General features: G+C 55.1%; 41 protein-coding genes, 1 tRNA gene and 1 pseudogene (2 of these 43 only partly in view). 20 read left to right on the top strand and 23 right to left on the bottom strand.

What is annotated here, in order from left to right:
• The 6 genes from ACXUPB_RS15360 to ACXUPB_RS15385 all read right to left on the bottom strand — a co-directional run.
• Positions 1 to 513, bottom strand: the 5' portion of a protein-coding gene (locus tag ACXUPB_RS15360) for a hydrogenase subunit MbhD domain-containing protein (protein WP_179916442.1). It extends 168 nt beyond the left edge of the window; only the first 513 of its 681 coding nucleotides appear in the window; its start codon is at positions 511 to 513; its stop codon lies off the left edge, out of view.
• A 40-nt stretch (positions 514 to 553) separates the two neighbouring features.
• A complete protein-coding gene (locus ACXUPB_RS15365) occupies positions 554 to 1,219 on the bottom strand; it encodes an alpha/beta hydrolase (RefSeq protein ID WP_179916441.1) in 666 nt (221 codons plus the stop codon).
• A 109-nt stretch (positions 1,220 to 1,328) separates the two neighbouring features.
• Positions 1,329 to 3,098: an SLC13 family permease gene (locus ACXUPB_RS15370; protein ID WP_179916440.1), complete on the bottom strand. Its 1,770-nt coding sequence runs from the start codon at positions 3,096 to 3,098 to the stop codon at positions 1,329 to 1,331.
• 225 nt (positions 3,099 to 3,323) lie between these two features.
• Positions 3,324 to 3,527: a cold-shock protein gene (locus tag ACXUPB_RS15375; RefSeq protein ID WP_008958127.1), complete on the bottom strand. Its 204-nt coding sequence runs from the start codon at positions 3,525 to 3,527 to the stop codon at positions 3,324 to 3,326.
• A 219-nt stretch (positions 3,528 to 3,746) separates the two neighbouring features.
• Entirely contained in the window at positions 3,747 to 5,429 is a 1,683-nt protein-coding gene (locus ACXUPB_RS15380; protein WP_472953274.1) for a GMC family oxidoreductase, read from the bottom strand.
• Positions 5,430 to 5,449: 20 nt separating this feature from the next.
• Positions 5,450 to 6,961 carry a CoA-acylating methylmalonate-semialdehyde dehydrogenase gene (locus ACXUPB_RS15385; RefSeq protein WP_179916438.1) on the bottom strand — a complete coding sequence of 504 codons (1,512 nt, stop codon included), beginning with the start codon at positions 6,959 to 6,961 and terminating at the stop codon, positions 5,450 to 5,452.
• Between the two features lie 166 nt (positions 6,962 to 7,127).
• On the opposite strand from ACXUPB_RS15385, the gene ACXUPB_RS15390 reads away from it, so the two are divergent.
• The 3 genes from ACXUPB_RS15390 to ACXUPB_RS15400 all read left to right on the top strand — a co-directional run bounded on the left by ACXUPB_RS15390 (position 7,128) and on the right by ACXUPB_RS15400 (position 10,375).
• Positions 7,128 to 8,042 carry a LysR family transcriptional regulator gene (locus ACXUPB_RS15390; protein WP_179916437.1) on the top strand — a complete coding sequence of 305 codons (915 nt, stop codon included), beginning with the start codon at positions 7,128 to 7,130 and terminating at the stop codon, positions 8,040 to 8,042.
• Positions 8,043 to 8,149: 107 nt separating this feature from the next.
• On the top strand, positions 8,150 to 8,818 hold the full coding sequence (gene msrA, locus ACXUPB_RS15395; protein ID WP_179916436.1) for a peptide-methionine (S)-S-oxide reductase MsrA: 669 nt from the start codon (positions 8,150 to 8,152) through the stop codon (positions 8,816 to 8,818).
• A 174-nt stretch (positions 8,819 to 8,992) separates the two neighbouring features.
• Complete coding sequence (locus ACXUPB_RS15400) at positions 8,993 to 10,375, top strand: NAD-dependent succinate-semialdehyde dehydrogenase (RefSeq protein ID WP_472953278.1); 1,383 nt, start codon at positions 8,993 to 8,995, stop codon at positions 10,373 to 10,375.
• Between the two features lie 82 nt (positions 10,376 to 10,457).
• Here the strand turns inward: ACXUPB_RS15400 and ACXUPB_RS15405 are convergent, their stop codons facing one another.
• The 7 genes from ACXUPB_RS15405 to ACXUPB_RS15435 form a co-directional block, all read right to left on the bottom strand.
• Entirely contained in the window at positions 10,458 to 10,943 is a 486-nt protein-coding gene (locus tag ACXUPB_RS15405; RefSeq protein WP_472953281.1) for a phosphatidylglycerophosphatase A family protein, read from the bottom strand.
• Positions 10,943 to 11,665: a tellurite resistance TerB family protein gene (locus ACXUPB_RS15410; protein WP_179916433.1), complete on the bottom strand. Its 723-nt coding sequence runs from the start codon at positions 11,663 to 11,665 to the stop codon at positions 10,943 to 10,945. Before ACXUPB_RS15410 ends, ACXUPB_RS15405 begins: the two co-directional genes overlap by 1 nt.
• Before the next feature lie 185 nt (positions 11,666 to 11,850).
• Positions 11,851 to 14,916 (bottom strand): AAA family ATPase, encoded by a 3,066-nt coding sequence (locus ACXUPB_RS15415; protein ID WP_472953284.1) that lies wholly within the window; start codon positions 14,914 to 14,916, stop codon positions 11,851 to 11,853.
• The gene (locus tag ACXUPB_RS15420) at positions 14,913 to 16,058 is read right to left on the bottom strand and encodes an exonuclease SbcCD subunit D (protein ID WP_472953287.1); all 1,146 of its coding nucleotides are present in this window, start codon (positions 16,056 to 16,058) and stop codon (positions 14,913 to 14,915) included. Before ACXUPB_RS15420 ends, ACXUPB_RS15415 begins: the two co-directional genes overlap by 4 nt.
• An 89-nt stretch (positions 16,059 to 16,147) precedes the next feature.
• Positions 16,148 to 16,969, bottom strand: coding sequence for an ammonia-dependent NAD(+) synthetase (nadE, locus tag ACXUPB_RS15425; protein ID WP_472953289.1), 822 nt, complete (start codon positions 16,967 to 16,969; stop codon positions 16,148 to 16,150).
• Between the two features lie 40 nt (positions 16,970 to 17,009).
• The gene (locus ACXUPB_RS15430; protein ID WP_339935583.1) at positions 17,010 to 17,525 is read right to left on the bottom strand and encodes a CinA family protein; all 516 of its coding nucleotides are present in this window, start codon (positions 17,523 to 17,525) and stop codon (positions 17,010 to 17,012) included.
• Between the two features lie 186 nt (positions 17,526 to 17,711).
• Positions 17,712 to 19,361, bottom strand: coding sequence for a DASS family sodium-coupled anion symporter (locus ACXUPB_RS15435; RefSeq protein ID WP_472953292.1), 1,650 nt, complete (start codon positions 19,359 to 19,361; stop codon positions 17,712 to 17,714).
• A 273-nt stretch (positions 19,362 to 19,634) separates the two neighbouring features.
• Here ACXUPB_RS15435 and ACXUPB_RS15440 point away from each other — a divergent pair, with 273 nt between their 5' ends.
• The 4 genes from ACXUPB_RS15440 to sstT all read left to right on the top strand — a co-directional run bounded on the left by ACXUPB_RS15440 (position 19,635) and on the right by sstT (position 31,163).
• Positions 19,635 to 20,279, top strand: coding sequence for a CDP-alcohol phosphatidyltransferase family protein (locus ACXUPB_RS15440; RefSeq protein WP_472953294.1), 645 nt, complete (start codon positions 19,635 to 19,637; stop codon positions 20,277 to 20,279).
• Positions 20,280 to 20,573: 294 nt separating this feature from the next.
• The gene (locus tag ACXUPB_RS15445; protein WP_472953297.1) at positions 20,574 to 29,204 is read left to right on the top strand and encodes a glycoside hydrolase family 94 protein; all 8,631 of its coding nucleotides are present in this window, start codon (positions 20,574 to 20,576) and stop codon (positions 29,202 to 29,204) included.
• Between the two features lie 160 nt (positions 29,205 to 29,364).
• Positions 29,365 to 29,718 carry a hypothetical protein gene (locus ACXUPB_RS15450; protein WP_179916426.1) on the top strand — a complete coding sequence of 118 codons (354 nt, stop codon included), beginning with the start codon at positions 29,365 to 29,367 and terminating at the stop codon, positions 29,716 to 29,718.
• Between the two features lie 221 nt (positions 29,719 to 29,939).
• Positions 29,940 to 31,163, top strand: coding sequence for a serine/threonine transporter SstT (sstT, locus tag ACXUPB_RS15455; RefSeq protein ID WP_179916425.1), 1,224 nt, complete (start codon positions 29,940 to 29,942; stop codon positions 31,161 to 31,163).
• 55 nt (positions 31,164 to 31,218) lie between these two features.
• Here sstT and ACXUPB_RS15460 read toward each other — a convergent pair whose 3' ends face one another.
• Positions 31,219 to 32,523 carry an MFS transporter gene (locus tag ACXUPB_RS15460; RefSeq protein ID WP_179916424.1) on the bottom strand — a complete coding sequence of 435 codons (1,305 nt, stop codon included), beginning with the start codon at positions 32,521 to 32,523 and terminating at the stop codon, positions 31,219 to 31,221.
• A 158-nt stretch (positions 32,524 to 32,681) separates the two neighbouring features.
• Here ACXUPB_RS15460 and ACXUPB_RS15465 point away from each other — a divergent pair, with 158 nt between their 5' ends.
• The 6 genes from ACXUPB_RS15465 (at position 32,682) to ACXUPB_RS15490 (ending at position 37,348) form a co-directional block, all read left to right on the top strand.
• On the top strand, positions 32,682 to 33,212 hold the full coding sequence (locus ACXUPB_RS15465) for a helix-turn-helix domain-containing protein (protein WP_035559814.1): 531 nt from the start codon (positions 32,682 to 32,684) through the stop codon (positions 33,210 to 33,212).
• On the top strand, positions 33,209 to 33,931 hold the full coding sequence (locus ACXUPB_RS15470) for an AzlC family ABC transporter permease (RefSeq protein ID WP_035559812.1): 723 nt from the start codon (positions 33,209 to 33,211) through the stop codon (positions 33,929 to 33,931). The genes ACXUPB_RS15465 and ACXUPB_RS15470 overlap by 4 nt, the downstream gene beginning before the upstream one ends.
• The gene (locus tag ACXUPB_RS15475) at positions 33,928 to 34,260 is read left to right on the top strand and encodes an AzlD domain-containing protein (RefSeq protein ID WP_035559810.1); all 333 of its coding nucleotides are present in this window, start codon (positions 33,928 to 33,930) and stop codon (positions 34,258 to 34,260) included. Before ACXUPB_RS15470 ends, ACXUPB_RS15475 begins: the two co-directional genes overlap by 4 nt.
• Positions 34,261 to 34,371: 111 nt before the next feature.
• Entirely contained in the window at positions 34,372 to 35,316 is a 945-nt protein-coding gene (locus ACXUPB_RS15480) for an ABC transporter substrate-binding protein (RefSeq protein ID WP_472953304.1), read from the top strand.
• Positions 35,310 to 36,314: a FecCD family ABC transporter permease gene (locus ACXUPB_RS15485; protein WP_179916423.1), complete on the top strand. Its 1,005-nt coding sequence runs from the start codon at positions 35,310 to 35,312 to the stop codon at positions 36,312 to 36,314. The genes ACXUPB_RS15480 and ACXUPB_RS15485 overlap by 7 nt, the downstream gene beginning before the upstream one ends.
• The gene (locus tag ACXUPB_RS15490; RefSeq protein WP_179916422.1) at positions 36,311 to 37,348 is read left to right on the top strand and encodes a FecCD family ABC transporter permease; all 1,038 of its coding nucleotides are present in this window, start codon (positions 36,311 to 36,313) and stop codon (positions 37,346 to 37,348) included. The genes ACXUPB_RS15485 and ACXUPB_RS15490 overlap by 4 nt, the downstream gene beginning before the upstream one ends.
• Before the next feature lie 70 nt (positions 37,349 to 37,418).
• Here the strand turns inward: ACXUPB_RS15490 and ACXUPB_RS15495 are convergent.
• Positions 37,419 to 39,556: pseudogene (locus ACXUPB_RS15495) on the bottom strand (TonB-dependent receptor).
• Positions 39,557 to 39,771: 215 nt separating this feature from the next.
• Here ACXUPB_RS15495 and ACXUPB_RS15500 point away from each other — a divergent pair.
• A complete protein-coding gene (locus tag ACXUPB_RS15500; protein ID WP_472953308.1) occupies positions 39,772 to 40,623 on the top strand; it encodes an ABC transporter ATP-binding protein in 852 nt (283 codons plus the stop codon).
• A gap of 76 nt (positions 40,624 to 40,699) precedes the next feature.
• Here the strand turns inward: ACXUPB_RS15500 and ACXUPB_RS15505 are convergent, their stop codons facing one another.
• The gene (locus ACXUPB_RS15505; RefSeq protein ID WP_472953310.1) at positions 40,700 to 42,763 is read right to left on the bottom strand and encodes a TonB-dependent siderophore receptor; all 2,064 of its coding nucleotides are present in this window, start codon (positions 42,761 to 42,763) and stop codon (positions 40,700 to 40,702) included.
• 566 nt (positions 42,764 to 43,329) lie between these two features.
• Between ACXUPB_RS15505 and ACXUPB_RS15510 the strand changes: the two genes are divergently transcribed.
• The gene (locus ACXUPB_RS15510; RefSeq protein WP_035559797.1) at positions 43,330 to 44,049 is read left to right on the top strand and encodes a Crp/Fnr family transcriptional regulator; all 720 of its coding nucleotides are present in this window, start codon (positions 43,330 to 43,332) and stop codon (positions 44,047 to 44,049) included.
• A gap of 407 nt (positions 44,050 to 44,456) precedes the next feature.
• Complete coding sequence (locus tag ACXUPB_RS15515; protein ID WP_472953313.1) at positions 44,457 to 44,963, top strand: Crp/Fnr family transcriptional regulator; 507 nt, start codon at positions 44,457 to 44,459, stop codon at positions 44,961 to 44,963.
• Between the two features lie 274 nt (positions 44,964 to 45,237).
• Here the strand turns inward: ACXUPB_RS15515 and ACXUPB_RS15520 are convergent.
• Positions 45,238 to 45,314: transfer RNA gene (locus ACXUPB_RS15520), tRNA-Ile, on the bottom strand.
• A gap of 112 nt (positions 45,315 to 45,426) precedes the next feature.
• On the opposite strand from ACXUPB_RS15520, the gene ACXUPB_RS15525 reads away from it, so the two are divergent.
• Entirely contained in the window at positions 45,427 to 46,017 is a 591-nt protein-coding gene (locus ACXUPB_RS15525) for a hypothetical protein (RefSeq protein ID WP_179916022.1), read from the top strand.
• Between the two features lie 31 nt (positions 46,018 to 46,048).
• On the opposite strand, the gene ACXUPB_RS15530 is transcribed toward ACXUPB_RS15525, so the two are convergent.
• From ACXUPB_RS15530 to ACXUPB_RS15550, 5 genes are all read right to left on the bottom strand, one after another.
• Complete coding sequence (locus ACXUPB_RS15530; protein ID WP_472953317.1) at positions 46,049 to 47,857, bottom strand: ABC transporter ATP-binding protein; 1,809 nt, start codon at positions 47,855 to 47,857, stop codon at positions 46,049 to 46,051.
• A gap of 113 nt (positions 47,858 to 47,970) precedes the next feature.
• Positions 47,971 to 48,789 carry an ABC transporter ATP-binding protein gene (locus ACXUPB_RS15535; protein ID WP_472953320.1) on the bottom strand — a complete coding sequence of 273 codons (819 nt, stop codon included), beginning with the start codon at positions 48,787 to 48,789 and terminating at the stop codon, positions 47,971 to 47,973.
• Positions 48,786 to 49,901 (bottom strand): FecCD family ABC transporter permease, encoded by a 1,116-nt coding sequence (locus tag ACXUPB_RS15540; RefSeq protein WP_339934936.1) that lies wholly within the window; start codon positions 49,899 to 49,901, stop codon positions 48,786 to 48,788. Before ACXUPB_RS15540 ends, ACXUPB_RS15535 begins: the two co-directional genes overlap by 4 nt.
• 8 nt (positions 49,902 to 49,909) lie before the next feature.
• The gene (locus ACXUPB_RS15545) at positions 49,910 to 50,878 is read right to left on the bottom strand and encodes a FecCD family ABC transporter permease (RefSeq protein WP_472953323.1); all 969 of its coding nucleotides are present in this window, start codon (positions 50,876 to 50,878) and stop codon (positions 49,910 to 49,912) included.
• A gap of 53 nt (positions 50,879 to 50,931) precedes the next feature.
• Positions 50,932 to 51,903 (bottom strand): ABC transporter substrate-binding protein, encoded by a 972-nt coding sequence (locus ACXUPB_RS15550; protein ID WP_472953326.1) that lies wholly within the window; start codon positions 51,901 to 51,903, stop codon positions 50,932 to 50,934.
• 244 nt (positions 51,904 to 52,147) lie between these two features.
• Here ACXUPB_RS15550 and ACXUPB_RS15555 point away from each other — a divergent pair, with 244 nt between their 5' ends.
• A complete protein-coding gene (locus tag ACXUPB_RS15555; RefSeq protein WP_472953327.1) occupies positions 52,148 to 54,358 on the top strand; it encodes a TonB-dependent receptor domain-containing protein in 2,211 nt (736 codons plus the stop codon).
• Between the two features lie 154 nt (positions 54,359 to 54,512).
• On the opposite strand, the gene ACXUPB_RS15560 is transcribed toward ACXUPB_RS15555, so the two are convergent.
• Positions 54,513 to 56,471: a ligand-gated channel protein gene (locus ACXUPB_RS15560; RefSeq protein ID WP_472953329.1), complete on the bottom strand. Its 1,959-nt coding sequence runs from the start codon at positions 56,469 to 56,471 to the stop codon at positions 54,513 to 54,515.
• A 190-nt stretch (positions 56,472 to 56,661) separates the two neighbouring features.
• Between ACXUPB_RS15560 and ACXUPB_RS15565 the strand changes: the two genes are divergently transcribed.
• Entirely contained in the window at positions 56,662 to 57,576 is a 915-nt protein-coding gene (locus tag ACXUPB_RS15565) for a LysR family transcriptional regulator (protein WP_472953331.1), read from the top strand.
• An 85-nt stretch (positions 57,577 to 57,661) separates the two neighbouring features.
• On the top strand, positions 57,662 to 57,671 hold the beginning of the coding sequence (locus tag ACXUPB_RS15570) for an AEC family transporter (RefSeq protein WP_035558832.1). Its footprint extends 866 nt past the window's final position; 10 of the gene's 876 nt are visible here — the first part of the coding sequence; the start codon lies at positions 57,662 to 57,664; its stop codon lies off the right edge, out of view.

A 57,671-nucleotide genomic window follows, 5' to 3' on the forward strand; every position in this document is an offset into this window, starting at 1 on the left:
CAACAGTATAAATACACCCGAACCAAGCAGATTAAATGCCAACAGGCGCCTGAATAGATGGCGGTGTAGGGCAAACGCAGCCAAGGCAGTAGCGGCGATGAGCACCCCGGCCAGCAGTAGCGGATGTTCGGCAGGTGAATACACCATGTCGGCGATAACGAAGCGAATGGCCGCACCCACCATGACAAACCAGACCAGCGCCAACACCACGCGCATGGCCACTCGAGACCAAGGCTCGCTAAATTGATCACGCTTAAGAGGTGCTGAAGCGCCTGGAGAAAGATGGCCCAGCGCATAGAAAAAGCATGGACTTGTCAGCATCACCCCCAGCAACAACTCTGCCGCTGCCAGCCAGGGTGCGCCAAGTTGCCACCAAGCCAACACCATCGAGACTGCAAACACGACGAAGAAACAACAGGCGCGAATCAGATGGCGATCAAACAGGCACACAAACGCCGACCCCGTTAAGCACAGCGCCAGCAGCACTTCTATTGCATCAAAGGAAGCTATCATTCGTTTTCGCTACATCCTTGCATCGGTCACGAATAAGCGCTCAGCTTAGGCGAGTATTTAGCCACTTTCCAATATCGTTAACCTGCTGCGGGCAGAGTGCATGCGCCATGGGGTATTGGCGATAATTAACCGCATAGCCCATCGCTTTTAAGCGATCAGCACCGCTGCGGCCCAGGCTCTCGGGCACAATCGGATCAAAATTCCCGTGCTGAACTTCGATCGGGATCTGGCGGTTGGCTTCCGCTAGCTCAATATTGTCGGCCGTCGCAAAGTAGGTCGACATCGCCAACAGCCCGCCCAGCGGCGCGGGAAAAGTAAGCGCTGCGTGATAGGCAACAGCGCCCCCTTGTGAAAAGCCCGCCACAATAATGCGCTGGCTATCGATACCCTGGTCGATCTGCTCTTGGATCAGCGCCTGGATGCGTTCAGCGGATTTCTTAAGCTGGCTCTCATCTACCCGGCGCCCCAAATCCATGGCAAGAATATCGTACCAAGCGGGCATGACCATACCGCCATTGACAGTCACCGGCAGGCGTGGCGCATGGGGCATAATAAAGCGCACATGTGAATCTTTAGGTAGCGCTAATGCGGGTACCAGCGGCTCAAAATCGTGCCCGTCCGCACCTAAGCCGTGAATAATAAACACACACGCATCGGCGGGTTGACCATCTTTTGGTTCAATAATCAGTTCGCCAGGAGCAGTCATAACATCGTATTCCTTATCCAAAAGGCGTCACCCTAGCGCAAACCTGCGTTAACAGCGAGCAGGCCAGCGCTTTAAATGACCATCGTCTGTTAAAAAGGGCGTACTTCGCTTAAAAGGGCCACACCAAAGGGATCAAGAGTAGCGCTATCGCCCCGGTCAGTATATTCAAACCACACCCCAAACGCAGAAAATCGCTCACCCGATAGCCCCCGGGGCCATATACCATCAGGTTGGTTTGATACCCAATGGGGGTTAAAAAGCTGGCTGAGGCAGCAAACATCACCGCCACCACATAAGGCATCGGGCTAACGCCCAGGCTTTCTGCCGCGCTCATCACCACCGGAAAAATAATCACTGCGGCGGCGTTATTGGTCACCAGTTCAGTGAGTAGCGCAACCACACAGTAAGTGCCGATCAGCAGTAGCAAAGGATTCCCCGCCACTAAGGTAAGCAAACTCCCGGCAATGACCTCAGCGGCGCCGGAGCTTTGCAGCGCGGCACCCACGCCAAAGGAAGCAGCAATGGTTAACAGCACTTGGGTATCAAGGCCACGTTTGGCCGCCCCCACCGAGCAACACCCTGTCAACAGCGCTAATGCCGCCCCTAACATCGCGGCGTTCAACATGCTCAACACGCCCAGGGCGGCGAGCAGCACAGCGCCTAACAGTAGCCCCCAGGCGAGTGGCGCCTTTTCGTGTATCGGCCGCGCCGCGCCATTCAGCTCGCTAATCAGCAGGAAGTCACGGGATTGGCGATGCCGCTCGATAAACGGCGGCCGTGCTTCCAGCAGGAGCACATCAGCGGGCTGAAGCCGAACCTGACCTAGATTGCCTTTGACGCGTTCGCCACCGCGGCAGATCGCCAGCACCGCCGCCCCATACAAGGTTCTAAAGTGGCCGTCGCGAATACGCTGGCCAATAAACTGGCACTGGTTAGAAACCACCGCCTCGACCAAGCGGCGCTCCTTAAACTCTTTCTCCAGACTGGACGTATCATCCCGAGAAGGAATCAAACCCCGAATTTGCTGCAGCTCCACTGCGGCATCAGAGGTGCCCGCAAACACCAGGCGATCACCGCCCTTTAACTGCTCGCCGGGACCCACCACGCTCACCACGTTGCCCGCGCGCTCAATTTCAACCAGAAATAGCTCCTGCAAATGGCGCAGCCCGGCTTCTTCAACGCTGCGGTCGACCAGCACGCCCGCCGGGTCGACCTCCATTTCAATGGTGAACTCACGGGGATTGGCAAATGCCTTGGCCACCCCTTCCCGGGAAGGCAGTAAACGCGGCCCCAGTACGATCAGATAAACGAGCCCCACCACTGCCACAGGAATACCTACCCAGGCTAAATCCAACAGTCCCATCCCCAGTTCGGGGTAATGTTCCAGCAGCAGCCCATGCACCACTAAGTTAGTGCTGGTACCAAATAAAGTAATCGTACCGCCTAGAATAGACGCAAAACTGAGCGGCATCAGCAACCGCTGAGGAGATAAACGCAGCCTCCGGCTCCAGCTCATTACGGCCGGAATGTAGGTGGCAACCACAGGCGTGTTATTAACGAAGGCGCTGAGTGCTGCCACAGGCAGCAAGAGGCGTACCAGCGCGCCTCTTTCTTTATGGGGACGGCCAAGCACATAGCGAATGATCAGATCGATACCGCCGGTTTCACGAATGCTTGCCACCAGTACATACATAAAGGCAACGGTGAATAAGCCGCTATTGGAAAAGCCCCCCAGCGCCTGCTGTGGGTCAATCACGCCCAGCGTCATCAACACAATCACCGCGCCCAGCAGAATAATATCCGGGCCTAGGCGGGCAAACGCCATTAGCGGGAAAATAGTCAGCACCACTCCTACGGCAATCCAAGCATCTAGCGACATCACCACCACACCCTAATAAATAAACAGGGTAGTATTGTGAGGCCAGCCTTATATTCTAAAAAGTTATTTTTAGAAACATTTAAAGAACAAAATAGAATATACCGGTGTGAGGTAAGTGTCGTTGCACTCAATCTTATAAATACAAAAAACCCCGCACTTGGCGGGGTCCCTTGGTCAATCAACGCTAGGCGGTGATTGCTAACATCTCAATATTTAAGAATTAACTTAAACAACTTTGATGTTAGAAGCCTGAAGGCCTTTTTTACCCTGGGTAACGTCGAAGGAAACCTTCTGGCCGTCTTGCAGAGATTTGAAACCTTCAGACTGAATTTCAGAGAAATGCGCGAACAGGTCGTCGCCATTGTCGTCAGGAGAAATAAAGCCAAAGCCTTTAGTGTCGTTAAACCATTTAACGGTGCCAGTTGCCATGATCGAAATCCTCGATGTAGCTAATTAAATCCGGGAAATACCCGAAGTGCAGTGGGTAGAACAAGAAACCTTCACCAGATTTAACGCTTGAGGCGCTTCTATGCTGCTGACAACGTTCGACTTGCTAACCAACTGGCGTCATTTTGCGCCTAACCCGTGCGCGCGTCAACACACTTATAATCGCTGCCATGCTGGCTTTTGTGGCGGGGTGATGGCCGGTCATTGACCGCGCTCAGCAAGGAGCCAACCGGCCGCTTTCTCTGCAATCATCAGCGTGGGTGAATTGGTATTGCCACTGGTAATCGTTGGCATAATACTCGCATCAGCCACGCGTAGCCCGCTAATGCCATGTACTCGCAGCCGACTATCGACTACCGCCATGGCGTCATCTTCACGGCCCATTTTGGCAGTGCCAACAGGATGAAAAATCGTCGTGCCTATATCCCCCGCCAACCGGGTTAGCTCGTCATCGGTTTGGTACTCAACGCCGGGCTTCACTTCTTCTGGAGCGTACTTGGCAAACGCGGTCTGCTCGGCGATCCGCCGGGTGACACGCAGAGAATCCGCGGCCACCTTTCGATCCTCGGGTGTGCTCAGGTAATTGGGCGAAATAGCCGGCGCCTGTCGGGGGTCGCTGCTTTTTAGCCGCACCGTGCCACGACTGGTCGGATTCAAGTTACACACGCTAGCGGTAATCGCCGGGTACGGGTGCAGTGGTTGGCCAAAAGCCTCCAGGCTCAGCGGTTGCACATGGTATTGAATATTGGGGTACGTTTGTTCCTTAGAGCTGCGGGTAAACGCCCCTAACTGTGAAGGCGCCATGCTCATGGGCCCAGTGCGCTTAAGCAGGTACTCCAAGCCAATCCCCGCTTTACCTAACAGGGTGCTTGCGATGGCATTCAGGGTTTTGCCATTGGTTATTTTATATATCGAGCGAATCTGCAGATGATCCTGCAGGTTCTCCCCTACCCCGGGCAATTCATGCACTACCTCAACGCCATGTTCGTCTAGCAATTCCCTCGACCCTACGCCGGAAAGCTGAAGTAGATGCGGCGTACCAATAGCCCCCGCGCAAAGCACCACTTCGCCGCTCACCATGGCGCGCTGCACCTGACCACCCCGCTCCACCTCCACACCTGCGCAGCGCAGCGCCTCTCCACGCTTTTCAAATAGCAGTCGATTGACCTGAGTGGAGTGCCAGAGCGTTAAGTTGTCGCGCTTCAACGCGGGTCGCAAAAACGCTTTAGCAGTATTCCAGCGCCAGCCCGAGCGCTGATTAACCTCAAAGTAGGCCACGCCTTCGTTAGTGCCGCGGTTAAAGTCCTCGGTACGCGGAATACCTGCCTGGACGGCAGCCTCGGCAAAATCATCCAGCACCTGCCATTTAAGGCGCTGCTTTTCGATCCGCCATTCACCGCCGTGGCCGTGGAAATCTCGATGTTTCGCATCGGCATCACCGCCGTCGTCCAAGCGGTAGTGATCTTCGTGCTTGATGAAATCGGATAAGCAGTTCTCCCACTTCCAGGCATCGTCGCCCGCCACATCGGCCCAGTGATCGTAGTCCCGGGCCTGCCCGCGCATATAAATCATGCCGTTGATACTGGAACAGCCGCCTAGCGTCTTGCCCCGCGGATAAATCAACGAGCGGCCGTTAAGGCCTTTGTCGGGCTCAGTGCGAAACAGCCAGTCGGTACGTGGGTTATTGATGCAGTAGAGATACCCCACCGGAATATGAATCCAGTGGTAATTATCGCGCCCACCCGCCTCTATCAGCAGGACACGATGATTCGGATTGGCGCTCAGCCGATTCGCCAGCAGGCACCCGGCGGTGCCTGCTCCCACCACGATATAGTCAAACTCTAAACCCGCATTTGGCGCTGCTTGTGATTGTTGTTGAGCCATTATTGTTATCTCCGCTGAGCTTACTTCGCGGTCGGCATGACGAACTCAGCACCGGCATCAATGGAGTCCGACCAGCGCTGCATAATTGATTTCTGCTTGGTATAAAAACGCACGCCCTCTTCACCGTAGGCATGGGTATCGCCAAACAAGGAGCGTTTCCAGCCGCCAAAGCCGTGCCACGCCATCGGCACCGGGATAGGCACATTGATCCCCACCATGCCGACCTGAATACGGCGGCCAAACTCCCGCGCCACCGTTCCGCTTTCAGTGAAGCAGCTGACGCCGTTGCCAAACTCGTGATCGTTAATCAACTGGATCGCGGTGGCAATATCCGGCACTCGCACACAGACCAGCACCGGGCCAAAAATCTCCTCCTTATAGATCGTCATCTCGGGGGTGACGTTGTCGAACAGCGTGCCGCCCATCCAGAAGCCTTCGGCGCAGCTCTCACCCGCCGCTGAGGCCTCAAAGGCACGGCCATCGACGACCAGTTCAGCGCCTTCAGCCACGCCTTTTTCGATATAGCCGGTAATCCGCTGGTGGGCTTGGCGGGTCACAATGGGGCCCATTTCCGCATCAAGCTGCATACCGTCTTTTACTTTTAGCGCTTTAGCCCGCTCAGCCAGTGCCGGCACGACTTTATCCGCCACGTCGCCGACCAACACCGCCACGCTAATCGCCATGCAACGCTCACCGGCAGAGCCGTAGGCGGCGCCGATCAGCGCATCGACTGCTTTATCAAGGTGGGCATCCGGCATCACCACCATGTGATTTTTGGCCCCGCCGAGTGCTTGAATACGCTTGCCGTTCCGCGCGCCACGCTCGTAGATCAAATTGGCAATCGGCGTAGAACCCACAAACGACAGCGCCTTAACGTGCGGATGGTCGAGCAGCGCTTCCACTGAATCCTTATCGCCCTGCACCACGTTAAATACGCCATCGGGCAGACCCGCCTGTTTTAGCAGATCGGCCATCAACAGTGAGGCGCTTGGGTCAAGCGGGCTTGGCTTCAAAATAAACGTATTACCAGCAGCAATGGCGAGCGGAAACATCCACATCGGCACCATGGCCGGGAAATTAAATGGCGTTATACCAGCGACCACCCCTAATGGCTGGCGCATCGTCCAGTTATCGATGCCGGTACTTACCTGCTCGGTATAGTCACCCTTGAGCAACTGGGGGATTCCGCAGGCGAATTCAACAATATCAATACCACGTGCGACTTCCCCCTGGGCATCGGTAAACACTTTGCCGTGCTCTTTGGTAATCGCTTCGGCTAGCTCATCTTTGTGGACATTTAACAGCTCTAGAAACTTGAACATCACTCGGGCACGGCGAATGGGCGGTGTATCGGCCCAAGCTGGAAAGGCAGCTTGAGCCGCTTCGACAGCGGTGTTCACATCTTGTGATGAAGCGAGCGATACACGGCCAGTCACGCGACCGGTGGCGGGGTTAAAAACGTCCTGAGAGTTTGAAGACTCGCCAGCGGTGACCTGGCCATTAATAAAGTGCTGAATCGCTGTTGTTGTCATGGGAGTACCTGTTTTTAAGAGCGTAGGTTTTAAGAGCGTAGGTTAAGTGCTTACGAAAGAGCCTGCGTTTAGCCTAGCCTACTGGGCGCTGGGAACAGATCAATTGAGTTATTTAAAAGCCAGTTATAAGCTTTGCTAATATCACCAGCATGCGTTGAGGCCCATCATGCAAGACTACGCTACACTGCGCGCCTTCGTGGCCGTTGCAAGAACGGGCAGCGTGTCACGCGCCGCTGAACAGTTACACTTGACGCAACCTGCCATCAGCCTAAAGTTGAAGCAATTACAGGCCAATTTAGGTCTCACGCTGTTTAGTCGCCGCCCCCAGGGGCTAGCGCTGACATCCGACGGCCATGCCCTGCTCCCAGCGGCTGAAAAAGCTCTGGCCAGCGCCCAGGCATTTGAGCAAACCGCTGGAACGCTGCACAGCACGCTACGCGGCAAGCTCTCCATCGGCACCATCGTTGACCCGGAATTTCTTCGCTTAGGCGCCTTTTTAAGCCGCCTGATGGCACGGGCGCCCCAATTAGAAACCGAACTGCAGCATGGAATGAGCGGCAGCGTGCTAAACCGCATCGCACAGGGTGATCTGGATGTCGGCTTTTACCTGGCACCGCCTGGCGAAGGCCCTGGATTGAACCAGGGGCATGAGGCACTGGCTTGGCGCGAGCTGACGCACTTTGACTATCATGTGATTGCCCCTGCAGGCTGGGAAAACCGACTCATTGATACCCGTTGGGAGCACTTAGCCACGCTGCCGTGGATCGTTACGCCACAGGATTCCGCCCACCACCGGCTGCTGAAGCAAGCGCTCGCCAAGAGCGGCGCAGTGCCTAACCGGGTAGCCCAGGTTGACCAAGAAGCCTGTATGTTGGATCTGGTCCGCGCAGGCGTTGGCTTAAGCCTGGCCCGCGACGCCCTGGCAATGACTGAGCGCCAAGAGAGTGGCCTGGCCGTCGCAGACAACCTCCGCCTGCCCTGCGCATTAAGCTTTGTATGGCGACACGACAGCACCGCTGAACCGACCGTGAACGCGGCACTCAACACGCTGGACGAAGTATGGCCACATCGCTTGGGCTAGGTTGTCAGAAAAGGCGTTTAAGGAAAGGGTTGTAAGGAAAGGGAACGCTAAGCCACTAATCGACTCAACATAAACGATAACGCGCCACCGCCACTGGAGTGCTTGCAATGATCCGATTGCCCCTTTCTCGTCCACTTACGCTTTGCGTGTTGGCTGCCGCTAGCCTCGCCAGCACTTCGCTTCACGCCCAGTCCACTCAAGCGCAATCTTCTCAAGAGCCGTCCTCTCAAGCCCAGGGCAATGCAGAAGCCACGTTTGCAGGCGGCTGCTTCTGGTGTATGGAACCCCCTTACGACAGTCAGCCCGGTGTTAGCGCTACCATCTCCGGCTACATCGGCGGCGAACTTGAGAATCCCACTTACGACGATATCTCCCGGGGTGGTACGGGGCATGCGGAGGTTGTGCAAATCGAATATGACTCAGAGCAGATCAGCTACGAGCAATTGTTGGAAATTTTCTGGCGCAATATCGACCCCTTCGCGGTAGATCGTCAGTTTTGCGATGTGGGCGATCAATACCGCTCGGCAATCTTCTATCACGACGAAAGCCAGCGTGAACTCGCCGAAGCCTCCAAAGCGGAAATGGAAGAACGCTTTGACCGAGAAATCGCCACCCAAATAGTACCTGCCACCACCTTCTGGGCGGCCGAGGAGTACCACCAGGATTATTATCAAAAGAACCCCGTTCGCTACAAATTCTATCGCTTCAGCTGTGGGCGCGATGATCGCCTGGAAGAGGTGTGGGGCGAAGAAGCCGGCGGGCCTACATTTGAATAAAACGCATTAATAGTGAACTGATTGATTAAATCAATGCCCGAAACTGAGCACCTCTATTATGCAGAGGCACTCAGTTTGTACTAGAGTGACTCTGTACTAGAAATAGACCGGTCGATTAAACGCTCAGGAGCTGGGCGTCATGACCCACACGTTGATCTATAGATAGGAGATCTTATGAGCAACAGCATCACAACGATTAATCCGACCAACGGTGAAACACTCGATACTTATGCGCTGATGAGTAGCGCTGAAGCCAAGCAGGTAGTCGATGCCTGCTACGATGCTTTTCTCGATTGGCGCCTTGAATCGTTGGAGAGCCGCGCTAAAACGGTGAAAGCAATTGGCCAAGCACTTCAGGAACATAAAGAAGAGCTTACCGACTTGATGGTCAAGGAAATGGGCAAACTCCCTGCCGAAGCCCGTCAAGAAGTGGATCTGTGCACCGGTATCTGTGACTACACCGCTGAACACGGCCCCAAAAAGCTAGCCGACGAAGGGCGTCAGCCTGGCAACGGTGAGCGCGGCTTTATTAGCTATTCTCCCATGGGCGTGATATACGGCATTCAGCCCTGGAACTTCCCCGCTTACCAAGTAGTTCGCTACTCCATCGCCAATATCATGGCGGGTAACGGTGTGCTGCTTAAACACGCTGAAAACGTCACCGGTAGCGGTTTATTATTGGAAAAAATTTACCGTAAGGCCGGTCTACCGGAAAACGTCTTCCGTACGCTGGTGATTTCTCACGATGTTTCAGATGAGGTAATCGGGCATCCTGCCGTGCGTGGCGTAACGCTAACAGGCAGCGACGGTGCAGGTCGCAAAGTGGCCACCAAAGCCGCCGAATACCTGAAGAAGACCGTGCTTGAGCTAGGTTCCAATGATGCCTACCTAGTGCTTGACGATGCCGACCTTGATGTTGCCGTGGATACCTGTGTGCAGGGGCGTGTCTATAACGGTGGTCAAACCTGTGTGGCGGCCAAACGCTTTGTGGTGACTGAGAAAAACTATGAAGCCTTTAAAGAACGCTATGTAGCTCGCATGCAGTCGCTCAAAGCCGGTGACCCAACTCAGGAAGGCAGCGATCTCGGCCCTATGGCGCGTGTTGATCTGCGCGATGATCTCCATGAGCAAGTGGAAGAGAGCGTGCGTAAAGGCGCGAAGATCCTCTGCGGTGGTGAGAAACCATCCGGTAAAGGGGCGTTTTATCCGGTGACCGTGCTGGATAATGTGACCCCCGGTCAGCCAGCATACGACGACGAGCTATTTGGTCCGGTTGCCGCGCTGATTCGTGCCAAAGATGATGAAGACGCCATGCGTATCGCCAATAACAGCCGTTACGGCTTAGGCGGCGGCATCATCTCTAAAGACGTTAAGCGCGCCACCGAGCTTGCCAGCAAGTACTTCGATACCGGCATGGTGTTTATTAACGGCTTTGGCGTTGCCACACCGGAAATGCCCTTCGGCGGGGTAAAAAACTCCGGCTATGGGCGTGAACACGGCGGCTTCGGCATGCACGAGTTCGTCAACGCTAAGTCGGTGATTGTCGTTCAAGAGTAATACGCTAATTTGTTAGCCTATAAGCAGTAAAAAATAGCGCCGCAAGCCTTGTTTCCCGCCAGGCTTGCGGCGCTTTTATTGGTTACTCGACGCTTCGTTGAGGTAAGCGGCGCTGCCAAAGCTTTAACCCTATCGCCATGATCCCCCACGTTATCAGTGCTGCGACAACATCGTCTAAAACGATACCGAAACCGCCATGCATATGCTCAGTGAGGTGAATTGGCGGCGGCTTTAGCGCATCAAAAAAGCGATAAACACCAAACCCGAGCGCGATTACCAAGGGATGGCGCGCTGCCGCTAAACCAATAACCGCAAGCGGAAAGGCTACATACTCGTCGGCGACAATACTGCCATGATCCAACCCGTCATAATGCCAGGCGGCAACGTGGCAAACAGGCATCGCTAACACCACCAGAACCGCCATTACGATCCCTTGCTGACCCACCGGGCGGCTCAATAACCACCACGCCAAGGGAATCCCTAACAGTGAGCCAAACGTACCGGGTGCAACCGGTGCTAGGCCTAGTCCAAAGCCCGTCGCTAACCAAAAATTAAACGTATCCAGCATTAACCCGCCTGCTCGGCTTGACGCTCAAGTTCGGCCGTCATCTCTTTGGGTAAGTTAAGGGCACTGGCCAACTGGTCCAGCCAAGCGCGTTCCATAGGGTTTTGATCGTCGGTCACTGCCACACTAATCAGGTACATCTCGCGTGCCGCCTGAGGGGAATCTGCCTCACGAGCCAGCGCCTGTGCATCCAGCGGTGCTTTTAACTGCTGCTCTACCCAGTTATGCATCTCTTGATCGGCACCTAAGGCATCGATCTGCTCGGTGATCAACGCCTGTTCCTGCTCATCAATGTGACCGTCGGCACGTGCCGCCATCATCATTGCCTGCAGTAATTCCAGGCTACGACGCTCTTGGATCTCACCGCTAAGAACTTCAACCCGTTCGCCCTCTGACGCAGGTTGGGCAGTATTTTGACCACTGTCAGTTTTTGCCGCCTGAGAGCTTTGCCAAGCCTTCCACGCCAGCATGCCGACCCCGGCAATCGCGCCATATTTCAGTGCTTTGCCACCCATGCTGCGGCCACGCTTAGAACCAACCAGCATGCCCATGGCACCGCCACCAAGCAGGCTTTTAACATCAAAACCACCGGATGAGCTGCTTCCTTGGCCACTGCTACCGCCGCCTAATTGCTTAGAAAGCCCACTCAGGATGCCTTTAACATCGACACCGCTGCTGCTACCGGCTTGCTGCATCAGCTGCTGTAAAATCTTGCTTGCGTTCATCCTTGCACTCCTAAGTCGATATTATCTTTAGAGCTCGTTTAACGATTAACACACTTTATAAATCATTCTATATGAACGCAGCATGAACTAACGCTGGCTTGGGCTTTAAATGTCTTAGGCTTTAAATGTCTTAGGCTTTAAATGTCATAGCCTTTAAATGCCCGAGCCTTTAAATACCTTAGACATTAATGAAGTGCGCCCTTCACTTCCACCGAGCTCCCGTGCCAGCTAGCGTGCACTTCTATACGGATGGGCATTTGCTCTTTGAGCTCGCTGACATGGGAAATCACCCCAATCATGCGCCCGCCCATTTGCAGTTCGCTAAGCATGGCAATGGCTTGATCCAGAGCATCCTGATCGAGACTACCAAACCCTTCATCGATAAATAGCGTATCCAGTTGAATACCACCAGCGTAAGCCTGCACCACATCCGAAAGACCCAACGCTAACGACAGCGCTGCCATGAAAGATTCGCCGCCGGAAAGCGTCGCTACCGAACGGTTCTTGCCGGTGTAAGTGTCAGCCACATCCAGCTCGAGACCTGACGCTTTATTGCCCTTAGTGGGGTCCTCGCGGCGCACCAACTGATAACGCCCGCGGCTCATGCGTACCAGCCGTTCTGAAGCCTGAATCAAAACGTCATCCAGCAGCACGCCGAGCACGAAACGTTGCAGGCTGATTCTATGCCCGGTGCGGCCATTAGCGACTTCGCTTAGCGTGCCCCAAAGCTGATATTGGGACTCAAGCTTGGCCTGGGCCGTATGCGCAGTCGCCAGCTTTTGGCGAATACCTTTTAGCGTCGTTAAACGTCCATCAAGCTTTCGCCAAGCTTCCAGCTGGGTATGCTCTTCCGCTTGAGCGATCTCTGTCACCGTAGTGAGCGCGGTAATATCCGACGCTGTTTTGTCGGCAAGCTGGGTATGGTAATTCTGCAACGCCCCTTCGAGTTCGGCTAAGCGGCGCTGGTACGCCTCGATTTGATGCGTCAACGCTTGCCGCTGGGCATCATCCAGCTGCGCCGTCTGAAACGCCGTCTCATCGCTAAAGGGGCTAGCCTGCAGCGCGGCTTGCCACTCTGTTCGAGCCTGCTGTAACGACTGCTCGCTGCGTTCGATTCGTTCGTTCGCGCCGCGTAGCTGCTCATCTGCTCGCGCCAGTTGGGTTTGGCTGTTCGTCAGCGCCTGCTGAGCGCTTTCCCAGGCTTGTTCAATTTGGGTAACTTCGCGCTCGAGTTCCGTCAGTGTTTGGCGCATAGCGTCAGGATCACGAGCATCGTCAGGCAGCGACTGACTCAACTGATCACGCTGGCTTTCTAGCCTTAACGCGTCCTCTTTGGCTTTTTCAACCGCGGGCCGCTGGGCTTTAAGCTGTTTATCCAGCGCGCCCCACTCACGCCTTAACGCATCACGGGCGGTGATTTGTTGGCTAATCTCGCGCTCAACGCTTGTCTGCCGAGCGACCTGGCGATGCAACTCATCGCAGGTTTTTTGTAGCTCATTCAGCGGTTGGCTAGCCCACTCGCCTAATTGCTGATTGAGTCGCTGTACTTGCTCGCTGTGGTAGCTTATCTGCTGCGCTAGCTGTTGGTGATGGCGTTCAGCGCCCTGGAAAGATTGACGGGCCTGCGCCTGGGCGGCGCGAGCGTTTTCCACCTGCTCTTTGGTGACGATATCTGCGTTATTAACGGCCGGGGTCGGATGCGCCAGGCTGCCGCAGACAGGGCAAGGGGCATCGTCCTCAAGAGTGAGCGCTAGCAGCGCAGCCTGCCCTTGATGCCACCGCATCTCCTGCTCGGTAGCGAAGCGTTCCGCCTGCTCTGACTCACTGCGCCGCTGGTCTAGTGCTGCCGTTGCCTGCTGTTGTTGCGTGGTAAGCTCACGCCCCTGGCCGGTTAGCACATCCAGCTCTTTACGTTGGGTTAGCAGCGTTTCAAAGCGGTTTAGCTCGACAGGGGCGCTGGCCAGCTGCTGGCGTTCCGTCTGTAACCGTTCTAGATTAACGCCTGCCGCTTCTCCCTGTTGGCGTATGGTGTCCAGTTGCGCCTCATCGCGTTTGAGGGCACCGTCAGCTTGTTGCCAAGCGGCCTGCGCCGTTTGGAATCGCGCCTGTAGTTCGCTTAATTGCTGGCCTTTGTGAATAAACTCGCTCAACTGGCGATGACGCTCGCGCAGTTCAGGAAGCCCTGCCTGACGCTCGCGGGCCGCCTCAAATGCACGCTGCGCCTGCTCCGCGCTAGTGCGCTGGCTGCTCAGTGCGGCGTCTGCCTGCTGCTGTTCCGCGTGCGCGGTGCTTAGCGCCTGCTGCGCCTGGGTTAACGCCGTACGCTGGGGGCGCAACGCCTGAGCGTGCTCACTTTGAGTCAAATGGCCCTGGATGCCGACGATCTGGCTTTGCTGTTCAAGATGGCGCGTTTTTTCAGCCGCCAAGCTATCCCGCGCTTCAAACTGGCGCTGAAGTGCCTGGGCATCATCGCGCTGTTTTTCGGCTTTACGTCGCTGCAGTTGGGCGGTTTCGAAGTCCTTTCGCGCTTGCTCAACCTGGGGCGTCACCGCTGCAAGCTCTTGCTCTAAAGCAGCTTCACTCTCCAGCTCACCACCGTCGAGAATGCCGCTGATATGTTGGCGATGCTCTTTCACTTCCCGTTCAATTTGATTGGCCTGAAGGCGCAAACGCTCTTCAATACGCTGAAAGATTTGCGTTTGAAACAGCTGAGAAAAAATCTCCTCGCGCTTTTTGGAGTCAGCGATCAATAGTTCACGAAACTTACCTTGGGGCAGCACCATCACTTGGCGAAACTGGTTGGCATCCAGGCCTATCAAGGTTTGCAGTTCAGCGGTGGCATCGTTGACTTTGCGCGCCACCAAGCAGGTCTCTACCTCGCCATCCGCGTTTAAGCGCCATAGCTGCGCTTCCGCGTTATGGGTGGTGGTACCTTCACCGCGCGCCTTGGGGCGCTCCTGTTGGGGTACGCGGCGCACTCGGTAATCCGCTCCGCGCAAGCGAAAATCAAGCGTAACTTCCGTTAGCAGCGCGGCGTTCGCTTGGTCGCAGCGCATCTGAGAAGGTTCACGCTCGTTACCCGTCGTTTGGCCATAGAGCGCAAAACAGAGCGCATCCAGAATAGAGCTTTTGCCCGCGCCTGTTGGGCCATTAATCAGAAATAGCGGGCTTCTTCCTAACGCAGTGAAATCGATGTTTTCTGTGCCTGCAAAGGGGCCGAACGCCTGCATGGAAAGGGTTAACGGCGTCATTCTTGGGCCTCATCGCGCTGCAGCTGGTTAATCAACTCAGCCATGGTGCTAGCCTGCTTATCGCTCATTGCCTCACCGCTGGTCTGAGTGAAGAAGTCACTAAACATATCTAGGGCATCAAAGCGTAACCGCTCGCGGTCAAGTTGCTGAGTGCCTCGTGCTTCCAGCATGCCGGGCTTTTCCAGATGCAGCACATTGGGATATACCTCACGCAGCTTGCCCATGGGATCGAGAATGGCATGGCGGTCGGTCAACCGCACCAACAGGTAATCGTCGGCGTTGTTATCGGTTCTGCCTTGGGCGATCAACGCATCTAGCTCACCCTCTAATACGCGCACTTCACGGCTGGGTATAAGTGGGATCTGCTCAATTTTCGTGACACCGTTCCCATTTAACTCGACCAGCGTTACCCCTTTACGCTGGCTGGCTTCTGAAAAGCTGTATTTGAGCAGCGAGCCGCTGTAGCGAATATGCTCGCCACCGCGATACTGCGGGCCGTGCAGGTGACCAAGCGCCACGTAATCGAAGCCCTGCATAGGCGCCCAAGCCACGCTTTCGGCACCGCCTAACGTTAGCGGACGCTCGGAGTCGGAGGCGCTACCGCCATCGACAAAACAATGGCTCATTAGTAGGCAGGGGCGTGTTGCATGGCGGCGCTCGCTAATCTGCTCGACCAAATAGCGATGGGCAGCGTCAAAGTCGCGCGCCTCCACGTTAAACTGGCTGCGCACCTGTTCCGGGTCGGCGTAAGGAATGCCGAATATATCCACTTCGATGCCGTCAATGGTCAGCGTGACGGGCGTGGCGAACTCAGCTAAATCGGAGAGAATATGCAGCCCGGCTTGGCGCAGGTGGCGCGCGCCAAAGCGCAACCGCTCGGCGCCATCATGGTTGCCTGAAATCATGATGACCGGCAGCTTACGCACCTCGCATAGCGCATGTAGCACCTCGTCGAGCAGCGTTACCGCCGCCGAAGGCGGAACCGAGCGGTCATAGATATCGCCCGCAATCAGCACCGCATCGACGTTTTCCCGGTCGATTATCTCGATGAGCTGGTTAAGCACATGGCGCTGGTCTTCCAGCAACGAAAGGTTGTGAAATAGCCGACCCAGGTGCCAATCAGCGGTGTGGAGTAAACGCATAACAAGCTCAACAGCCAATAGTGTCGCGGCATCATAGCAACCTATTGGCGCTGCGTTTAGCGCTGGCGTTGAGCTTGTAAAAAATGCCGCTACGGCGTTCTGGGGAGCTGGCGTTTATGATCGGTGCGTTGATAGGTGTTGGTAATGGTGGTGTAGGCCTGTTCGCTAACCTGCTGACCGGTAAGAAAGGCATCGATTTCGGTGTAAGTGACGCCTAATGCCTCTTCATCAGCCAATTGAGGTTTAAGCGACTCTAAATCAGCAGTGGGCTGTTTCTCTACCAGTATAACGGGCGCGCCTAACGCAGCACCCACCTCTCTCACCTGCCCTTTGGTAAGTCCTGTCAGCGGCACTAGATCGCAGGCGCCATCACCATATTTGGTGAAAAAGCCCATTAATGCTTCTGCTGCTTGGTCGGTCCCCACCACTAAACCCGACTTGGCGCCAGCAACAGCGTACTGCGCCACCATTCGTTGACGCGCCTTAATATTGCCTAATACAAAGTCGCGTTGGACGGCATCTTGAAACGTTAATCCGCCCTCTTCCAAGGACGCTAGCAAGGCGTCACTGGCTGGCTTCACATTGATATCAAGCACTTCATCGGGGTTAATAAACGTTAGTGCCTGTTGAGCGTGATCTTCATCTTTCTGCTCTCCATAAGGCAGCCGGAGGGCATAAAAGCGTGCATCAACCCCTTTATCGCGGGCCTTTTCGACGGCCAGTTGGGCTAAACGACCAGCAACGGTGGAGTCCACCCCGCCGCTAATCCCCAACACAAGCGCGTGCTGTCCTGTCTCTATCATCTGGCTGCACAGAAAATCGACGCGCGCCTCAATTTCATACTGTGGCTCAATCGATGCCTTTACCTGTAAATCTGCCTGGATACGCTGCTGAGTTACGTGGTTAGTCATGTGGCTTCCTGCCTCCCGGTTACGGATTGAGATTTCAGCTTTAAGATTCATCAACGCGGGGCGCTTTACCTGCCAATACATCACCATGATGCTTTGGCACCCTTTCTAGCGCATAGTGCGCGGCGGCGAGCCGTACCTCATTACGATCACCTGAAAAGCGTTTCGTCTCCACTATTATGTATACCTCTTGGGCATGTCGAAACGCCCAGGCAAAGCAAACGGTTCCCACCGGTATATCATCATGGGGCTTCGGGCCTGCAATACCGGTGTTCGCTATGGCAACATTGGCATCGTTATTGTTTAAAGCGCCTAACGCCATTTCGCGTGAGGTGGCTTCGCTAGTCAGGCCATACGTATCAATGGTGTCAAAACTGACGGCTAAATAGCGATTTTTGGCCTTGGGCGAGTAAACAGCCAATCCACAATCGATCGATTGCCCGCTACCCGGTATGCCCGCTAGCTCTGAAACAATTAACCCCGCCGTGCACGATTCCGCCGTGGCCATTTTGAGTTCGTGCTTTTTCAGATACTCACTAATCTTTTCAAGCAGTTCCATTGCTTATCTCCTTATAACGCCATACCTCTGACTCCATTTACACCTTTGAGGCACTATAGTTAAGCACCGTTATTTGTCTAAAGCCTGACGCCATTATTAACATTCTTTATGTGTGTGAATTAACGGCAAAACAGTTATAAAAAAGCCCCGCCCGAAGGCGAGGCTATACTTTGCTAATGGGTTATATTAGCGCCGAAATGCATCGGGATAGTTGGTTAGATCCACGTTCCATAGTACCGGCAGCAAGAAATAAACCGCCGCGACGATGAGTAGCATGGCAATAATGTTGATCCAAAAACCGGTGCGCACCATCTCAATGATTTTGAGTTTGCCGGTGGCGAAGATTATCGCGTTTGGCGGCGTGCCCACCGGGAGCATAAAGGCACAATTGGCGGCCATGGCGGCGGGCACCATCAGTACAAAGGGATGGATATCCAGCGCAAGGGCCAACGACGCTAGCACCGGCAGAATCATGGTGGCCGTGGCAGTATTCGAGGTGATTTCGGTCAAGAACAGTACCATGCCGGTCGCCAGCAGGATCACCAGCAAGAAGTTAGCGCCTTCCAGCACGCTCATTTGCCCGCCAATCCACTCGGCCAGACCGGAAGAGCCAAACCCTGCGGCAATCGCCAACCCACCGCCGAACAGCAGCAAAATGCCCCAGGGTACGTCTTTGGCAACGTCCCAACTCAACAGGCAGCCGCCCTTATTTTTGGAAGGGATCAAAAACAGCAGCAGGGCCGCGACCACCGCGATCATGGTGTCATTGATGCCAGGGATATTGATGATCTGCCCCTGCCACAAGAACGAGCGGGTGATCCACATAAAGGCAGCGAACAAAAACACCGCCAGCACCGCCTTCTCTTCGAAACTGGTGTTACCCAGCGCCGCTTTTTCTTTGTTAATCAGCTCTCGTCCGCCCGGCAGGTGACTAAACTCGATGCGGAAAAACACCCGCGTTAGTAGTAGCCAGGCGCTGAACAGCAGCACCATTACGACGGGAAAAGCAAACATGAGCCAACCGGCAAAGGAGATCTCGATGCCAAACAGCTCATTCACAATGGCGGCGAGGATGATATTCGGTGGGGTACCGATTAGCGTGCCCAGCCCCCCAATGGTACCGCCATAACCGATACCAAAAATCAGCGCTTTGCTGAACTTATCGATTTCGGCACTGTGGTCGCCGTCACTTTTCGCCAGTTCTTGGCTCACCTGGTAGACGATAGCGGTACCAATCGGCAGCATCATCATGACCGACGCTGTGTTGGAGACCCACATGGACAAAAAGCCCGTCGCGGCCATAAAACCAAAGACGATGCTATTAATACTGGTGCCCAGCACGGCAATAATTGACAGCGCGATACGCTTGTGGAGATCCCATCTTTCCATTGCCAGCGCGATCAAAAAGCCGCCCAGGAACAGGAAAATAATTGGATTGCCGTAAGCGGCGGTCACCGTATTGCCATCTAGCGCGCCGGTAACCGGCAATAGCACAATGGGCAGCAACGAGGTCGCGGGAATAGGAATGGCTTCAGTGATCCACCATACGGCCACCCATAGAGTGGTGGCGAGCACCATGCGCCCTTCAAAGCTTAAATCTTCAGGGTGAAAAAACATCACCACAAAAGCGAACAGCAGCGGGCCAAGCAACAGACCAATCTTCTGCGGAGTGGTGTAAGCGGGTGGCTTAGGTTGAGGGGAAGGATCACGCTTGGAACTCGAAGTCGCGGCGTTGGCGGCTCCGCCCGTTGGGAGCGCGCACATCAATAAGTTTTTAGCTTGGTAGTGGGAATGCCATAGCTGATCCCACACCGTCATTAGGGCAGTTTTATGCATACAATTGGCGCCACTTACGGTCAGAGTGAAAAGAACAAATCGAGGATCAACATTCCGATATATATGCCGCACGAAGGGCGATACGGAACCTCCTTTGGCGCCCTTTATTAACTGCAATAGGCAATTAGTCCAGTTATTTACCCATAATTACAACCAAAGTCTAACAACTTTAGTTTAACTATTAGCAGAGGCTAATAGTGACATAAGCATATGCACTACGTACGTTGTCGCTATTATTAACCTAATTTCCCCCTATCTATTGAGGAGAACCACGTGCTTGATCGCTGGACAATGCCGCTTATCCAACGCCCTTTAAGACGCATCGCACAGACGTTACTGAATAAGCACATCACCCCCGACCAAGTGACACTTAGCGCTTTTGCGTTGGGTATAACGGCCCTGCCTCTGCTGGCATGGGAGCAGTACGGGCTCGCGCTGTTGGTGATTGTGCTTAACCGCCTGGGCGACGGTATTGATGGCGCCCTGGCACGCTTAGCGGGTCGCGCAAGCGACGCAGGCGGGTTTCTGGATATTGGGCTCGATTTTGTTTTCTATGCCGCAGTGGTGCTGGGTTTTGCATTGGCAAATCCCGGCCAGAACGCCCTCGCTGCGGCATTGCTACTGTTTGCGTTTATCGGCACCGGCACCTCGTTTCTCGCCTTTGCGATTGCTGCCAAACATCAGTCAATAGAGCGCCCCCACTTCCCCAATAAAGCGTTCTACTATTTAGAAGGGCTGACCGAAGGCACCGAAACCGTCATGGCCCTGGTAATTTTTTGCCTGTTCCCGGAGCACTTTTCAATACTGGCGATACTCTTCTCGATTGCCTGCCTCACCACCACGGCAACAAGATTATGGGGAGGGTACTGGACACTGCGTCGGCATGAGTCCGCTAACATTGCGGATGCTGACGGATAGAGTGACACGCTCTCTCAAGAACGATGGCATATTAGTGTTCTAAATAGAGCACTGCTAGAACAGCGTAGCGGTGAGTGTTACGCCTTAGTCAAACGGGGAAGTCTCCGTTTAATGCCTTACCAAGCCCAGCAGTTAAATCATGGTGTTTAACGCTAACTAAAAGCGCTTAAATTCGCCCCGTAGGCAAATAAAACACGCAATGTGCGCTAGCGCACAGACGCCAACCCCCGGCACGACCATTGTTCTGGTAAGGAAGCATCGTTTGTGCGGCCATAAAAGCGCACTTTCACCAGGATGGAATCTGTGAACCAATTTCTCCGTTTTGTGCGTTCGCACCATGCGTTTGTTGCGCCGTGGGATTCTACTACTCCCGTTAGAGAAGAACTCTTTAGCGCAGAGCGACTTGAACAACATGCTGGCAGTTTGGCGCTTGCTCAAGAGGTGACCACCTCGCCGCCCAAGGTGGTGTCATTAACTCGTCGTCTAAACGATAATGCTAAAACGCTGCTAAGCGTTTACCGCGCCAGCGCCAGCGCACTGACCGCAGGTCGCGATATCGTCCCAGCTGCCGCTTGGCTGCTCGATAACTACCACTTGATTGAAGCCCAAATTCGTGAGATTCGCAGCGACCTCCCCCCTGGCTATTACCGCCAGTTACCCAAATTAGCCAAGGGTCCTTTTGCTGGCTACCCAAGGGTATTGGGGATTACCTGGGCATTTGTGGCGCATACCGACAGCCATGTCGACCTGGATAACCTGCAAACCTTTATCAGGGCTTATCAACGCGTTCAGCCACTCACTATTGGTGAGCTTTGGGCCGTTGCTATTACCCTGCGCATTGTATTGATTGAGAACCTTCGGCGCCTTGCTGACCAAATTATCAGTGAGCAGACGGCAAGGGACGAAGCGGATGCTTTGGCCGCTAAATGGCTAAAACCCGCCGATCAGCAATCAGCGCTAGAGCGCCATACCTTTAGTGTCGAGACCCACACGCTAAACTTTCACCAAGGGCCACTGGCTGAGCCCTTCACCGCCCAATTGGCAAAGCGTTTACGTGGCTTAGACCCACGTAGCAGCCCACTGGTCGGCTGGCTTGATGAACAGCTCAGCCATCAGGGTGAAACCATTGAAGAGATGGTTCAACACGCCCAGCAGCGCCAAGGCGCCGCCAATGTGACGGTTCGCAATATCATTACCAGCATGCGTTTTGTCTCCAGCATCGACTGGGCTGAGCTGTTTGAAGGCGTCAGTTTGGTGGACGAGCGCTTGAATCAGCATAGCCATTTTGAGCAGTTGGATTTCCCCACCCGCAATCAATACCGCAGTGCGGTAGAACAGCTCGCCCGGGGGGCCAAGCGCGCCGAGCTTGAGGTGGTGGACACTGCGCTTTCGCTATCGCGTCAAGCAGCCGCCACCACTAGCGATACTCTTGAAGCGGCCCGTATGGGCGACCCCGGCTACTTTCTAATCGGCTCAGGCCGCACCACCCTTGAACAAACGCTGGGATTTACGCCTACTCTTCGTCAGCGACTGCGCCGAACCCTTATTCACCACGGCATTCGCAGCTATATCGTAATGATGGCGGTAGTGACGCTTAGCTTGATGACGTTGGCGGCCGTGCTACTGCTTTCATTGCCGCTTGAAATAGGTGAAACGCCGTTACCTTGGCTAATGTTGCTGGGCATATTGGGCTTTCTACCGATTATTGATGTGGCCACGCTGATCGTTAACCGTCTGATCATCTATTGCATCGATGCCCAGCCGCTGCCCAGTATTGATCTCGCTAAAGGGATTCCAAACCATCTACGCACCCTGATTGCCGTTCCTACGCTGCTGACCAGTGAAGATGACTTACAGGAGCAGATCGAACGACTTGAAGTGCACCACTTATCGAGTGGCGAAGGGGCCCTTTCCTATGTCCTTCTCCTTGACGGCGTTGATGCTCCCCAAGCGGAATTACCCCATGAGGCAGCGCTTCTCTCGGCCGCTCACGCCGCCATTGAGCAGTTAAACGAGCGTTACTCAATATCCGCCCCAGGCGGTCAAAACGCTCAGGACAACGATCAACGCTTTTTTCTGCTGCATCGTCGACGGCTATTTAACCCCAATGAAAACACCTGGATGGGCTGGGAGCGTAAGCGTGGCAAGCTGCATGAGCTAAATCGACTGCTACGCGGGGCGCTGGATACCACCTTTATCGACCCACCACCGCTGCCTGCGGATGTTTGCTATGTCATTACCCTGGATGCTGACACACGCCTTCCCAGAGGCGCAGCTAGCCAGCTGGTCGGCAAGATGGCGCACCCGCTGAACCAGCCGCTGATGGATGAACAGCAATGTCGCGTGGTCCAGGGTTACGCCATTTTGCAGCCTCGCGTCACGCCGTCGTTGCCCGCCGGTGGGGAAGGCTCAATATATCAGCGGGTATTCTCTGCACCTGGGGGGCTGGACCCATACGCCGCCGCTATTTCAGACCTCTATCAGGATTTGATTGGCGAAGGCTCCTTCGCGGGTAAAGGTATCTACGCCGTGGATGCATTTGAAGCATCGTTGGCAAACCGAGTCCCTGAAAACAGCTTGCTCAGTCACGACTTATTTGAAGGGGTGTTTGCCCGTGCGGGGCTCGCCTCCGATATCGAAGTGATTGAGGATTTTCCCGCCCGCTATGACGTGGCCGCTAAGCGTCAGCACCGCTGGACCCGCGGCGACTGGCAGTTGCTGCCCTGGCTACTGGCGCCCGCGCTGCCACTAACGGGGCGCATGAAAATGCTCGGCAACTTACGCCGTTCAGTATTGCCGCCCTTAGTACTCGCAAGCCTTGCGGTCAGTTGGCAGTTCCCGCTCAGTATGGCCATCGCCAGTACGCTGTTGCTCTTAGCCGTGGTGGGAGCGCCGGTTCTGCTATCGCTGGCCACCTCGCTTATCCCCTTCCGGGCCACAACAAAACTGCGCCACCACTATCACCTCTGGTTTGATGAGCTGAAGCTAGGTAGCGTGCAAATTCTGCTGATGGTCATCTTTTTACCCGACCAAGCGTGGCGCATGCTGGACGCCATTGCGCGAACCTTGGTTCGAGTGTTGATTACCCACCGTCGACTGCTTGAGTGGACGTCTGCCGCTCAGTCGATGAAAAGCCCTGCCCTGACCGTATTAGGGTTCTACCAGCGGATGGCTCCCGGCACTGCGTTGGGTCTAGCGGTGACGCTCGGTACGCTTTGGACAACCAGTAGCGCTTGGCCCATTGCGCTACCGATGGCGCTACTTTGGTTGGCCGCACCAGCCGTGGCGTCATGGTTAAGCAGCAGCAAAAGCGCTGTTGTCCAGCCGACTATTTCGGTGGACGAGGCACGCGAGCTACGGCTGATTGCCCGGAGAACCTGGCGCTATTTCGAAACATTCGTGACCGCCACCGACAACCGCTTGCCGCCCGATAATTTTCAGGAAGACCCTCAACCTGTGCTTGCCCAGCGCACCTCGCCGACCAACATGGGGCTTTACCTGCTTTCGACCTTGGCTGCGCGTGATTTTGGCTGGATAGGCACTCAAGCCGCCCTGGAACGCCTTGAAGCTACCCTTGAGGTCATGCAAGGGCTGCCACGCTACCGAGGGCACTTCTATAATTGGTACGCCACCCAAGATTTACGTCCGCTCGACCCCCGCTATGTCTCCACGGTGGATAGCGGCAATCTGGCAGGGCACCTTATCGTTATCGCCAATGCCTGCGACAGCTGGCAGGCGGAACGCTGTTTAACGGATCTCCGTGTCGGTATTGCCGACACGCTGAACCTTGCGCGTCAGGCACTCCAACACGCTTCAACACTGTCAGAGAAGTTAACGGTTCAGCTGGCCTTGCAGTTTAAAGCCATCGACGCGCAGTTAAATGGGGCATCGATGTCCTCGGAATGCCTGACTGATATCGCTGAGCTCACCCATAAAGCCCTGAGCCTGGTCCGCGCAGCGCTGAATGAAAAGGCCGACACGTGCAGCGAAGATGTCCTGTTTTGGGTCGAAGCATTGCACTCTTCAGTGGCCCAGCACCGCGATGACCGTGATAGCCAGGCAAACGTAAGCGAGATTGAGTTATCACTGCGTTTACAACAAATCGCAGCGGCAGCGCGACGCATGGCGATGAACATGGATTTCGCTTTTCTCCTCAACAGCGAACGCCAACTGCTGTCGATTGGTTACTCGCTGGATGACAACTGTCTGGATACCAGTTGCTACGACCTGCTGGCATCGGAGGCACGGCTTGCCAGCCTGTTCGCCATTGCCAAAGGAGACATTCCCACCCGTCACTGGTTTAGGTTGGGCCGGGCGGCCACACCGCTTTCGTTTGGATCGGCCCTGATTTCCTGGTCGGGATCAATGTTTGAGTACCTCATGCCGTCCCTAGTGATGCGCGCTCCGGGCGGAAGCCTGCTTGAACAAACCAACCGGCTCGTCGTGAAGCGTCAAGAAAGCTATGCCACCCAGCTCTCTGCGCCGTGGGGCATCTCCGAATCTGCCTATAACGCCCGTGATATGGAGTTCACCTATCAGTACTCCAATTTTGGCGTGCCTGGCTTAGGACTCAAGCGGGGACTCTCTGCGGATCTGGTGATTGCTCCTTACGCCACCGGTCTAGCCACGATGGTCGACCCCAACGGCGCCTGCCGAAACTTTAAACGCTTAGCGGAAATGGGCGCGCTAGGCCGCTACGGCTTTTATGAAGCGCTCGACTTTACCCGCGCGCGCCTGCCTGCGGGGGAAAGCGTGGTCATAGTACGCAGCTTTATGGCCCACCATCAGGGCATGACGATCGTCGCTATCGCGAATACCCTGCACCATGGTCAAATGCGCGCGCGCTTTCACCGTGAGCCGATGATTCAAGCCAGTGAGCTACTGCTGCAAGAGCGCGTGCCTCGCAATGTGGCGATTGTTCATCCCCGCGCGGAAGAGGTGAAGTCAAACGCCAGCCAGATTATTAACGAGGCACAAACCATTCGCCGTGCATCGACGGTAGCCAGTGGCCCGCCCGTGACTCACTTGCTCTCTAACGGCTGTTATTCCGTGATGTTAACGGCCACCGGCGGTGGCTACAGTCGGTGGCGTAATATTGCGATTAGCCGCTGGCAGCCCGACGCCACCCGTGACCATCTGGGTAGCTTTATTTTTCTACGCGACACCCAGCTTCCCGGCGTATGGACGGCAACCGGCCAGACCGTCGGACATTCGCCCGACGCTCCCGATGACCACAATCATGTGATATTTGCTGAAGATTACGCTCGCTATACGCATCGCCACGACGATATCACCAGTCACATGGAGGTATTGGTGTCAGGCGAAGATGACTGTGAAGTGCGCCACCTCTCGCTCACCAATAGCAGCCGCCATCCCCGTGATATCGATATTACCTCCTACTCTGAATTAGTGTTGACCACACCCAGTGCCGACAATGCGCACCCTGCCTTCGCCAAAATGTTCGTGGTAACCGAGTATTTAGAAGCGTTCAATGCGCTGATTGCGACAAGGCGACGGCGCTCGCCTGACGAAGACCAGGCTTGGGTGGCCCACTTTGCCGTAGTAGAAGGCGAAACCGTGGGTGAGCTGCAATACGAGACTGACCGAGCTCGGTTCTTGGGCCGCGGAAAACTTACGCTAAACGCTGTAGCGCTGAACAAAGATCAACGCTTGTCGGGCAGCGTTGGTAGCGTGCTTGATCCCGTGTTTGCATTGCGCTACCGACTGCGGGTCGCCCCCGGCAAGACCACCCGCATCGCTTTCTGGACGGTAGTGGCCTCAACCCGCGAAGCATTGATGGATCTAATTGATAAGCACCATGACCGTAGCGCCTTTGAACGTGCCAAAACACTTGCCTGGACACAGGCGCAGGTTCAGCTTCGCCACTTGGGTATTCAGCCTGAAGAGGCGGCCGATTTTCAGCGCCTAGCCGCGCCCATCCTCTATCCAGACCCACGCTTCAGAGCGCCAGCCGATGCCATCGAGCGCGGCGCAGGGCCGCAGTCAAGGCTATGGCAACACGGCATCTCCGGTGATCTACCGATTATTTTGATGCGTATCGACACCCTCGATGACATTGCCCAGGTACGCCAACTATTGCGCGCCCATGAGTACTGGCGGATGAAACGGCTAGCCGTCGATGTGGTGATTATTAATGAGCGAGGCGCCTCTTATGTTCAAGATCTGCAGCAAGCGATTGAAACGGCCATTCTCAGCAGCCAAACCCAACCGCGGTTCAAAAAGGATTACGCTCAGGGTGCGGTGATTTCGCTGCGCGCCGATTTATTGAGCATGGAGATGCGAACACAGCTGCAGTCGATTGCCTGCGTTGCGTTTATGGCGCATCGCGGCAACCTCGCCAATCAATTAGCCTTAACACTACCCGAACAGCGCGCTTTGCCATCACACTCTTCCACCAAACGCCATCTGCCCAAGCACACTCCCACTAAACCCAGTGAGACTGCCCTGCCCCCCCTTTCAGCGCTTGAGTTTTTCAATGGGCTGGGGGGCTTTACTGAGCAAGGCCGCGAGTATGTGACCGTACTTGAAGCAGGCAACGCTACGCCTGCACCGTGGATCAACGTGATTGCCAACCCGGGCTTCGGCTTTCAAGTGTCGGCGGAGGGCGCGGGCTATGTATGGGCAGATAACAGCCGTGAAAACCAGCTAACACCATGGTCTAACGACCCCGTGGCAGACCCCAGCGGCGATGTGATTTATGTTCGTGATGAGGAGTCGCTGGCGCTCTTCACCGCTACCGCACACCCCCTGCGTGATCATGGTCGCTATATCGCCCGGCACGGCTTCGGCTACAGCCAGTTTGAGCATCAGTCAGATGGTATCGGCCTTGAGCTACTGCACTTTGTGCCGTTAGATGCCCCGCTTAGAGTATCGCGGCTACGCCTTAGCAATCACTCAGGGCGTCCCCGCAAGCTTTCCGTGACGGCCTATGCCGAATGGGTATTGGGCACTTCGCGCAGTGGATCAGCGCCATTCCTTATCTCACGCCCCGACGCTGAAAGTGGCGCGCTAATGGTAGAAAACCCTTGGAATATCGCCTTCCCTGGCCGGGTGGCGTTTCTGGATATCGGTGCTCAACCCACCCATTGGACAGCCGATCGGTGCGAATTCATCGGCCACGGGGGTAGCTTGGCTGCGCCCTTGGGGCTACGCAGCAATACGCCCCTTTCCGCTGCTCACGGTGCGGGATTGGATCCCTGTGCCGCACTACAGCGCAGCGTAACACTCGCAGCAGGTGAAAGCGTTGAGATAATCGTCCTACTGGGTCAGGCAAGCTCAATGGCCGAAGCCCAGACGCTTATTGACCGCTATAGAGAAGCCGATATTGACGCTGAACTGGCCACAATAAACGCGCACTGGCAAACGCAGCTCAATGCCGTGCAGGTGACTACGCCCGACCGCGCCATGGATATCATGCTTAACGGCTGGCTGCTTTACCAAACCATTGCCTGCCGGATCACGGCGCGCTCAGGGTTCTACCAGGCCAGCGGCGCCTATGGTTTCCGCGACCAGTTGCAAGACGGCATGGCATTGACGTTCACCAGCCCAGAAACCACCCGCCAACATTTGCTACGTGCAGCTTCTCGCCAGTTTGTCGAAGGGGACGTCCAGCACTGGTGGCTGCCCCACTCCGGTCAAGGGGTGCGTACACGCATATCCGATGATCGGGTGTGGCTTGCCTATGCCTGCGCTCGTTATATAGCCACCTCCCAAGATGTGGCGGTGCTGGACGAGCCCGTCAGCTTCCTTGAAGGTGCGTTATTGGCGCCTGATGAGCACGACTGCTTTTTTCAGCCCATGATAGCCGGGGAAACGGCATCACTCTTTGAGCACTGCGCCCGAGGCTTGGATCAAAGCTTGACGCTGACCGGCGAGCACGGCTTGCCATTGATCGGTGGCGGCGATTGGAACGACGGTATGAACCGCGTTGGCGAGGCGGGCAAAGGTGAGAGTGTCTGGCTCGGTTGGCTGCTGGTGCATACGCTGGAGCAATTTTTACCCTTTGCCGAGCAGCGTGAACAACCGTTATCGAGCGCCTCCCCTTTGCCTTCAACTGAGCAGGCAACAACACGCACCGAGCGGTGGCGTGCCCATGCGATCGCGCTTCGTAGTGCGCTGGAAAGCAGTGGATGGGATGGCCAGTGGTATCGGCGAGCCACCTACGATGACGGTCATTGGCTGGGCAGTAAAGAGAGCGAGGCGTGCCGAATAGACTCGATTGCTCAGTCATGGGCGGTGCTTTCAGGCGCAGCAGAACCCCACCGGGCAGCGCTTGCCATGCGTTCGCTAGAGCGCGAACTCATCCTGCACGATGAGCAACTTGCGCTACTGTTCTGGCCTCCCTTTGACCAACCCCAGCGCGACCCCGGTTATATCGGCGGCTATCCACCGGGTATGCGCGAAAACGGCGGGCAATATAGCCATGCTGCCATGTGGGCGATACTGGCATTTGCCAAGTTAGGCGAAGGCGGTAAGGCGCACGCGCTTTTCTCGCTGCTGAACCCCATCAATCATGCCCGCACGGCGGAAGAAGTGGCTCGCTATCATGTCGAGCCTTATGTGGTCGCCGCTGATGTTTACTCCGTTGCACCGCATACCGGGCGTGGCGGTTGGACTTGGTATACGGGCTCGGCAGGTTGGATGTACCGCGCGGGGATTGAAGGCATCTTGGGAATCCGCCGGGAAGGGAACTGGCTGGTGATCACACCCTGCCTGCCTAGCGAGTGGCCAGACTTCAGTGCGACGCTTACCGTTGCCGCTACGCATTACGCGGTTAACGTTGTTGCAACAGAGAAAGCCCCCAGCGCGCAGCTTGATGGCAGCCTACTCGCACTCCAGCAAGGGGAAGTCCGCATCGCATTGGACGGTAAAAACCATCAGTTGAAGATTAATATTCAACGTTAATTTGATAAGGGTAAACAATTATTAGTCACTAATTTTTGGGGGTTTACTTCTCACTGAAAGCTATATTATGCTCACCTTCGTACAAGGCACGTACAATACATAGTGAAGTGGTTAATAGATTAATCACTATTTTAGAATTGCTTTCACACGGAGCCGTGATATGCACAGCGAATCGCTAACTGACCTTTCCAAGGCAGGCCTTCAAATCGCCATTCAAGACATCAAGGATGAACTCTTCGACACTCCCGAGTGCGACTACGCCATTGCCCAACTGCTTAGCCAGTGGGGCCAGGCTGAAAAAGCCGAACAACTGCTGGATGAGATGCTGCTCAAGTGGGGCACTTCCCCTGAAGTGCTGGCGTTAACGCAGCCTGGTCATACAGAAATGAAAGCTGAAATGAAGGCAGATATGACGTCAGAGATAACCGGGAGTGAACTGCTCGCGGAGAATGACGAACCAATGCGCAAAGCACCAAAAGCAGCACCGGCACAACGTCAGGTTGTTGCTGCCTGACCCGCTAATTTAGCTTGTATCAATGCCTCTGGCCGCGTTCTCGGCAGGGGCATTTTTGATGGACGCCCCCTGGCGTTGATCAACAGTCCCTACCTATAACCTTCGCGCCTTCTACACAGCCGCCCGCAGCATGGAAGCAACTGATAGAATACCGCCCCTTTCAGGTGCGTTAGTGGCCAATCGCCGTAATGCCCTTCTTTTCACTACCTGAGAGTTGCGCAATGTTTGCCACCGCCCACACAGTTTTCCAGCCGTTCTTAAGGCTGGGCCTTATCCCACAGATTTTAATCGGTATCGTTGTCGGGGTATTGCTCGCCCTGTTTGCACCAGGCGTTGCCAGCGATGTGTCCTTACTGGGCCAGCTATTTATTGCCGCCTTACAGGCAGTGGCCCCTATTTTGGTGTTTGTGTTGGTGGCGGCAGCCATCTCTGCTCATCAAAAAGGTCAACCTACCCACATGCGCCCTGTGCTGGTGCTGTATGTGGTGGGCACGCTGATCGCCGCATTCATTGCGGTGGCAGCCAGTTTTCTTTTTCCTACCGAGCTTGCCTTGAATGCAGGTCAAGTGGATGGCACCCCACCTGGGGATATTTTTAGCGTCCTGCGCGATCTGCTGTTGAACGCCGTGGCCAACCCCGTTAGTGCACTGATGGAGGCTAACTTTATCGCTATTTTGGCCTGGGCCATCGGCCTAGGTTTAACGCTGCGCCAAGCCAGTGACACCACCCGCCAGGCACTAAGCGATTTATCCGCAGCAATTACCCGCATCGTTACCCTGGTCATTCGTTTAGCACCGCTGGGCATCCTGGGTTTGGTGGCAGGCACGCTGGCAGAATCTGGCGTTGAAGCGCTGCTCAACTACGCACAGCTGTTAGCTGTGATCGTCGGCTGCATGCTGTTTGTCGCGCTGGTGAGCAATCCGCTACTGGTGTACGTCACCACCCGTAAAAACCCTTATCCACTGGTCTTTACGTGCCTGCGGGGCAGCGCGATTACCGCCTTTTTCACCCGCAGTTCAGCAGCGAATATTCCGGTCAATCTAGAACTTTGCCGCCGCCTGAAACTCGACCCTGACACCTACTCTATTTCGATTCCGTTAGGCGCGACGATCAACATGTGCGGTGCGGCTATCACGATTACGGTTATCACTCTGGCCACGACGCACACGCTGGGCATTAATGTTGATTTCGCCACGGCGCTGCTGCTGTGCGTGGTGTCAGCGCTGGCGGCCTGCGGCGTTTCAGGCGTAGCAGGCGGATCACTGATGCTGATTCCCATGGCCGCCAGCCTGTTTGGCATTCCCACCGAAGTGGCCATGCAGGCAGTGGCGATTGGCTTTGTGATTAGCGTGGTGCAGGACTCAACCGAAACCGCACTCAACTCCTCTACGGATGTACTCTTCACCGCCGCCGCCTGCCAGTCACAAGAGGCGAAGCGTTCATAAACGCTCACTAGCGGGAGTGGCTTTTTATAATAGCCACTCCCTGGTGCTGCCCACATTAACTATTGGATGGCTTAAAAATCCCGGCCAAACGCTCGCGCTCGTCCTCTTCATAAAAACTCGGATCATCAAATAGATCGCGCTGAGTATCATCGAAGATCATTTCTAACGCCCCTGCACTGCTTTGTACCATCGGCTCAAAATGCGCGGTGTGGGTAATCAATGCCGTCACATGGCGGCGACGATAAATGGCGTACAACCCCAGCAGTGTAAACACACAGGCAATATAGATCGGTAGGCCTTGGCTACCCACTGCCGTCATTAGTGAGCCCGCCGCAATCGGCGCCACTGCACAGCCAGCGCCATGCATTACCAGCATATCCGCCGAGCCGGAAACAATTTCATCCGGGTGCAGTTGGTCGATCAGTTGGGCCACCGCCAGCGGATAGAGCGAAAACGCCAAACCACCCCAGATAAAATAGAGCCCCAGCAGCACTTCATGGCTGGGCGCAAAGGGCATACCCGCGGCGATTAACGCCGCTAAGAGCACCACCCAGGTCATTACTCTGGGGCGGTCATGTTTGTCAGAAAAACGCCCAATCGGGATTTGTAGTAGTGCACCGCCAATAATCGCTACGCTCATCACCAGCCCAACGCCGCCAATATCAAACCCCAGCTGCGTCGCATACACCGGGGTCATCGACCAAAAAGCCCCCATCGCGAGCCCCGATAATGCCGCGGATGCCACGGCCAGCGGTGCAAAGCCCAACAGCGCCTTTAAGCTGCTTTTAGGGCGCTCAGGGATTGTAGGCTGCACGCGACGCGTCAGAGTAATCGGTAGCAGCGCCCAACTGATCAAAATAGCAATGACCACAAAGAGCAAAAAGCCTTGCGTTGAGGAGAGCCGCAGTAACTGCTGAGCAGTGGCTAAAGCGCCCAAGTTAACCACCATATAAACCGCGAAAATTCGCCCCCGCTCATGGCTAGCGGCTTGGCTATTTAGCCAGCTCTCAATCACGGTAATTAAGGTAATAAACGAAAGTCCGTAGACCACCCGCAACGGCAACCATACCCAAGGGTTAACAAAGATAAGGTGCAAAAGCGCTACCGATGCACAAATAGAGGCACAGAAGCCAAAGGTACGGATATGACCTATACGACGGATCAAGCGCCCGCTCACCCAGGTGCCGCAGATAAAGCCAACAAAGTAGCCGGACATGATTATCCCAAGCACCGCACTGGAAAAGCCCTCATCAGTCCCCCGCAGCGTTAGCAGCGTATTCAGCAAGCCGTTGCCCAGCAGCAACAACGCCACGCTCTGCAGTATCGATTTAACCGGTTTGAGCATTGCCAATGAACGCATTGCGTTTCCTCGCAGCAGACAACTTAAAGTTCATCAAAAAAGTTCATGCAGAAAGTAGATGCATAAAGAGTGCCACTGAAAGCGTTCACAATAACCGTTGACAAGCTAACGTTCTTTATATAGAACGTTCTATATAAAGAACAGCCGGACACCAGACGATGGATCAGCTCTCCCTAAGCACCTTAGGTCAACATTTACAGTCATTGCGATTAGCGCGGGGTTGGTCACTTTCTCAGTTAGCCCATGACGCGGGCATTGCCAAATCTAATTTGTGCCGTCTGGAGCAAGGGAACGGCAATCCAACGCTGGATACTATCTGGCGCTTGGCGGTGCAGCTCAACGTGCCTTTCGGCACAGTGGTGGCGCCCATTACCGTACCGCTAGGCGAAGATGGCGTACAAGTGCGCTTAATTGATCAAGGCAAAGATACCCCCCATGTGGATGCCTATTGGATGCGCTGCGCGCCCCACACCCTTCGCCGAGCCGAAGCCCATACCGCCGGCACTCGCGAATCGCTGACGTTGATTAGCGGTTGGCTTGAAGCCGGGCCAGAAGGGGCCACTACCCCGCTTCAGCCAGGAGATACGATTACCTTCGCCGCCGACCAGCCGCATCTTTATCGTACCCAAGAAGCAGAAGCCACCTTGATGATGACCATTACTTACGGCATAAAAGGCGAAACGCCATGAACCACTTTGCCAACCACTCCCCCATCCGCCACGCGTTCAAAGGCGTGCGGGAAGCCATTCCCCTGCTGGGTGGCTATATTCCTGTTTCGCTCTCGTTTGGGTTAGTCGCCACTCAGGCGGGGTTTAGCATGTGGGAAGCCGCCGCTATTTCAGCGCTGATTTACGCCGGCGCCTCGCAGTTTCTATTTGTTGGCATGGTGGCGGCGGGCTCTCCGCTTTGGCTGGTGATTGCGATGACGTTACTGATTAACGTACGCCATGTAGTTTACGGACCGAACCTGGCGGCTTTATTACCGCGCAGTCGCCACTGGCCCTGGCTGATGCATGGCTTAACCGACCAGGTATTTGCCCTGGCGCTTACGCGGCTTCCACAGTTGCCTGCCCCTGAACGATTTGGCTGGTTTGTCGGCGCATCGCTGCTGGCCTGGGGGGTGTGGATTATCGGCACCATGGTCGGCGCCACGGCGGGTGAAACGTTAACCGCCCGCTGGCCACTACTCGGTGAAGTGATGCCCTTCGCCCTACCCGCGCTGTTTCTGACCATGGTCGCGCCGCGCTTTACCGACAAACGCTGGGCATTGGCGCTGAGCTGCACCATTATCGCTGCGCTGTTGTTTACCTTTTTCGGTTGGAGCAACGTGGCCATTCCGCTGGCCGCCGCCTGCGGCGCGATCTGTTTCTATATGGTGAAGTTTCAAACGAGGAGATGTAACCCATGAGCAGTGCACTCTGGCTAGCCGTCGTGGTTTCAGCACTGGGAACTCTGCTCATGCGCGTAGTGCCTTTTCTATGGATGCAGCGCCGTTTAAACAGTGCGACCGGGATTAATAACATGCCCCAGTGGCTCGGCATTCTGGGCCCGTTGATGATTGCTGCGGTACTGGGTGTTTCTATCATGCCGGTTAACCCAAGCGCTGTTTCCTGGATCGCAACCGCAATTGGGTTATCGGTCACGTTGTTGGTTTGGTGGAAATTACGCTCACTAGGCTGGCCGGTGGCTGCTGGGGTAGCGGTATTTGGGTTAGTGCAGGTGATCGCCTACATTTGATAATGCTTTGCATTAGCTTTTACCTCATGCCATCATTCTGGCTCTTGTATTCGAGCCTATCGTAAAGTGACATTAATGTTAAAAGCGCGCACCCATCGCAGGAAGTTTTTAATGAGTGTGTTGCTGTTAACGGTGACAGCGCTCACTTCTTTTATAGCGGCTGCGGACACGCCGAACAGCCCACCTGAGCCGCCAAGCATTGTAACGCTCTACCAGGGCGCAACCGATAGCGCCGTCGCCCTTGGACTGACGCCAATTGGCGTGGTCGATTCCTGGCTGGAAAAGCCCATGTACCGCTATCTGCGTGATGCGCTTGATAGCGTCGAGCATGTGGGACTGGAAACTCAACCGAACCTGGAAAAGATTGCATGGCTTAATCCTGACCTGGTCATTGCCAGCGACTTTCGTCACGCGCAAATAGCACCGCTACTTAACGCTATTGCCCCCACGGTATCAGCGCCTACGGTGTTTAACTTCAAAACTGCGCTCACGATGGTGGCTAATGCTACGGATCGCGAGGCTGAAGCCCGTGAGTTACTACAGCACTGGGACGCACGCGTTGTCGATTTTCGCCAGCAAATTGCCGTCAAGCTCGGCAGCGAGTGGCCGCAAAAAGTGGCCGTGGTGCGTTTTAAAAGCGACCACGTACGTATCTATACCAGCGGCTTTGCAGGCTCGATTCTCAAGGAGCTGGGCTTTGAGCAACCGGAGACACTGCAAAGCCAGCGTTGGGGAATGAAGCTTTCCAGTACTGAAAACATTCCGGTGCTGGATGCCGATGCCCTGTTTATTCTGCTTGAGCCAGATGACCCTGCGATAGCGGATAATTACCAGCACTGGGCCTCCCACCCTCTCTGGCAACAACTCTCAGCGGTACAAAGCGGGCGCGTATTTGAAGTTGATCCGGTCAGTTGGATGATGGGCGGCGGCATATTGGCGGCCAACGCTATGCTGGATGATTTATATAGCCGATATGGGTTGTTGCAGCCCGGCGCGGCGCAGCATCAAGCTTGCCTGACTCGCTCCTCAGATCATGGGAAGCCTGCTTCATGTTAAACAGCGCCGCTGCAAAAACTCTTGGCCTGCTTCTCGGCGCGCTGGTGGCGCTAGGCGCTTTCTTTGCCAGCGTTATGTTAGGCACAACGGAGATCGCTCTCTCTTCTCTGTTCCGTTCGCTCACCCATTATGATCCTACCAACATCGCCCACATCATTCTTTTAACTGAACGCTTACCCCGTGCGGTGGTTGCCGCGCTGGTGGGTGCTAGCTTGGCGATTGCCGGCGCACTGATGCAGACCATGACGCGCAACCCGTTGGCGTCACCGGGCATTTTGGGCATTAACGCTGGCGCAATGTTTTTTGTGGTGGTCGCGGTCTCCTTGCTACCGCTGCACACCCCCGCTCACTACATTTGGGCAGCCCTTCTGGGCGCACTCGTTGCGGCCATACTGGTAGTTTTGCTCAGCCGAGGGTCTCATGGCGAACTTTCCCCACTACGGGTTGTGCTGGCAGGCGTTGCGGTAACGGCGATGTTTGTGTCATTCAGCCAAGGGCTGTTGGTGATTGATCAGCAAAGTTTTGAAAGCGTGCTCTACTGGCTGGCAGGCTCGGTGTCGGGACGTGATCTTTCATTGGTAGCGCCCTTACTGCCGCTCTTCGGCGGAGCACTGCTGCTCAGTGCACTGCTGGTACGTCACGCCAATGCGCTGTTACTGGGCGATGATATGGTCACCGGGCTCGGCATGCAGGCCACCACTATCAAGCTGCTGCTCGGGCTGATTGTGATTGTGCTGGCGGGCAGTTCAGTGGCATTGGCGGGCATGATCGGTTTTGTCGGCCTGATTGTGCCCCACATGGCGCGGGGAATATTCGGCATTGATCATCGCTGGCTACTGCCTGCCTGCGCCTTACTTGGCGCCTGTTTGCTGCTGCTGGCCGATCTGGGTTCGCGCTTTTTAATGCCACCCCAGGAGATACCGGTCGGCGTGATGACTGCGCTGATCGGCACGCCCTTCTTTATCTATCTGGCGCGACGCAAAATGGCTGGCCAATGAGAGCAGACGCTACGTTAACCCTCAACAGCGTAATAAACAGCGACAGTCATCGCTTACTGCGTCGCCTGCTGATACTAAGCTTTTTATTGCTAGCAAGCGCCGGGCTGTCGCTCTGTTTAGGCAGTTTTCCTACGCCACCGCTGCAGGTGCTAAACACGCTGGCGGCCCCACAGAGTAGCGATATTGCCTTTATTATTTGGGAGCTGCGGCTGCCACGCATTGCGCTGGCGATACTGGTCGGTGCCGCCCTGGCGATAGCAGGCGCGATTCTGCAAAGCATCGTGCGTAACCCGCTGGCGTCACCGGATGTGATCGGCATTACCAGCGGAGCGGCGCTGGCGGCAGTGGTGTTCCTGTCGCTGCTCAGCTCGACACTGAGCATCCACTGGCTGCCCGTTGCGGCCATGCTGGGAGCACTGGTTTCTGCATTGCTGGTAGTTAGCCTTGCTTGGAAAAGCGGCATTAGCCCATCGCGCATGGTGCTAGTCGGCATTGGCCTGGCCGCGGCCATGGGCGCTGGCACCACCCTGTTAATCGTCATCAGCGATGACTCTGCCGCCATGACCGCCTATGTATGGCTCACCGGTAGCCTTTATGCGGCACAATGGAACGATGTGTGGGGGCTATTGCCGTGGCTAGTCGTCGCGGTGCCTATCAGCCTACTATTCGCCCGCCATGCGGATGCCATGGCCCTAGGTGATAGCGTTGCCGAAGGGCTTGGGGTGGCGATTCTGCGCAGCAGATTGGTATTGCTGGCCTGCAGCGTGGCACTGGCCGGGGCCGCCGTGGCGTTTGCCGGCGGCTTAAGCTTTGTAGGCTTAATTGCGCCCCACTTGGCGGCCAAGCTGGTGGGGCGCAACCTAGCCCGCTTGGTGCCTGCATCAGCGCTGGTTGGCGCCTTGATTGTGCTGTACGCAGATCTGCTGGGTCGGGTAGCGTTTTTGCCCAAAGATTTACCTGCGGGTATCTTTGTTGCCGGGATAGGCGCGCCCTTCTTCGTTTATTTACTGCATAAATCGCGAGCTCGCTTTTAAAGCGAATTGACGAAAAAAAGCGGCGCCCCAAAGGCATCGCCAAACAGTAACGAGCATAGAAAGCGGTGAATTAGAACTCTAGCTGATACCCCAGCGTGAAGGTGCGGCCTCGCCCAGTGAAGTAGTACTCGTCGCTGATGCGTGCGGCTTGGGAGTAATAAGTAATATAATCTTCATCGGTGAGGTTTTCGATGCCCACGGATACCCTACCGGTGGGCAGGCGATAAGCTAGAGAAGCATCTACTAGGCCGTATCCGTCAAAATCAAGCTCAGGATTATCGACGCTGCGATCAAAGTAGTAACTACCCTGTAAGCGCGTAGAGACGCGGTCATTCCAGGTAGCACTCCAGCCCAGCTTAAGCGTGTCGGGCGCGATATTAATACCGGTCAGCTTGGTGTCTACGCTGCCGTCGCCATCCTGATCCGACTCGCCCTCGGTGTGGGCATAAGAAAGCGATAGATCGTGCTTATCCGCCACCTGCATGTCGCCGGTAACCTCAACACCTTGGATCTCAGTCTTCTCCCGGCTACCTACCCAGGTGCCATTCTGCTCGGTAAGCCGCTGGCCGTAATCCGAGTTGGACTCGTAGTAGCTGATCTCTAGCCCGTAGCCATCCCAGTCAAAACGCGCCCCGATTTCCCGGTTATCGGTCACGATAGGCTGAAGTTGCAGCAGGGTATCCACATCCTGGCCCGCCGTGCTAATACCCCGCAGCACCCGTCCCACGTCGGGCATGCCAAACCCTTCCGAGTAGTTGGCATACAGCTGTGCCCAATCGGTGGCTTGATAGGTTAAGCCGACGTTGTATAGCGTCTCATCGTAGCTTGGATTGCCACCATCAACGGTAACGTTGTCTTGAGTAACGTTGCTGCGGTCAATGGTCTGAAAGGTGTCCACCTCAAGCTCAGCATGCTCGTGACGCACCCCTGCGTGCAGTGTGAGCGGCTCCGCGAGCTTAAACTGGCCCTGCAGGAAAGGCGCCACATTGCGATAGCGGCTTTCCGGCACATAGGTGCGCCCGGTATGCACCAGCATCTGTCTTGTCTCATCTTCCAGCACATCCAAACCCACCGTCACACCTAAACGGTCGTCCAGCATGCCAACTCGGTTCAAGGTGAATTTGGCCCCCTGTTTATCGGACTCATTGCGCGTTTGGTCGTATTGGGTATCCCCGCGCTATCCAGATAGGGGAAATACGGGGTGGTGGCGAAGCGGGCACGAAAGCGCTGGTGATAGACCTGGGCATCCAGCTCGTTACCAAACCAATCCGCGTGGGAGTATGCAAGCCGCGCCGAGGTCACTTCATTAAATCCAGGCTCGCCGTCACGGCTGCCTTTGCGCGCCGTGGTCGGAATACCGGCGGAACGGTCTCCTGCTACCGGCACGTAGTCGTTACCCTCTTCCAAATCGAAGTGGTTAATCGAGGCCTCAATATTCTGGTTGTCGTCGATCCAATAACCCAGTTTGCCGAAAAGATCGTAGCTTTCCGAGTTTTGCAGCTCGCCTGGGTAGGCGATACCGACAACCTCATCGTTGCCATCGTAAAAGAGCCCACGCTCCTGACGTGTCGCTGCGGCAACGAAATCCCAGTCGCCTTGCTGGCCGCTAATGCGGTAGTCCAGCTTGTGGCCCAACCCATCCGACTGGAGATCATCATCCATGGTCAGGCTAATGCCTGCGTGCTGGCTAATGCCTCCGCCCTCGGCACGCCGGGTCACCAGGTTGATCAAGCCACCCGTAGCGCCCAAACCATGCTCGGCGCTGGCGCCATGGATTACTTCAATACGCTCAACCATGGAAAGGTCAATGGTATAGCTATCCCGCGCGCTCTCGCGCAAAGGGTTGGACTGCGGTACTCCGTCAATCAGGAACAGGGCATCGCGGCCGCGGAATGTTTCGCCCCCGTTCGAGAGCTTTTGTCGGCTGGGAGAGTAAGAGGGAATAAGGTTACTGAGCACCTGGCCTGGGTCATCAGTAATCGCCAGCTGCTGCTCGATCTGTTCACGGGTAATGATCGTAACCCGCTGCGGCGTTTGGCCCGCTTCGCTATGGCTACGGCTGGCCGTGACCACCATGGTCGAGTCGGCATCCCTGGCGCCACTTTGCGGTTCTGTGGAAGCAGACTCCTGTCCATAAGCGTGACTGGCAGCTACCAAACCTGCGAGTGTCACCGTAGGCCAAAATACCTGACGTTTCTTAGTGTACATCTAGTTTTTATCCCCTTGCTTTTGAGTGAACCTTTACTTCAAAACGTAATCTACATCTAAATGATAATGATTATTTTATACGTATGAGAACACAGAGGTCTACTCAACTGGAGCGAACCGTTCGTTAAATTGCTGACTTGACAGTCGCAAATATTGAAAATGAGAATATTTTAGCTTACGGTTCTGCCTGTTTTAATAACCCTATGAGCACATCCATGGCCCACTCTTCCCATCCCCATCAGCCACCTCGCTTAAAGGGCGAAGCGCTGCACGCAGGCTACGACAATCGACGTGTACTGGATGGTGTCGACATCGCGATTGAGGAAGGCAAGCTCACCGTGCTGCTGGGGCCCAATGGGAGTGGCAAGTCGACGCTGCTAAAAACCCTTGCGCGCACACTCACACCAACTGGCGGGAATGTGTATTTGGACGGCAAGGATATCCATCGCAGCAAGACGCGGGAGGTCGCCAAGCGCTTGGGGATTCTGCCTCAAGGCCCGGTAGCGCCCGAAGGGCTGAGCGTAAAGCAGTTAGTGGGGATGGGACGATTTCCGCATCAGGGGTTATGGCAGAAAAATGCTCAGCAGGACGCCGATGCCATTCGCGAAGCGATGGCTTTTACCCATGTGACTGAATTTGCTGATCGCTACGTAGACGCCCTTTCCGGCGGCCAGCGCCAGCGCTGCTGGATTGCCATGGTGCTGGCCCAGCAAACCGACCTGATTCTGCTTGATGAGCCCACGACGTTTCTGGATCTGAAGGTACAGGTAGATTTGCTAGAGCTACTCTCGCGCCTAGCCCATGAGCAAGGCCGCACCCTGCTACTGGTACTCCACGACCTCAACTTGGCTGCTGCCTACGCTGATCAGTTAGTGATGATGTGCGATGGCCGTATCGTCACCAGCGGCGGGCCTAGCGAAGTCTTTACCACAACCAATCTCAATCGCGTATTCGACCTAGATGCCCATGTGATCCAAGACCCCGAAAGCGGCAGCCCGATTTGTGTGCCGCGTAAACGGCGCCAAGCCGCCAGCGAGCCAGGGGCGGTTGTTAGCAACGCTGTGTAGGTGAGCCAAGGTGAGAGGAATTCACTCAAGCACAAAAAAGCCCGGCAATAGGCCGGGCCTTTAGAGCATTAACGCCTTACCAGCTGTATTTCACGCTGCCAATCACGCTGCGGGACTCGCCGTAGTAGCACCAGTATTCACAGCTTGCTACGTACTCTTTATCGGTAAGGTTATTAACGTTGACCTGAGCTTCCCAACCATCGGCAAACTCATAGCCCACCATCGCATCAACCAGCGTATAACTATCCACTTCTGTGTTGTCCGCGACGCTGGTATCAACGGTGCTGCCTACATAACGCACACCACCGCCAAGAGTAATGCCATTCAATGCACCGCCGGTAAAGGCATAATCCAGCCAGGTAGAGGCTTGATGACGCGGGATTAACGGCGCGCGATCATCGTCTTCTAAGCGAGAATCTGTATAGGTGTAAGCTGCCGTAACTTTTAACGCATCGGTTAGATAGCCAACGCCTTCCAACTCAAAGCCCTGCGAGGTGCGTTCACCTTCTTGCACCTGGAAGCCTGCTGGAGAGTTAACCAGCGTATTGCTCTCTTCCAAATCAAACAACGCCGCCGTTACGTAACCATCCCAACCAAAGGGAGCTACCTTAACGCCGGCTTCCCACTGACGACCTTCACGGGGGTCGTAAAGATCACCAGCGCTGTCAACGCGACCGACTGGGTCAAACGACTCGGTATAGCTGATATAAGGGTTTACACCGTTTTCACCCAGATACATTGCGCCGCCTGACCAAGAAACTTGGTCATCATCTGAACGCTGAGTCGATCCCGCCGTTACGTTACGGTTATCAGTTTCGGCTTGGTCATAGCGTACGCCGCCCAACAGCACCCAACGGTCATCGATACGAAGCTGATTTTGAGCATATAAACCAGTCTGCTCTTTATCGATTTCTCGTGTTAACAGATCTTCCTGGGCGATTGGCGTAAAGTTGCCGTAGGTTGGGTTAAAAATGTCAATCGGCTCACCGAACGCGTAGTCGTCCCCTTCCTGACCACGCAGGCTTAGGTTCTGATAATCAACGCCCAGCAGTAATGTGTTCTCAGTGCGATCACCGTACCAGGTACCTACCATGCGATTATCGACGGTCCAGCTATCGATAGAACCGTCACGATATACCAACCCTCTTGAAGCACGGCGATCATCGACCATAAAAAGCGCATAGGTGCTGCGCAGCTCAAGATCTAACTCGCTATAGCGTAAATCTTGTTCAAATGCCCAGGTGTCATTAAGGTCATGACGAAGCTCATAGCCTAACCCCCACTGAGTCCGCGTATCCTTATCGTAGCCTGGCTCGCTCAAATTGGTCTGAGGGTCGACCCGGCCGAAAGGTGTATCTTGTACGGTGCCGTAGGGTAGTTTAAATCCGTTAACCGGAACGCCGTCATCTTTTTGCACGCTGGCTAAAAAGGTAACAGTCGTATCTTCGCTAAAATCAACCGCTAGGCTTGGCGCAAAGTAGTAGCGTTCGTTATCCGTGGAGTCTAAATCGCCATCACGCTCTTTATAGAGCCCTACTAGGCGATAGCGTACATCATCTGACTCACCCAACGGCCCGCTGGTATCAATCCCTACTTGGCGATGGTTGCGGTTACCAAGCTGCAAATTAACTTCCCCTTGGGGCGTCTCGGTAGGGCGTTTGCTAACCGCATTGATCAAGCCACCAGGAGGCGCCTCGCCGTAGAGAATCGATGAGGGCCCTTTAAAGACATCCACCCGTTCAAGGCCATAAGGCTCGGGTAGCCACTGATAGAACCCTTCACGGTAGATGCGTAGACCATCTTGATAAGTAGACTGATCAAAACCACGAACCTTGAACCAATCGGTATTGTTATCGCTACCATAGTGGCCAGACAAAACGCCCGCCCGATAACGGAACGATTCATCTAACTGCTGAACGTTACGGGTTTCTAACTCTTCACGGTCAACGCTCGAAACCGGGCGCGGCGTTTCTACCAGCGGCGTGTCCACCTTCAGCGCGGTAGCAGTTACTACCACGGTATCATTGGAAGTAGTCTCTTCCTGAGCATAGGCAGATGTACAAAGGAGCACCGCGGTAACGGGGATCAGCGCGGATATTGAGCGCGCCAAGGGGCGACGAGCAAACGGTAGACGAGGCATGAGCAGGACTCAGTTAGAATTAGCGACAAGAAGCAGAATAAATATCATGATAATAGTTGTTATTAGCATTTATGATAGCGCTATTGAGTTGTTTTGATCAATGCTTCGCGGCGGGAATTTTGAGTGGTTTCTAATAATGGATCAATCAAGTGCAGGGGAAAATCAATCATGTATCTCGACTGCCACGAGTTTGATGGCAATCGAAATTTGAGAAGAGAGACGCCGCGTTCCCTGCGGCGCGAAGTGCAACATCCTGCTTAGGCATATCCGCTGCCACACTCATAGGTACCCTAAAGCGTATATTCAAAAGTGACTGTACACTGGCGAACACGGGATGAGAAAAATCCTTTACCGTCTAAGCTTTATTGATACGGCTCGCATTTTCGATACTTACCAAGCTTCCTTATGTGCGTCAGTGTACAGAGTTTGCCTATCGTCACTTTATATTTAGCGGCATGATGTTTAACGACTTGAGATATCAGGAAAAAGTACTTGAAAACGAGCATTCTACACAGGCGATGTGTATTAGAAGCTGAGCGATAGCCAGCAAAGGGGGAAGAGATTCAATGCTTGAACTTAGCAATTTCCAGCAGAATGCCCTGCTAGGTCTGCTGCCGGAAGAGGAGCTTTCACGTCTATTGCCCCATTTAGAAAGGGTAACGCTAACATTAGGCCAATCGCTGTCTGAGTCTGGGCAGCAAATGAAGTATGTCTATTTTCCGCTGGATTCCATCGTCTCGTTGCTGTGTGTAATGGAAAACGGCGCCTCTACGGAAATCGCTGTTGTCGGCCATGAAGGGGTTGTTGGCGTATCACTGTTCATGGGCGGTGAGACCACACCCAGTCGAGCAATTGTTCAAAGTGCTGGGCTGGCGTACCGCCTTAAAGGCCAACTACTCAAGAACGAATTCTACCGCGCCGGTCCCATGCAACGGCTGCTGCTCCGCTACACCCAAGCTCTGCTAACACAGATGGCTCAAACGGCGGTATGCAATCGCCACCACAGCGTTGACCAGCAGCTATGTCGCTGGCTACTCCTCAGCCTTGACCGCCTACCGGGCGATGAATTGGTCATGACGCAAGAGCTGATTGCCAACATGCTGGGCGTTCGTCGTGAGGGAGTCACTGAATCGGCGGGCAAACTTCAGCGAGCCGGTCTTATCTCTTACAACCGTGGGCGTATCAAGGTTATTGACCGACCAGGACTAGAGGCACGGGTTTGCGAGTGCTATGCCGTTGTCAAAGATGAATACTACCGTCTGTTAAATCACCATAATGTGATGTGAATAAAAGGCAGCATCCCTTTTAAAACAGGCATTATCCCGCTATGTACGCTAGCGTGCCGACCTTAATTGACTCACTGTTAATATGCAGACAGTTCGTCAGCGAGCAATGACGGCCTATCTGCAGCCGACATCAAAATGATAGATAACGTCATTATGCCGTTTGCCAGGTTCCTATAACCGGAGAGGCACATGACGTCTATTTTAAACGTTCCAAATGCCAACCAACTGCTTGCAGGGCTTCCGGCTATCGAACGGAATGCGTTTATGACGGCGTGTGAAAGCGTTGAGCTGCAGTTTGGCGAAGTGCTTCTCCAGCCCAGGAACCTATTACCCACATTTACTTCCCAATCGACAGTTTTATTTCCCTGATTATCGTCATTGTTAATAACCACCGATTAGAGGTAGCGATGGCGGGCCGTGAAGGTATGCTCGGTAGCTCCCTGGTGCTCGGCGTCGAAGAGCCCCCACTGCTCGCTCTGGTACAAGGTTCAGGTTCAGGTTCAGGTTCAGCCCTACGCCTCACCGCGGACAGCTTTCAGCGGCTTCTCTTGGATAGCCCGGTATTACATCAGCGCCTGAAGCGATATCTCTATGTGGTAATGAATCAACTGGCCACCTCTTCGACCTGTAATCATTTCCACCGCATTGAGGCGCGCCTGGCCCGATGGTTACTGATGACCCAAGACCGCGCCGAAACGGACCAACTGCAGTTAACCCATGAATTTCTGGCCATGATGCTCGGCGTAAGACGGGCGGGTATGACACTGGCAGTAATTGCCCTGCAGGCGCGCGGCTTGATTCGTTATCAACGCGGCGCGATCAAAGTGATTGATCGGCCGGGCCTGATTGAAGCGTCCTGCGAATGCTATAGCGTCGATTGCGCGCTCTATACCAAAATGCTGCCGGTTTTATAACCGTGATGGAGTTGGCTAAATTACATCAGCTCTCATACTCGACTTGTCCGTGCAATTCCCCTTGGAACTTGTAAAACACTAAAGATAAAAACCCGCTATGGCGGGTTTTCAAAAAAGATCATCGTCAAATGAACAGGCATTATGCACAAGTCACCCCTGATCATTTGACGGAAGCCGTCACGTACGGCCCGAAGATATTCGGTTGACACTTTGTTGCCACTTTGATGAAAAGTACAGCGAGGAGGGGATAAAGCGAGGATAAGTCATTGAAAAGTGGTGGGCCCAGTAGGACTTGAACCTACGACCAAGGGATTATGAGTCCCCTGCTCTAACCAACTGAGCTATAGGCCCGAAAAGCGTGCATATCATAGCGAATGTGGCCGGGTGAGGCTAGCCCCTTTGCGCTATCTTGATGTCATTACGGCACTTTATGGGGATTGGGCAGTCTGGTGAGTAGTTCTTTATGCGGAGACGCGCTGTGAAAGCATTGATTGCTCTATTCCCCTTATTGTTGGCGCTGCCCGTGCACGCTGATTGGCAGCTTGATCCTGGCCAGTCGCGGGTGCAGGCATCGATTACACAGTTGAACGGCGAAGCACCGCAAACTCATCACCACCAAGTGCGTGATCTGCAGGGTGATATCTCCAGCGATGGCACCCTGCGCTTACCGTTAAAGCTCAGCCAAACCGATGTGCTGGAGCGCTTTGGCGAGCTTCCGCCGTGGGTAGGCTTGCTGGCGAACACCACCTTGGTGACGCTAGAGGCGCAAATGCCGCCAGAGCGGTTGGACGGTTTGGATATTGGCGAATCGCTGGTCGAGACTCTAACTTTTCGCGTTCAGTCTGACATGATTAATCAGCAGGAGTCCGTGCCGCTGCGCTTTACCCGGGAAGGACTAAATGCAATACGCGTGACTCACGCGGAGCCAATGGCAATGGATGGCCGTGCTTTGATGGCCAACAGCACGGTGCGTACCGTGCTGTCGATGCTGGGCTATAAGGAGATTGACGAGCATGTGCCCGTCACTCTCAATGCGCTCCTGGTTAATAGGTAATAGTTAATCGGTAGTCGTTAACAGTTAAAGATTAACGACTGAGTGCTTCTACATCCCCCGCCTGGGCTTCGCCGGTTTGTACGCGCCACTGGGCGGCATAGTGGCCGTTAGCCACCAGTAGGCTTGAGTGGCTGCCCCGCTCAGCCACTTGGCCTTTCTCGATCACCACGATCTCATCGGCATGCACGATGGTCGAAAGCCGGTGGGCAATCATAATCACCGTGCGGCCATGGGCGATGCGCTTGAGCGAGCGCTGAATGGCGGCTTCGGTTTCGTTATCCACCGCACTGGTGGCTTCATCCAGCACCAAAATAGGCGGGTCTTTAAGTAGAGCCCGCGCTAAAGAAAGCCGCTGGCGTTGGCCGCCGGAAAGCCGCACGCCCCGCTCCCCTACTGGTGTATCCAACCCTTGGGGCAGCGTTTCGATAAAGCTCCACGCCTCGGCGGTTTTGGCGGCGTCGATAATTTCAGCTTCATCCGCATCGGGCTTACCGTAGGCGATATTGTCGCGAATGCTGCCTTCGAACAGGTAAACGTCCTGGCTAACCAGGCCAATCGATTGGCGTAGCGAGTTCATGCTGACATCGATAATCGGCTGGCCGTCGATGAGTACTCGTCCGTTTTCCGGGTCGTAAAAACGCAGCAGCAGTTTGATCAGGGTCGATTTGCCCGAGCCCGTCGCCCCAACCAGCGCCAAAGTGTTGCCTGCCGGTGCGTGTAAATGAACGTTCTCCACGCCAACGCCGCTGGTGGCGTAGTGAAAGCTCACATTGTCGATGGTCACTTCGCCGCGCACCGGCTGAGCGAGCGGTGTGGTGCTGTCGTCTTTGACCGTAATCGGCACTTCGAGCAGATCAAGGATGCGCCGCGTGCTGGCCATGGCGCGCTCAAACAGGTCGATCACTTGGGCCAGGCCGGTGAGTGGCCAGAGCAGCCGCTGGGTCAGAAATACCAGCACGCCGTAAGCGCCAACATTCAGCGAGCCGTTGAGCGCCATCATGCCGCCAACGGTAAAGGTGGCGAGAAAGCCCGCCAAAATCGCCATGCGGATGACCGGAATAAAGGCGGAGCTAACCTTGATCGCGCGGCGGTTGGCTTCAACATAGGCTTCGCTAGCATCGCGCAGGCGCTCGGCTTCGCGGTCTTCGCTGGTAAAACTTTTAATCGTGGCAATGCCGCTTAGGTTGTTGGATAACCGGCTGGCCAGATCCCCCACTTTCTCGCGCACATCGCTATACAGCGGCCCGGCCTTGCGCTGGAAGAAGAACGCACCCCAGATAATCAGCGGAATCGGGGTAAATGCCAACAGCGCAATCAGCGGTGAAAGCACAAAGAACACCGCGCCCACTGCTATCACCGTGACGACCACCTGAATCAAGGAATTGGCGCCACCGTCCAGAAAGCGCTCAAGCTGATTGACGTCATCGTTCATGGTGGCCACTAGCTGGCCGGAGCTTTTCGATTCAAAGAACGCCATATCGAGGCGCTGGGCATGCTCGTAGGTATCCTGTCGCATATCTGCCTGTAGCCGCTGGGCCAGGTTGCGCCAGAGGATTTGGAACAGATACTCGAACAGCGATTCTCCTGCCCAGATAACGAACGTCAGCACTGCCAACATGGTGATCTGCTGCTGAGGCGTTTCAAATCCCAAACTCGCCACAAAGCTCTGCTCTTGGTTGACCACCACATCAATGGCGACACCAATCAAAATCTCGGGGGCAATATCAAACAGCTTGTTGATAACGGAACAAGCGGTGGCGGCCATGATGCGTCGCCGGTAGCCTTTGGCGTAGCGCAGCAGGCGCACCAAGGCTTGAAAACTGTGTGCAGGAGAGGACACAAGTATTCCTTACTGAGTGATTATCGAGGCATTAGAGTAATGAAATAGCCCCGCTATCTCTAGCGGGGCATCCGTTTTTAGCAGGCATCCATGGCGCCAGCCCGGCCGTTGGCCTAATAAGTGGGCTCTGAACAGCGCCTCACGTTAGCCAACAAGGGGCTGCCGGTATCGGGGTCGATGAGTAGCGTACAATCGACTTGATAGAGCGTGCGCACCAGATCAGGCGTCACCACCTGCGCGGGCGGTCCTTGCGCAACAATCTGCCCTTCGCGCATGGCGATGAGATGGTCGGCATAGCGGCAGGCACTGGCAAGGTCATGCAACACCATCACGACGGTGCGGCCATGGTGAGCAAGGTGTTTGACCAACTCAAACACTTCAATCTGATGCCCTAGATCCAGTGCGGAGGTGGGCTCGTCCAGCAGCAGCAGCGGGGTTTGTTGGGCGATGGTCATGGCAATCCAGGCGCGCTGCCGCTGGCCGCCGGAAAGCGCATCAATTGGCCTGTCCGCGAGCGGCTCAAGCCCTGCGGCTGCCAGTGCATGCTGAACCACGCGCTGATCCTCCGCCGACCATTGGCGCAACCAGCCCTGGTGGGGCTGGCGGCCAAAGCGGATTAGTTCGGTCACGGTCAAGCCTTCCGGCGCTACGGCCTCTTGGGGCAGCAGCGCCAGCTGAGTGGCTAACTGGCGAGTGGGCAGGCGTTGAATATCGCCACCGTCCAGCAATACCAGCCCGCTATCAGGTTTATGCAGGCGCGCAAGCCCGGCCAGTAGCGTCGATTTTCCGCACCCATTGGGGCCCACAATCGCGGTCACTTTGCCGCTGGGTAGAGCGATATCCAAGCCGTTGATCACCTGCCGGGCGCCATAGCTCATGCCGAGTGATTGGGTCGACAGTGACGGTAACGCAGAGTTGGAAGGTTGGCTCATGTAAAGCTCCGTTGAGGACGCATTAATATCCAAAGTAACCACGGCCCGCCGACCACGGCCGTGACAATACCGACCGGAATCTCAATCGGCGCCAACAGTGTGCGCCCGGCCAGGTCAGCCAGCACCATCACCAAGGCCCCTGCCAGCGTTGCCGCCGTAATCGGCACTCCGCGCGAGCTCGACAGCGAGCGGGCAATCTCTGGGCCAATCAGCCCCACCATGCCAACAGGCCCTGCCACCGCGACGGCCAGGCCGGTCAGCGCAACCGAAAGCAGCAACACTTCTAATCGACGGCGTTTAACATTGACCCCTAAACCACTGGCGGTGGCATCTTTAAAACGTAGCAACGTAAGCGAACGAGCTAACATCAGCGCTGTGATCAAACCTAGCACTAACCCAAACATCAGCAGTTGTAGCGCGCCGCTGGGGCGGGCATTGAGCGAACCGACGGTCCAGGGGTAGGCGGCATTGGCGGTGTCGATCGCCACGCGAGCGAGAAGTAGCTGAGTGACAGCGCCAAACACGGCACCAACGCCAATGCCCGCAACGATAAAGCGATAGCCCTGGGTGCCGCTGCCCGCCGCCAAGCCAAACGTGAGCACCGCGGCGGTGGTCGCCCCGGCTAATGCCATGGCGGGGGGCGCAATGGAAACGCCGATGCCTACGATGGAGGCCACCGCAAACGCCGTCGCGCCATTATCAATGCCGATAATACCGGGGGTCGCCAAGCGATTGCGGGCTAACGTTTGCATCAAAATGCCGGCCAGGGCAAAGGCCGCACCGGTGCAAGCGGCGGCGGCTAACCGCGGCAGGCGGAGCTCCTGCACCACGAAGTTCGCCATCATATCCGCCTTGCCAAACAGCGCATGCAACACCGCCATCGGGGCGACGTTGACGCTCCCCAGGCTCAGGTAGAGCACACTGGCCAACAGAAACGCGCCTAACAAGCTCGCATTGACCGTTACCGCACGCCGCTCCAGCAGCACACTTTGGTCGCCATGGCGGCTTCGCCAGCATAAGCGCCAATAGCCTTGGGGTGGCGAAATGGGAATACGAGCCGGTCGTGTAGAAGCGGCATCGAGAGCAGAAGAGCGGACTGGGGTAGGTTTCATTGTTCCACTCATAGCATCGGCAAACGGCGTGCACGCACCACCGCTATGAGCACGGGCGCACCGCATAGCGCGGTGAGTACGCCCAACGGCAGTTCTGAAGGGGCAACGACGACACGAGATACAATGTCCGCCGACAACACCATCAAAGGACCAATGGGAAGGCAGAACCATAGCGTGCGACGAATATCTGGCCCGGCAAACGCGCGCGCAACAAACGGCACGACCAGTCCAACGAACGCGATGGGCCCTGCAATAGCGGTAGCCGCGCCGACCAAGAGCGCCACACAAGCAACCACCAACCAACGAATAAGGTTGGGGTGGTGGCCCAACCCCGAGGCAACCCGTTCCCCCAGTGCTAAAGCGGCTAACGGCCGGGCGATTAGTAATACGATAACGGAAGCGACCAGCATACTGGGCAGCACCGAGAGCAGGTCGTCCAAGCGGCGGCCAGCCAAACTGCCAATGACCCAAAAGCGAATTTCATCAGCGGCGCGCTGGTCATAAAGCAGTATCAACGAGGTGAGGGACGCCAGTAGCCCCGAAAACGCAGCGCCAGCAAGCACGAGCCGTATAGGGTCGTTACCCACACCGCGAAAACGCGCCACGCTCAATACACACACGCAACCCATCAAGGCGCCCAACTGAGCAACGGAAATGCGCAGCGTGGCTGCACTGGCCCCCAACACCAAGGCCAGTGCCACGGCAAAGGCCGCACCCGCGCTCACCCCTAATAAGCCTGGCTCAGCCAGCGGGTTACGCGCCACCGCTTGTAACAGCGCCCCCGCCACGCCTAGCGCCATGCCCACCACAATGCCTATTAACGTTCGCGGTGCGCGCAATTCCCAGACAATAAAGTGTGCTTCACTGTCTTGGGAACCGCTTAACAGCGCCATGGCTCTACCGGGCCCAACGCTGCCCGCGCCGATCAACAGGCTAACGAGGCTCACCGCCACAAGGGCGGTGAGCAGGAGCAGCATTAACGTGCGCGGGTTAGCTCTTTTAACGGCTAAGGTTGCGAATTGTGAAACCCTCACGGCAACAGCGCAGCCTCAATCTCATCAAGAATGGCTTGGGCGGCCAGCGGGCCGTTGGCGCTTGTCCAGAGCTGGCCATCCACAGGGACAACACGCTCTTGCTGCACCACATTTAAGCGCGTAAAGGCACTACTCTGCTTAGCCGACTCCAACGCTGCTTTACCATCATCGTTGAGCGTTGCTAGAAACAGCCAGTCGCCATCCACTTGTGACAGGTTTTCCAGGCTAAGCACATCGCTGTGCACACCGCGCTCGCCCACTAACCCACCGTCCTGAACATCCAGCCCAGCTTGGGCTAACAATCCAGCGGCGAAAAGGTTTTGCGACATCACCATGGGGCCGCCGGGCATCCAACGGATGAGGAAAGCACTACCAGCCGCCCCTGCTTCGTCCACGGCTTGACTAACCTCAGCGGCACGTTGCTCTACGGCCGCAATGGCGTCTTCTATCGCGGCCTGACGATTAAGCGCTTCGCCATAAAGGCGCGCTTCGGCTTTCCAGTTATCCGGCGCCAGCGGCTGAGTGGGTGGCACCACCGTAGGTGCAATGCGGGAAAGCAACTGATACTGCTCATCAGCCAGTTGCGCTGGCGCCAGAATCAGATCCGGCTGCTGCGCCAGCACGGCTTCAATATTGATCTCGCGCACCACACCCATGATCGCTGGTCGGTCATCCCCCAGATGCGCCTCTATATAACGGGCGACATTGTCGCCACCGCGGGAGGTAACCGCGCCTAGTGGTTTCACACCTGCCGCCACGGCAGCGTCCAGTGCGCCTTCATAAAGCGTCACCACGCGTTCGGGGGTTCCTTCAACCTCTACATCGCCAAACGCCGTTTCCAGCGTGCGAGCGTGCGCGGCAGACACGCCTAATGCACTGATGAATAAAACATTCAATAACGCAGCAGCCATGCTAAGGCGCCCGCGCTTGGGACGGGCGAAGGCTAACGATGTGATTTGAGCCAGCATTGATTTCTCTCGAACAAAGAAGATAGAGAAAGATAGTAACGATTCTCAAAAACTCTTGCACTATTATTTGAACGAATAGAGCGTTCCATTTAACGCAACGCATTGAGGCACTTAAGGTTTCATTTTACGCAACGGAGCGTTCCTACAATTTGCATCGCAAATAGGAACTTTTCTTTTTAGACTCACAACCCTATTTGATAATAAATATTATTAGCAAGCGAAACTTATTACCAAGGGGTCCTTTATGCAAGACTTTACTCGTCGCACTTTAACCAGTGCCATTGCACTAGCCGCTTTCTCTTCGGGTGCTTATGCGCAAGAAAGCACCCAAATGGATAATATGGTGGTCACTGCTGCCGGTTATGAGCAAACGCTGAAAAATGCACCCGCCAGCATTTCAGTGGTATCCCGTGAAGAGCTGGAGCTAAAGCAGTTTTCCAACATTGCCGAAGCAATTGCCGATGTACCTGGCGTTGATGTTCGCTCTGGCACAGGTAAAACGGGTGGATTAAATATTTCCATTCGCGGCATGCCCAGCGAGTACACGTTGATCTTGATCGATGGACGTCGCCAAAACACCTCAGGTAGCGTCACACCAAACGGGTTTGGTGAAACCTCTACCGGTTTTATGCCACCGCTTTCTGCTATTGAGCGCATTGAGGTAATTCGCGGACCAATGTCGACGCTCTACGGGTCTGACGCTATGGGCGGGGTTATCAATATTATCACTCGCCGCGTAGGCGAGGATTGGGCTGGCTCGGTGTCGGTCGAAAACACGTTCCAAGAAGATAGTGATGCAGGTAATAGCTCAGCCATTAACCTCTACACTTCTGGCCCATTAATCGAAGATACCCTCGGTTTACAGCTACGTGGTCGCCTATACGACCGAGACAGCTCCGAACGCATGATTGAAGATAGCGCTGGGCGTGACCCACGCCCTTCCGAAGCGCGCATCTACTCTATCGGCGGCCGCTTAAACCTTACGCCAGATGAAAATAATGAACTATGGGTTGATGCTGAGCGCTCACGCCAAACCTATTCCAACGACGATAACCGTCTAGGCACTCAGGACGGCACTGACCGAAGTGGGAATCCTTCACCGGGTACCTTTAACGGATATAAAGATGAGCTTCGCTTTAATCGTGATCAACTCGCGGTCGGCCATACTGGACACTATGCGCCGGGCACTTGGGAAAGCAGCATCACTCACAGCACCACCGAAACCTTAGGCCGCACTCTTCCAGCGGGCAGCGCGCCAGATTATGGCTATGAAGCCCAGGGTGGCGAAGACCGCATTCTTGAGAACCGAGATATTATCGTCGATACCAAATTTGTTGCGCCTCTAGGTGACCATATGGCCACGATTGGCGGGCAATATATAGATGCCGAGTTAAAAGATGCTATTGCTGGCAACGAAACCTTTCAACAAAACAGCTGGGCGTTATTTGCCGAGGATGAGTGGCTGCTTCGTGACGATTTAGCGCTAACCTTAGGCGGCCGCTATGAACATCACGACGCCTTCGGCGGTAACTTTAGCCCGCGTGGTTATCTCGTCTGGAACACAACGCCTAACTGGACGTTAAAAGGCGGCGTGAGCCGAGGTTACAAAACACCTTCGCTAAACGACCTTCACGATGGCATTAATGGCTTTGGGGGCCAAGGCACTACAGTTAATATTGGTTCACCGGACCTTGAACCAGAAAAAAGTACCAACTATGAAATTGGTGCTATCTATGACAATCAGGGCAGTTTTTCAGCGGGAGCGACGGTCTTCTACAATCTCTTTACTGACCGTATTGCAAGCGCTGGCGATCTGCCTAACTGTCAGTTTACCGATAGTAATGGTGATACCCCTAATTCAGGATTGGCAAACTGCCTGAGCGTGGGTAACTTTACACAGCAAGAAAGCTTTGGCCAGTTAACCAATATTGATGAAGCTGAAACGCGTGGTGTCGAGCTTACTGCAGCCTATCAAATTGCACCTGCTTGGCGCATTAGCGGCGGTTATACCTTCACGGACTCTGAAATCACCTCAGGCGATAATGAGGGAATGGTGCTAACCAACACACCTGACCACAAACTCACCGCAGATTTAACATGGGCCATTAATGAGCGTTGGAGTACTACCCTTGAGGGCGAATACTACTCTTCACGTGAGCGCTTCGCTGCAGGTCTACCTACCTCAGGTGAGTCTCTATCGCTTTATGAGCAGTTAGGTAACAAGTTGGATGGCTATGAGCTATTTAATCTACGCAGCTCCTACCGAATTTCTGACAACGTACGTCTAACTGGCACGATTTATAACTTGTTCGACAAGGACTTCACCAGCTCAGATACCTTTGAGCATAACGGTGAAACTCTGCGTGCTTACAACTTCACCCAAACTGGCCGTTCTACTGATGGCGTTGCGCTCGATGGCCGCAGCTTCTGGATCTCGGCCACCTACGAGTTCTAACCTGTTTCAGCTCGCTACTGTTTCAATGCTGATTTCTGCCCCGGCCATGTGCCGGGGCTTTTTTGTTTATTAGCACGTACTTTTCTCAACCCCAAAAAAGCGGCTATCGCTGGATAGCCGCTGCAGTAGTGCGTTGATTGTTTGAACGTAACAGCTAGAACGCGACGTTAAGACCCAGCCAAACCCGACGGCCATCTTCCACATAGCCGTACTCGTCATAATCGATCGCTTCGTCGAACAGGTTGTAAATGCCGGTATTGAGTTGCGTCGTTTCATTAAGTTGGTAGCCAACGCCTGCATCCACAAAGGTGTAGGAAGGCGCTACGATGGCGCTTTGCGAAGGGCCGGTGTTGGGTTGGCTCTCTTCACCGCGATAAGTCACTTTTGTCCACTGGCGCAGCTTAGACGAAACCTGCCAATCCAGCGTGGCCGATACCTGGTGGCGTGGCAGTTGCGTCAGTGGCTCGCCTGCGTATTCACCGCTTTTTTGCTCGCTATCAGTGAAGGTATAGCTGGCTGTTAGCTCGACCGCCTCGCCTAGCGGCGCCGCTAAGCTTGCCTCAACCCCTTGGGTGACGGCCTCATCGATGTTGATGCGATAAGTGGGATCACTGCCAAAATCGTTGGCCTCATCGGCACATAGACCTTCAGGGCAGGCAATGCGAGTAATTTTATCTTTGAAATCATTATGAAAGAGTGTGAGACCACCACTTAGCCCGGCATCATTGGCGTATAACAGCGCCAACTCTTTATTGAGTGAGGTTTCTGGCTCTAGATCTGGATTTCCGTAAACATCGCCACCTCGGCTAGTTTGCCCCCAGTCAGCGGTGACTTCACGTAGATTGGGCGAACGGAAGCCCGTGGATATCCCGCCCTTTAACGTCCAATCAGGCGTCATGTTCCATACGCTGTAGAGTCGAGGACTGATGTGACTACCATAGTTCTCGGCATCATCTAGCCGCATCCCGCCAGTGAGCGCCCAGGTGTCGGTCAACAGCCATTCGTCTTCGGCAAACAGAGCCCACTGCTGCTGCTCTACATGGGTACGGTCAGATATCTGGTTGGTTTGGTAATCGTCCAGCGACTCTTCTTCGTAACTCGCACCGAGGGTGAGCATATGCGCACCTAGCGGCATTACTAGGCTGGTTTTAGCAGTGGTATTGGTGATTTCAATTTCCCGCGATGGGTTTTCGCTGGTTTCCCGCTGGACAAAGCTTTCGCTGGTACCAAGATCAAAGCGCCCGCTATGGGTGAGCGCTACATGGCGGTGAGTATAGTCGTTGTAGCTGTCCGTACAACCGCCACGGCAGCCTTCTGATGGCGCTGACTTACCCATTAGTGATTGCCGCTGCTGCTCGGTAATTCCAGCTTCCGCGGTAAAGTCGTGGTTATCCGAGGCGGCAAGACTGAACCTCGCCGTAAGGCTTTGCAGGCTTTTATCTTCGTAGCCGTTAAGAATGTTGTCTTCGTCGCGCTGAGAGGTGCGCCCGTAGAGCTGCAGCCCTAACCGATCCCCTACCAGCGGGCCGCTTAGATAAAAATTGGCTTGGCGGCTGTCGCCAGCGTCGCTGTCTTCTTGTAGCACCGTGTCGAGCTGCACATTACCGTGCCACGCCTGGGCGACTTTGCGAGTAATCACATTGATGACGCCGCCAATGGCATCGGAGCCATAGAGCGTCGACATGGGGCCGCGCACCACTTCAATACGCTCAATGGCCTGTAGCGGCGGCAGCCAATCCTGCTCAAACCCGGCGCTACCATTCGGCCGTGATTCACGCGAATTTTGCGGGCGACCATCCACCAATATCAGCGTGTACTGTGACGGCATGCCACGGATAGAAATGTCATGACCGTTATCTCCCGAGCCGCCACCGGTCACGATCACACCGGGCACATCACGCAGAGCATCGGTGACATTTTGATAATAGCCCCGCTCTAACTGTTCTCGCGAAATGACGCTAATAGAGGCGGGTGCATTGGTAATCTGCTGTTCAAAGCCGGAGGCCGTCACGACCATATCATCTAGTCGTGGCGCTTCTTGTGCCGACAAGGCGCCACTGGCAAGGCTAGAAACGGCGCTGGCCAGCAGCGTGCGACGCAAACAGGGAGACATAGTAAAATCCTTCATAGTGTGTGAGCGATCGCTCTATAAATGCGAACTATTAGCATTTATATATTTACACACTCTTTGCACAATAGGGTGAGACAGAGCGTTCAAAGAAACTGAACACAAATGCCTATTATTTTCATTCTCACCGAACAGTGGCACAATAAAGTCTCATCCTCTGCCCGTGGGCCTGATCATGTATGACTTCGATGAACTCACTGCCTTTGCTGATGTGATGACCACGGGCAGCTTGACCCGCAGTGCGCAAAAACTTGGCTTGGCCAAGTCGACCTTGAGCCGACGCATCAGCCAATTGGAAACCCGGCTTAATCAGCCGCTGCTGCGACGACAGGCCAACCGTCTAATCCCCACGGAAGCCGGGCTGCTGTTTCACAACTACTGTACCGAGCTTTTAGCGATGGCGGCCCATAGCCAGGAGGCGCTGGCTGAACTGCGCGAGGAGATCAGCGGTGAAATCACCCTTGAGGTGCATGGCGCTTTAGCCCGTAGCTGGCTAGCTAGCGCTATCGATGCGTTTTTGAATCGACATCCAAAGGTAGAGCTAACGCTTCAAACCCGTGAAACGCCACCGACGAAAATGCACAGCAACAGTGTGCATGTGTGGCTAGGGCCAACCCATGAGTGTGGGCTGAATCAGGAACGGCTGGGGTATTTAACCCGCGGGTTATATGCAAGCCCTCGCTATTTAGAGACCGCTGGGATGCCTAAGCACCCCGATGAGCTTACTCAGCATGCGTGGATCGACCTGTTGGGCTCGGCCTCGAATGGGCTGCTGCTGTCTCATTCTGAACATGGCGATTACACGTTTGATCCGCCCCGCTCGCGGCTGCGTGTGGACCTTACCGCTCTGCATATTGATGCCATTGCTCGTAGTCAGGGCATCGGCCTGCTCGCTCACTGGTTAACCGCAAAGCGGGAGCAGCATCATCCCGGCGAGTTGATTAACTGCCTGCCCGGCTGGGAGCCAGTCCCCCTACCGATCACGCTGCTGTACGCTTATGGCCATCAATCCCGACGCACCCACGCGCTATTGGAGTTTTTACGTAGCCAAGTGCCCGCCCAATGGCGTACCTCAACCGCTACTGTTTAGGGTAATTCGAGTGTTTACCTTGCCAGCTAGCCCGCTCATTAACGACAATAGGCTGCTAACAAACCGCTGATTGCCAAGGAAAGTAATGCTTGCCG

It is taken from the genome of Vreelandella sp. DA03-1M, from assembly GCF_055725665.1.

What these genes read in the sequence shown, in the direction of transcription:
- ACXUPB_RS15365 (WP_179916441.1), bottom strand. Translation starts at nt 1,219, where the DNA reads ATGACTGCTCCTGGCGAACTGATTATTGAACCAAAAGATGGTCAACCC.
- ACXUPB_RS15475 (WP_035559810.1), top strand. Translation starts at nt 33,928, where the DNA reads ATGAGCAGTGCACTCTGGCTAGCCGTCGTGGTTTCAGCACTGGGAACT.
- ACXUPB_RS15555 (WP_472953327.1), top strand. Translation starts at nt 52,148, where the DNA reads ATGCAAGACTTTACTCGTCGCACTTTAACCAGTGCCATTGCACTAGCC.
- ACXUPB_RS15385 (WP_179916438.1), bottom strand. Translation starts at nt 6,961, where the DNA reads ATGACAACAACAGCGATTCAGCACTTTATTAATGGCCAGGTCACCGCT.
- ACXUPB_RS15380 (WP_472953274.1), bottom strand. Translation starts at nt 5,429, where the DNA reads ATGGCTCAACAACAATCACAAGCAGCGCCAAATGCGGGTTTAGAGTTT.
- ACXUPB_RS15470 (WP_035559812.1), top strand. Translation starts at nt 33,209, where the DNA reads ATGAACCACTTTGCCAACCACTCCCCCATCCGCCACGCGTTCAAAGGC.
- ACXUPB_RS15480 (WP_472953304.1), top strand. Translation starts at nt 34,372, where the DNA reads ATGAGTGTGTTGCTGTTAACGGTGACAGCGCTCACTTCTTTTATAGCG.
- ACXUPB_RS15500 (WP_472953308.1), top strand. Translation starts at nt 39,772, where the DNA reads ATGGCCCACTCTTCCCATCCCCATCAGCCACCTCGCTTAAAGGGCGAA.
- ACXUPB_RS15415 (WP_472953284.1), bottom strand. Translation starts at nt 14,916, where the DNA reads ATGACGCCGTTAACCCTTTCCATGCAGGCGTTCGGCCCCTTTGCAGGC.
- ACXUPB_RS15400 (WP_472953278.1), top strand. Translation starts at nt 8,993, where the DNA reads ATGAGCAACAGCATCACAACGATTAATCCGACCAACGGTGAAACACTC.
- ACXUPB_RS15505 (WP_472953310.1), bottom strand. Translation starts at nt 42,763, where the DNA reads ATGCCTCGTCTACCGTTTGCTCGTCGCCCCTTGGCGCGCTCAATATCC.
- ACXUPB_RS15515 (WP_472953313.1), top strand. Translation starts at nt 44,457, where the DNA reads ATGGCGGGCCGTGAAGGTATGCTCGGTAGCTCCCTGGTGCTCGGCGTC.
- ACXUPB_RS15540 (WP_339934936.1), bottom strand. Translation starts at nt 49,901, where the DNA reads ATGAAACCTACCCCAGTCCGCTCTTCTGCTCTCGATGCCGCTTCTACA.
- ACXUPB_RS15510 (WP_035559797.1), top strand. Translation starts at nt 43,330, where the DNA reads ATGCTTGAACTTAGCAATTTCCAGCAGAATGCCCTGCTAGGTCTGCTG.
- ACXUPB_RS15550 (WP_472953326.1), bottom strand. Translation starts at nt 51,903, where the DNA reads ATGCTGGCTCAAATCACATCGTTAGCCTTCGCCCGTCCCAAGCGCGGG.
- ACXUPB_RS15485 (WP_179916423.1), top strand. Translation starts at nt 35,310, where the DNA reads ATGTTAAACAGCGCCGCTGCAAAAACTCTTGGCCTGCTTCTCGGCGCG.
- ACXUPB_RS15405 (WP_472953281.1), bottom strand. Translation starts at nt 10,943, where the DNA reads ATGCTGGATACGTTTAATTTTTGGTTAGCGACGGGCTTTGGACTAGGC.
- ACXUPB_RS15535 (WP_472953320.1), bottom strand. Translation starts at nt 48,789, where the DNA reads ATGAGCCAACCTTCCAACTCTGCGTTACCGTCACTGTCGACCCAATCA.
- ACXUPB_RS15545 (WP_472953323.1), bottom strand. Translation starts at nt 50,878, where the DNA reads ATGCTGCTCCTGCTCACCGCCCTTGTGGCGGTGAGCCTCGTTAGCCTG.
- ACXUPB_RS15560 (WP_472953329.1), bottom strand. Translation starts at nt 56,471, where the DNA reads ATGTCTCCCTGTTTGCGTCGCACGCTGCTGGCCAGCGCCGTTTCTAGC.
- ACXUPB_RS15445 (WP_472953297.1), top strand. Translation starts at nt 20,574, where the DNA reads ATGGAATCTGTGAACCAATTTCTCCGTTTTGTGCGTTCGCACCATGCG.
- ACXUPB_RS15375 (WP_008958127.1), bottom strand. Translation starts at nt 3,527, where the DNA reads ATGGCAACTGGCACCGTTAAATGGTTTAACGACACTAAAGGCTTTGGC.
- ACXUPB_RS15450 (WP_179916426.1), top strand. Translation starts at nt 29,365, where the DNA reads ATGCACAGCGAATCGCTAACTGACCTTTCCAAGGCAGGCCTTCAAATC.
- ACXUPB_RS15390 (WP_179916437.1), top strand. Translation starts at nt 7,128, where the DNA reads ATGCAAGACTACGCTACACTGCGCGCCTTCGTGGCCGTTGCAAGAACG.
- ACXUPB_RS15370 (WP_179916440.1), bottom strand. Translation starts at nt 3,098, where the DNA reads ATGTCGCTAGATGCTTGGATTGCCGTAGGAGTGGTGCTGACTATTTTC.
- msrA (WP_179916436.1), top strand. Translation starts at nt 8,150, where the DNA reads ATGATCCGATTGCCCCTTTCTCGTCCACTTACGCTTTGCGTGTTGGCT.
- ACXUPB_RS15465 (WP_035559814.1), top strand. Translation starts at nt 32,682, where the DNA reads ATGGATCAGCTCTCCCTAAGCACCTTAGGTCAACATTTACAGTCATTG.
- ACXUPB_RS15490 (WP_179916422.1), top strand. Translation starts at nt 36,311, where the DNA reads ATGAGAGCAGACGCTACGTTAACCCTCAACAGCGTAATAAACAGCGAC.
- ACXUPB_RS15525 (WP_179916022.1), top strand. Translation starts at nt 45,427, where the DNA reads ATGCGGAGACGCGCTGTGAAAGCATTGATTGCTCTATTCCCCTTATTG.
- ACXUPB_RS15430 (WP_339935583.1), bottom strand. Translation starts at nt 17,525, where the DNA reads ATGGAACTGCTTGAAAAGATTAGTGAGTATCTGAAAAAGCACGAACTC.
- ACXUPB_RS15420 (WP_472953287.1), bottom strand. Translation starts at nt 16,058, where the DNA reads ATGCGTTTACTCCACACCGCTGATTGGCACCTGGGTCGGCTATTTCAC.
- ACXUPB_RS15435 (WP_472953292.1), bottom strand. Translation starts at nt 19,361, where the DNA reads ATGCATAAAACTGCCCTAATGACGGTGTGGGATCAGCTATGGCATTCC.
- ACXUPB_RS15565 (WP_472953331.1), top strand. Translation starts at nt 56,662, where the DNA reads ATGTATGACTTCGATGAACTCACTGCCTTTGCTGATGTGATGACCACG.
- ACXUPB_RS15460 (WP_179916424.1), bottom strand. Translation starts at nt 32,523, where the DNA reads ATGCGTTCATTGGCAATGCTCAAACCGGTTAAATCGATACTGCAGAGC.
- ACXUPB_RS15410 (WP_179916433.1), bottom strand. Translation starts at nt 11,665, where the DNA reads ATGAACGCAAGCAAGATTTTACAGCAGCTGATGCAGCAAGCCGGTAGC.
- nadE (WP_472953289.1), bottom strand. Translation starts at nt 16,969, where the DNA reads ATGACTAACCACGTAACTCAGCAGCGTATCCAGGCAGATTTACAGGTA.
- sstT (WP_179916425.1), top strand. Translation starts at nt 29,940, where the DNA reads ATGTTTGCCACCGCCCACACAGTTTTCCAGCCGTTCTTAAGGCTGGGC.